This window comes from Paenibacillus tritici (assembly GCF_013204885.1).
GTDB lineage: Bacteria > Bacillota > Bacilli > Paenibacillales > Paenibacillaceae > Paenibacillus_AQ > Paenibacillus_AQ tritici.
The window spans coordinates 1-57,671 of sequence record NZ_JABMKX010000006.1 but is presented as its reverse complement, the minus strand read 5'-3'; the positions used below and the strand labels follow the sequence as shown (position 1 = coordinate 57,671).

Genomic DNA, 57,671 nt, shown 5'->3' with positions numbered 1-57,671 from the left:
TTCCTCCCGGTAGTTGACGACAATAATTCTTGTATTCCGGGTGTATGGCTCATCAGCCATGCCGAGCAGATTGCGCAGGCTCATGACACAGACCACTTTCCCGCGCAGATTGACTACGCCCTTCACTTCATTCCGGCTGAAGGGGATATCTGTAATGCTGAGCATTTTGATAATCTCATGAATTTCTTCAATACGGATGGCACAGGTCTCGGCTCCTACAGCAAGCTCGATATATTGTTCCTTCTGTAAGGATGACATAACTTCACCTCAGTCTGTAGGATTAATGGGTCTTGAAGGCGGCTGCCGACTGGGCTAAGTCCTCAGATAACAGAGCCAGAGCCTGGCAGGTAGCTGCCGTCTCCTCAGAAGCCGCTGCAGACTCCTCGCTGGAGGCGGCAATGGATTGAACCGAGCTCATCACCTCAGCAGCCTGGGCGGATTCCTCTTCGCAGGCCGCAGCAATCTCATTAACCTTAAGCGAAGAATTGTTCACCATACTTATAATTTGTTCAAAAGCCTGGCTGGTCATCGAAGACTGCTCCACACTCTCCGCTACCGCCCGGACGCTCTGCTTCGTATTCTCCTGCATCACTTTGATGATCTTCGTAATCTCCTTCGTGGCATCGCTGCTGCGCTCGGCCAGCTTACGGACCTCATCGGCCACCACCGCGAAGCCGCGGCCCTGTTCTCCGGCACGTGCAGCCTCAATCGCTGCATTCAGGGCCAGGAGATTGGTCTGCTCGGCAATATCGTCGATGACCTCGATGATATCGCCGATTTTGCTGGAGTCGTCTTCCAGCTGCTTCATCTGCTGATTGACCGTCTGCATCCCCTGCAGCGAAGTCTCCACCACATATCCGCCTTCCCGGGCTGTGCGCACAGTCTCATTGGATAGCTCTGCCGCTTCCTCTGCACTGGAGGCCACAGAGTCAATCGCCAGGGACAGCTCTTTGAAGAGTTCGGTAATATTGGTAGCGGCTGCCGACTGGTTCGTGCTGGTTCCGGCAATCTCCTGGGTACTTGCTGAGATCTGTTCGGAAGAGGCGGCTACGCTCTGCGAATTCATCACAATTCCGTTGATCAATTCCTTCAGGTTATCCACCATCCGGTTGAGCGCCGCTGCCAGCTGTCCTACCTCATCCTTGGTGGAAATATCCGACTGCTGCGTCAGATTGCCGTTCGCCACCTCAGTGGCCAGATGCAGCATTTTCATCAGGGGTCTGGAGATCGACCTTGCGATCACATAACCAATGATAATACTGAGGATGACAGCCGCTATGACTACTGATATCGTAAGGGTGAGCGACGTAGAATAGGCAGACTGTGAATGGCTGTTCGCTTCCTCCGCCAGCTCAACATTCTCCTTGATCAGGCCATCCAGATTGCTCAGCACGTTCTGCCCCTGTAAGGTCAGCTTGGTGTTCAGGAAGGTATTGAATGCTGCCGTATCATCCTGCCCTGCCAGAACAAGCGCTTCATCAAACAGCTTGTCATAAATCTCATATTCCTTGTCAAAATCGGCCAGCAGCTCTTGCTCCCGTGCGGTAGTCGCAAGCGGCCGGTAGTTGTCCACCTTCTGGACAATATCCTGACGGCCTGCCGCAATCTTGTCCCCGTAATCGGCAATCTTGACAGCATCTGTGGTGTTGCTCATATCCCGCGTATAGACCCGGTTAAGCTGATAGCTGATCTCGGCAGCGGACAGATCCCTGACAGAGATCAGATTATTACTGTACATTTCCTTCATATTCTGGTTACTGCTGCGCAGAGATAGAATCGAGGAGACTCCAAGCCCGGCCAGTATTAAAGAGACAATCAGAAAAGCGGAGATAATTTTTGTGGCTGTTTTCAAGTTTCCGAACCATTTCATGTGGCTTCCCCCTGTGGTTAACATCTAAGCGTCCTTCTTGTCGGCGTTAATCTTACACTCCCCTATCAGCCGAAGGAACATCTTTAGCTATATTTCGACATTTTATGCGAATAAATTAATATCACAATTCTGAATTTGCATATTTATTTCATTGACTTAAAGGGACTTTACCCCTTTATAAATGCACTAATTATCCGCTTTACAGCAACAGCCAGATTCTGCTTGACAGAACCTAGAATTAAGTTATAAATAAACATAATTAGCAATGGATTCAATCCATCTATTATTATCCTTAGCGAAAAGAGGCCTGCCATGTCAACAAAAGTACCTGTGGCCGAAAAAGTGATTTTCTCAGGCGGTCTGCTGGGCCAGAATATGCTGTACAGCTTCATGTCGATGTACATATTGTTTTTCTATACGGATCTGCTGGGGATTCCGGCTACTACAGCCAGTGTCATTCTGGTAGTGGCGAGCATTGTGGATGCTTGTCTGGACCCGCTTATGGGCATGATTACCGACAAAACACGCTCCAGATGGGGCAAATTCCGGCCTTATCTGCTGTTTGCCCCGTTCCTTATCGCGCTGGCGACTATCGTCTGCTTCTGGGACTTCGGTGGTTCTCCCACCCTGACACTGGTGATTGCCACCGTATCCTATCTGCTCTGGGGAATGCTGTACACGGTCTGCGATACCCCGCTATGGGCCTTATCGTCTGTAGTCTCTACAGATCCGGGTGAACGTACCTTATTTGTCACTTTAGGCAAAATCGGCGGAACGCTCGGCGCGGTCGTCATCACCGTCGGCGGAATCCAGCTTCTGCTCGCCTTCGGCGGTGAACGGACTACTGAGGCTTATCTGTATTCGGCCATCATTATCGGGGTCATTGCGGCGCTGTCGATCTTCCTGACAGGAATGCTCACCAAGGAACGGGTGGTTCCTTCTACTGAGACTATTTCATTCCGCCACAACCTGCAGACGGTATACAAAAACAAGCCGCTGCTTACTCTGCTCGCTTCACTGCTGATTATCAATCTGGTGAACGGCATCCGGCAGAGCATTCAGCTCTATTATGTGGTCTATGTCTGGGGGGATGCGGGGTATGCCACACAGGTCGGAATCGCCCTGGTGGTCGGTATGCTGCTGGGGATGATCGCTACGCCGCCGCTGTTGCGCCGCTTTTCCAAGAAGAAGGTGTTCATTGTCTCCTGCATCCTGGGAAGCATCGCCTGTATCCTGCCTTACCTGCTGGGTGACCATAACGTGCTGAATACGCTGGTGTTCTTCGCGGTCAGCTTCTTCTTCTCCGGCATGACTACCATCGTCAGTACTTCGATGCTGCTCGATACTATTGATTATTCGGAGTGGAAGCTGGGCTTCCGGGGCGAAGGCATTGTGTTCTCCACGAACACCTTCATTACGAAGTTCAGCGGGGCGTTGTCGCGGCTTATTATCGGGGCCAGTCTCGGCCTGCTAAGCTATGTGGAGAATCAGCCGGCTACGCCAAGACTCCAGCACGGCCTTAGCTTCGTGATGTTCCTGCTGCCCGCACTCTGCTTCCTGGCCGCTATTCTGCCGATTCTGTTCTATAATATAAGCGAGAAGCAGCGGGTGCAGATCCTGAGCGATTTGAACCAAAGCCGGTCATTGTAGGGGCTAGCGGGAGGATGGTAGCTGATGGAGGAGAGATGATGGCGGGGAGAACCTTGAGAGGGACTAACTGTACCCTTACCACAGATTAATAAGGAGGTATTTGGAATATGGATGTATCGACAATATCGGCACTGATGTCACCGCCCGACCTATCAGACTGCCGCAAGGTGTTATGTATTCAGCCGCACCCGGACGATAACGAAGTGGGCCTCGGCGGCACGATCGCCTCCTTCGCGGAGAAGGGATGCGAGATTCATTATTTAACGGTCACGAACGGGGATCTGGGCGCGGTGGATGAGCATCTGTCTTCAGCTGAGATTGCAGCGATCCGTGCACACGAACTGGAAGCTGCCGGACGGTCGCTGGGAGCCACGGTGTTCCACCAACTGGACCATGGAGACGGTACACTGGAGCATATTCCGGCGCTCGCGGAAGAGATTGCCGAGATCATCCGCACCGTGCAGCCGGATGTTATATTCTGTCCTGATCCGTGGCTGAGCTATGAAGCGCATTATGATCATATTGTCACGGGCAGAGCTGCCGCCCAGGCCTTCCTCTCGTCCGGACTTCCCCTCTATCCCAGAGGGACAAGCACCCGGCCTTGGCAGCCGAAGGCGATAGGCTTCTACTTCACCTCAGAGCCGAATACGGTTATTGACATTACCAACCACTTCGAGCGGAAGTTCGACGCCATGGCTCTGCACCGCAGCCAATTCAGTGAGGAGATGCTGGGCTTGTACCGGATCTACTTCCATGAGCAAGGCCGCCAGCTTGCCGAAGGCAAGGGCTTCGGGCTGGGCGAAGGACTGAAGGTACTGTCCCCGCTGCATCTCCACTGCTTCGTGGAGGCTCGGAAGATCTAGAACTATTGCAGCTGAGCGGCGGTACAAAGAAGAGCTGTCCCACAAGCCATGATATGGCTGGTGGGACAGCTCTATTTGTTACTCAGCCAACCGGTAGTAGGGAATGTTCAGCGACGGCTTGAAGCCCAGCTTCTGCGCCAGTTGATAAGATCCCTTATTCTCCAGCCGGCAGCCCCACACCGGCTCCAGTCCATGCTCCAGACAATAGTCGATGAGCGCACAACATACGGAGAAGGCGAACCCCTTGCCCCGGTGGCCAGCTGCCGATTCAATTCCGATCTCCAGCTGATCCGCTGTACGGTAAGCGGAGAATGCACTGGAGGCCTTCTCCCCCTCCCAGAGCAAAGTGTAGCCCATGCCTGAATTGCGGAAGTGTTCCGCATTCCGCCAGAAATAACGCGGAATCACCGAACCTGCCTGCTCGTCGAACCCCTCACCAGTCATCTGAACAATGACGGCATCCTGCCGGAATCCTTGCTTCTTCGCTCTATGGTAGACCTCCTGATCAAACGTAAAATTCACCCGGGTCTGGATATCAATCCTCCGCTTATCAGACGCTTGAAGATTCGGATCTGCCTTAGATAACAATGCGTTATGCTCAGTGACCGTGGACTCCAGCAGCTGCTCCCAGCCTCCTGCCGGATCAGCCTGCAGCCATTCCACCGACTGCCGGTTCCCTGTCTTATTCGTCATATAGTCCGATAAGCTCCGGTTAAAATCCTCATTGCCCGAATCCCCGTAAAGCAGTGACATCCCAAAATCATGAGCCACATAGAAGGTACGCGGGTTCTGCACAGAGTCCACATAGACCTTGCCCGTAGTCTGCCCGCCCAGCACTCCTCCGGCGAATAGGGTGTTGATCTTCACTTCACTTAACAGTGGCAATGCCAAGGCATAGTCCTGGTTATCTAACTTCTGCATTCTTTTTCCTCTTTTCTTGGAGATGAATATATGTATTTCCACTTATTATACCTAACTATGTCACGCTTTGAGGAATGAATGTTATAATACATTCAATGTCACTCCAGTACCTTCAATCTGATTCAACCTGAAAGGAAACGATCTATGCTGAATACCATACCAGAAGTGAATTTCACCGCTTCCCCTTATTATAATCCCGGCCTCAAAAATGTGGTCATTCTGGCAACCGGCGGAACCATTGCCGGCAGCGGAGAAGCCCACAAAACCTTGAATTACGAGCCTGGAGCCTTGCCCGTGCAGGACCTGCTGGATAGCGTACCTCACCTTGAACGGCTTGCCAATTGTGCAGGCGTACAGGTCAGCAATCTGTGCAGCGCTGATATTACCAGCGGGCATTGGCTTACCCTGGCTGCATATATTAACACGCTTGCCCTCCGGGAGGATGTGCACGGGTTTGTTATTACCCACGGCACCGACACGCTGGATGAGACCTCTTACTTCCTGAACCTGGTGATCAAGACCGACAAACCGGTAATCATTACCGGCTCCATGCGTCCGGCTACCGCCATTAGTGCAGACGGCCCCCTCAATCTGTATCAATCGGTAGCCCTTGCGGCGAATCCGGATGCTACGGGGCAGGGTGTGATGGTTGTCTTCGCAGAAGGCATCTATAGCGGGCGCGATGTGCAGAAGGTGAACACCTTCAAGGCCAATGCCTTCGATGAGCGCGATTTCGGCTGCCTGGGCTACATGCGTGACAGTCATGCTTTTTTCTACACCCGCACCCTTAAGCGGCATACGACTGCAACGGAGTTCGATGTATCTGTCATGACAGAGCTTCCCGCCGTATCCGTAGCTTATTTCCATGTCGATGCCGATCCCGGCATCCTAGACTATCTGGCCACGATCTCCAAGGGGATTGTGATTGCCGGTGCAGGCGGAGGCATCTACAGCAAGCCTTGGATTGATAAAGTCGGCGAACTGAAGAACAATAATATCCCAGTGGTCCGCTGCTCGCGGATCTCCAGCGGAATCACACTGAAGGACTCGTACATTGACCTGTCCGCCAATTCCATTCCATGCAACAGCCTGGTGCCGCAAAAAGCAAGAATTCTGCTCTCCCTGGCACTGACACAGACCACCGGCTACGACGAAATTGCTGCAATGTTCAACGAATATTAAACACTGCCGGAAGTGGACGGGAACTCAAAGGTGAAGACAGCACCGCCCTCCAGGCGGTTCCGGGCGGTAATCCTTCCGCCGCAGCGCTCTACAATGGCGCGTGCGATGGCGAGACCCAGCCCGGATTCCCCCTGCTTCCCTTTGACGAACCTGTGAAACAGCCTCGCTCAGCAGCTCCTCAAGATCTGTTGCCTCCGCCTTGTAAATATCCTCTTCACTGTCCAGCTTGGCCAGCAGCGTCATTTCACTGACCAGATCACGCAACCGCCCGCCTTCACTCTGGAAAATATCGAGACCTTTACGGACTCCTTCCCCTTCAAAAATACCGTCTCTAATCCCTTCCGCATAACCTGCTATCGACATCAGCGAAGATTTCAGCTCGTGGGATACATTCTGGAAGAACTGCTTCTGAACCCGTTTAAACCGGTGCAGCTCACCGGCCATTTCATATACCGTTTGGGCAACAGAACCATCAAGTACGCGAGAAAATGTGCTTTGTCCCCTCAATACACGATCCAGATGTCCTCAATATTCCGCATCTCTCCCGAAATTTTCTAAATATCTATGCAAAACTCTATTGATCCATAAATTGTTTAACTATATAGTAGAAAAGGTGCTTTTGGATAAGTTTCCATATTATAACTTGAAAGGGGAATTAAGATTGAAGAAGAAAAGATGGGTGAGGCAAATTTCGTTGACTATCACAGTTCTTATGCTGCTCACACAGCTCAATGGATTGGTATTTGCGCAAGACAAGAAAAAGAGCTTTATGGATATTAAAGGCCATTGGGCTGAAAAAGCTATCGGGGAATGGCTCGACAATGGATATATTCAAGGCTACAACGATGATAGCTTTCAACCCGGGAAGCAAGTCACCCGTGCGGAGTTCCTGGCCTTTTTTAACCGGGCATTTATACCGGATGCTCCTGTTGACGGCCCGGCCAAAAGCTTTACGGATGTCGATGAAACGAACTGGTTTTACAATGATGTTATGACCGGTACACGACTCGGTGCAATTACCGGTTATTATGACAACAGCTTCCGACCAGACGGCGTCCTCACCAGGCAGGATGCGAGTGTAATGATCAGCCGATTCTTGGGGCTGGACGTACTTACCGATGAAACAGCACTTCATACATATAAAGATTATACGCAAGTGGCTGCATATGCTCAGAACAGCGTAGCGGCCTTGACAGAACTTGGCATTGCCCGAGGCAATCCGAAGGGGCAATTTGAACCGGTGCACAGCATCACAAGAGCTGAATCTATCGTTATGCTGGATAATGCGTATCAATTGATTCACGGGCAAGCAGGGATTATGGGTAAAATCTACCATGATGGCACTCCGTTGGCTGGAGCAGTAGTTACATTCACGCGCACAAATGAATATAAACCACTCGCCCATACAACAACTGATGACCAAGGCTCATTCACAGCTGAGCTTAAGAGCGGCAGTTATAATCTGACAATCTCCTCTAACGGTCAAGTGGCTGGCCGCAGCAAGATCGTTGTCCGTGAACACTTCAAAAGCTACATCAAACTTGCTAGTGAATCCGGCCAACTTGTGGCCGGAACCCTGCAGGACAGTCTGGGCTCTCCGCTAAAAACAGCCGATTTGGTCTTTGGCCCAGCTCCTGCCTTCTACACCTCAACAGGAGATCAGGGGCAATTCGTAATACGGCTGCCGCGCAGCAGCAAGTATGACATCCTGTATCCTTCCGAAAGTGGGCTTGTCAGTCTGGGTTCCATTTCCACCACTTCTGATGGAAGTCCGCTTAATCTTGGAATTCTGAAATTTAATGCAGCTAAACCTGCTGTGGTCTTCCCTCCAGCAGGCAGTCCCAGCTCCGGCGGCGGTGGAAGCGGCAATTTTTCTCCTATTGCAGCACCCGTCAAGCCTTCCCTGGCCTTGATAGGCGACAACGGTGTGCTGGAATTGAAGGTGGACAAGACTGATCCATCCAACACCTACAAGTTAACCCAGAAACAGAATGGGACTGTTACGCAAGAAGTATATAAGCTGAATGTAACCGAATCAGTACAGATCGCTAGACCGGAAATTTCCGGGCTTTACAGCTATACAGTTACAGCCACCGGCGAAACAGGCCTAAGCGCTGAATCCAATGCAGTGAATTATATGGTTACAGCTTCCGGTTCCGGCGAGGTTGGAACGGACAGTGATATGGATGGTCTTGATGATGAGCTAGAGCTGCGGCTCGGAACAGACCCCCACCATGCTGACACGGACAGAGACGGATTGCCAGACGGATACGAATACTACATCACAAGCTCCTCTCCACTGCTAGCGGATACAGACGAGAACGGCATTCCCGATGCGGATGAAGATTTGGATCAAGATGGGCTTACGGCTGTCGAAGAATACCGACTTGGAACAGATCCAGCGCTGGCCGATTCAGACAAAGATGGACTGAATGACGGTGCTGAAATCAATAAGTACAAGACTGATCCTTTGGCATGGGACACGGACGGAGACACACTAATCGACGGCGATGAAATCATTCTGGGACTAAATCCGCTACTGAAAGACAGCGATGGCAATGGAGTCCCCGACAATGAGGAACAAGTCGAACAGTCAGTCAGTACAGAAAATATGGACGGCAGCTTGTTGACCCACAATGAAGCAGTGCCTTCGTTGCAAGTGAAGACTACAGGTAATGTGAACCGTACAGTTTTGCTGCAGGAATACCAAGGTACCGGGTTTGGGGACAGCCGAGCGATTGTAGGCAAGCCCGTCCGAATCACCGGTGCTGATTTTGACGAAGCTGCGCTCAGCTTTTCATTAGGCCAAGACAGCGGGATTTCCAGATCGTCCGCTGCCGGACCGGATGGCAATACCTTGCTGATTTCCCGCTATACAGAAGATGGCCGGACAGTATATTACGAGACGGATTACGATCCAACCGCAGGTAGCTTGTCGGCCACCATTGATACGGCGGGTACTTATTTTGTAATGAATGTAAGCGATCTGTTTAGCGAACTTGGATTATCGCTGCCAGAAGCACTGGATGAGAGCAGAGATACGCCAGCTGTAAGCCCCACGTTCCGTTCATTCCGCAACCCGCCAAGCTTCACGGCCGAGCAGCTGCACTCTATGGACAACCGCAGTACACCAGAAAGAACTGTCGTATCCGCAACCTATGAAACAACCGAAGAATCGGCAACTGTAACCGAGGATATTTATATGGGTCTTCCATTACGTTCTGCATTTAGCCTGAAGACCACTTCTCTTGCAGGAACAGCTGGGCAAGCGGATATTGTCTTCATTATTGATACCACCGGCTCTATGGGCGATGAAATTCTTAATGTTCGTAATAATGTGTCAGCCTTCGTAGATGTTCTAAAAGCGCGGGGCATCGCTCCTTATCTTGGCCTTGTGGAATACAAAGATATTGAAGACGATGGAATCAATACCACTGTGGTTCATAAGAACGGTACCCGCAACTGGTTCTCGGATATCGAGCACTACAAGACCACGATTAATGCTCTAGATGCAGACGGTGGCGGTGATAATCCGGAGAGCGCAGTCGACGCCCTGGAAACAGCCCGCCTTCTGGACATGCGCGCAAGTGCAGAGAAATTTTTCATCCTCATTACGGATGCGGAATATAAAGCAGGCAATCGTTACGGCATTACTTCCATGGCAGAAGAAATCGAGCTGCTGAAAGGGCAGAAAATTAACGCTTCAGTAGTCACCTCCACCTGGGTTAAAAATCTGTATAGTAACCTATATACTGAAACTGGCGGAATCTATGCAAACATTAATGGGGACTTCTACCAAGAGCTGTTGGCCATCGCTGACAAAATCGGAGAAGTAGTGGATGAAGGTGTCTGGATTTACCTAGACGGGGCCATTCCCATTGCTACCAAAGTAGATGTTTTGCCGGAAGATGCCGATGAAATGGTGGATACGGATACCGACGGCATTCCGGATATTAAGGAACTGGCCAGTGTCGTTCCCGTCGAAAAATTTGATTTGGACGGCATTATCCGCACGTTGACCAAAGGCAGTATCACTGATACCGACTATGGAGTCATCAAAGTCTATCCTTGGTTCAGCAATCCAGGTAAAGAAGACAGTGACGAAGACGGATACATGGATAGTGAAGACTTGCTACCAAAAGTCACATTCCGTACACCGACTATTCTGCTCCATGGCCGAGTGGACAATGTTTTTGACTGTTTCGGCGTCGAAACCAATATGTATGATGCGGATAACCGGACTAGTCTGAACAACCACTATGGCAGCAGTATGTCCCTCGCATCGGGTGCAGGTAAATCTTTCGACTATACCAGTTATGTGGCCCATGAAATCAGGGGAATCTTTAAAAGTACTGAAGATGAAAAACGTCCACAAAACCTGGGTTATGAACTGGAGCGGAACGGCTATCTCAGCAATAAGAACTTATTTGCCTTCAGCTATCCGAATGAGGATATGGTCTACCTGAATGCCGGCAGACTTGACGGTTATATTGACAATCTGGCTGCCCACATGGCTGCTGGCACGGAAGCCGGATACTTTTATGCAACCAAAGGCCAGCTTGAAAAAGGCCAGATTGATGTTAATCTGATCGGGCACAGCATGGGCGGGCTGGTCTCCCGTTATTATATTGAGAATATGAACGGAGTAAACAACCTGAGCCGACTGATTACAATTGACACACCGCATTTCGGCAGCGGATTGGCTGAAATTTCCGAGTATTCTCCTCTGTTCAAGCCCTGCGACGTTGACCTTGACCCTACCGGAAAAATCTATGGTGGTGAAGGTTTCGACAATGAGGAGAAATGGTATTATAACGCTAAAGCAAACTACGCGGTCACCCATCAGTCCGCCCGACTGCAAACAGAGAATGCTCCAAATCATAAATACAATTTTATTGGCGGATATGATGATTTTGCACCGCAATTCCTGCCAGCTGCTCTTAAGGACCGGACACTGACATTTACTGTTATTCCGGACAATAGAAGCTTTGAGGCTTTCAGGAACAGCATCGCAGAAGGATTTTACGACTCGTTCGGCTACCGGGACAGTATTGACTTTACCTTCACCCAGATCGGGGGAGATAATGTTGTGAATAATCAGAGCCAGCTCGGTATCCGCTTTGATTCAGATGGTAATCTGACCGGTTACGTACCTAGCCAGCGTTCAGCGATGTCAATTGACACCTTCTGGGGTCATAATCCGTATGCCAATTTCCACGCGCAGAACCAGCACAGGGCAGAGACAATAGAGCAGGTCATTACCTATCTGCAATAATGTAGTAACGAATCTACCGCTTAAATTCTGCAACTTTAGGAGACTACCTATGAGGCCTCTCTTGATCCAGATTATACTTAACACCCTAACGATCATTTTGTTTGGAATAGGTTATTTCACCTTCAGATCCAAAGAATTGTATTCGGGACCACATTTTATCCGGCTGTATTATCCGCTAGCCGTCTTGCTTAGTCTGATATTTTTTTACCTACTGAACATGGTGCTGTTCAAAAACGGGCGAGTTAGCGGTCTGGCAGCTGCCGGGGGCTCCATCTTATTCACGATTATGTTAACCATGCTCTGCAATCACCTCTACGGCAGCATCCTGAATGATTATTACCGCTCCACTCCGGCACATAATCTGCTTCAATTAGGTGAGTATAGCAAGCTCAAGGGGAACTACATTACCTTGTTTAAATCTTTGCGCACTCAGGGCATCCGCCCCCGTACTCTCTCAACCGGCTATGCTTCCGGTGCAGAGAAATATGATACGCTTAGTCAGGATAGTGCCCAGTTCAAGGATGTCCTCTACCTGGTGAATGGCGAGACTTATCTGATCTATAACTGGACCCTCCATGAAACGGAGGCCCTCCTCCCGGGGGAAGAGGTGTACCACCAGGGGTTGCACTATCTGAAGAACCAATCTTCCCAAAGGGCATCTGAACTTCAAGGTGAAGCTGACAGCTATTGGCTCAAAGCACGAAACATCATCATCTCTTACGGCCAGGATGATTATTCGGTCAAGTTGTATCCAAAGGGTGGAAAGATCATTTTCAGAGAATAAGAATTAACCTGTCAATCAAATAGATAGAAGGGATTGATGTGGCTGAAGAGGTCGGGACTCCGGTAGCGGCATCCCCGGCCTTGCCTTTCAATGAGGGGTCAGGCTCTGCTACCCCAGCCCAAAAACGGCTACGCCGTCCTTTAAAGGATAGCGTAGCCGTTTTTGCGTGACATGCCGATGTTCAGTTAGGCGCGGATACAGCGGATAAGGATAAATGGCTGCCCGTGCTCCGCCTCCTTGTAACAAGCAAGTGGATAAACGTATCTTAAATTCCCGTTTTATGAGTAATTATAGGAAGCAAGTGGATAAACAGCATCTAATATTGTTCCTTTTCGCTACATGGGGTGGAACTACCGAAATTAAGTGTTGTTTGTCCAACTGCTGTTGCAGCAAGGGCGATTCATCCATCAGCAAGTGTTAAAAATCCAACTAATTCCGTCTCAGTTAACGGCGCGGGTACAGCGGATAAGGATAGAAGGCTGCGGCCGGCTGCTGGGCTGTGTAAGACGGCATACTTTTGGCGGTGCTGATGGTGCTGGCGTTGTTGGCGTTGTTGGCGTAGCTGCCATTATTCGCATTGTTAGCACTATTGGCGTAGCTGCCGTTATTTGCATTGTTGGCGTAACCCGCGTTGTTGGCGGTGCTAGCATAACTCGCGTTGTTGACGTTGTTAGCATTGTTCGTGTACATTGCTTCCGGCATTGCCGCATTAGGCATCATTTGTGCATTTGTTGCAGCGGTACCGGCGACGGCGCAGCCCGGAGGCGGCCCCAGAATAATGGATTCCTTAAGCGGAGCCACGGCCTTGGCGTAATCCTCTTCATTGATGCAATAAGCCTGCTGGATAACCTCCTTGGGGACCGCACGCAGGAAGTCTGAACCATACACAATATCAGGTGTCGGCGCATCGAAGATCGTCAGGAACTGGGCATGCTCGCTCTCGGCCAGAATCCAGTGGAACCAACCCTTCGGGAAGACGGAGATTTGTCCGGCCTTCAGATGGTAAGTCATCAGCTTCTGGGTGAACGGATCGAACACAGAGGTGATCAGCTCACCGCTGATCACGAATACCATCTCTGTCACATTAGTGTGCCAGTGCGGCTGGACAATATATCCTTTGCTCATGCGGGCATTGAAGAACCCGTTGCGGATAGCGGGCAGCTGCTCGCCAAAAAGCTGTGTAATGTAATTGTCTGCATCCCGCTTATAATTAAGTACCTGGTTTGAATCGGCAGCAAGCTTCAGGTCCGGTGCCTGCAATACTGGATCAAGCATTGTACATTCCTCCTCATCACTGAATGAGCCTATAGCATCTGGGCATTCGTCTAGATACTCTATGCCAGCGAGGAGCAATTTGACACAAGTAACCGTTACGGCCTAGATCAGCCGCGCGATACTCTCAATCTCAACAGCTGAAGCAGCAAGCTGCTGCATGGAGGCGGTGATCTCCTCTGTAGCGGCGGCCTGACGTTCACTTTGGGCCAGACAATCCGTCAGTACGGCATCCATCTGGTTAATCTTCTGCTTGATCATCTGCAGAATGCCGGCGATATCCTTCGCTGATGAAGCGCTGGATACCGACATTTTGCGGATCTCCTGTGCGACGATGCCGAAGCCCCGTCCATGCTCAGCCGCATGAGCCGCTTCGATAGCAGCATTCAGCCCCAGCAGGTTGGAGTTCTCCGCCACCTTGCGGATGAAATCCAGAATCTCATCGGTCTGCTGCAGATCCTCTACCACCTTCTGGCCCAGCACCTTCAGATCACCTACGGTATTCGCCAGCTCCGAGGCTGTTCCCGCAATCTCTACCGAGGTCGAGCTGATCTCATCGGAGGTCACAGCCAGTGCATTCGCCGCTTCACTGAGCGTCTCCTGATTACTAAGGCTGATTCCGACCGTGAATACACCCATTACCGCCCCGTTCCGGTCACGGACCGGCATGGATGAGGACTTGAACGGTATCCCGTAGACTTCTTTGGGGATAGTGGCGCTGACCTCTTCTCCACTCTCCAGCGCTGCCCGGATTCCCCCGCTCGGCGGAATGGGACTTCCATCCCCGACCCGGGCATGGAGCTCTTTGCCCGGCAGATGATAGATGAACTTCTCCGCATCGGTTAAGGCAAACATCACATCCAGCGGAAAAAGGCGCTGCACCAGCGGCAGAGATATTTGTAGAGCCTCCAGCAGCTGGCCCATTTCAGTTTCGGTATCAGTTTCGGTTTCGGTATTCATTGCTTCAACAGCTCCCCAATCATATTTATGTACCCTTCTTACCGCTCGAACAATGTGACACAGTTGCGGCCCTCCGCCTTGGATTGATACAGCGCATCGTCACCCAGCTTGTAGATATCCTCCTCGCGCAGTCCGTCCACGAGTACGGCGGCTACGCCGATGGAGACGGTAATTCTGCCGTATTCCGGGCTGAGATCATGCTGAATCCCCAGCTCCGCGATGCTCCGTCGGATGGATTCGGCATACTCCCGGGATTGGGACGGGGTGAACCCGGCAACCACAATGCCGAATTCCTCACCGCCCAGACGGAACGCGACTCCCTCAGCCCGTTCAGCCAGCTCCTTCAGTACCTGACCTACTCGCCGCAGTACGGTATCTCCTTCGTAATGTCCATATGTATCATTGAATTTCTTGAAATAATCAATATCAAGCATCAGATAGGACAGATATCTTTTGCCTGCCGCCGCCTTGTCTACCTCGCTGAGGAAAAGCTTATTAAAGTATCTGCGGTTATACAGTCCGGTCAATTCATCGGTAATCGAGATTTGCTCAATCAGTCCGATATATTTGCCCAGCTCCTCATTGTTGAACTCCAGCTCCTTCGTCCGTTCCGCCACAAGCTCCTCCAGATGCTCCTTATGGCGCCGCAGCTCCTCCTCTGCCTTCTTGCGCTCGGTAATATCCTTGACAGTTCCCTGAATCGCCGGCTTGTCCAGATATGTCATCCGGATCACCTTGTGGATAACGATGACTTCACGGGTCTTGTCCTTATGCAGCAGTCTGGTCTCGTACTCTTCAGGCACCTGCTTGCCTTCGACTCTTCTGGCATAATAATGCATCACCTTCTCCCTCTCCGGGGGACTGATGAAATTCTCGAAGGGCTGCTCCAGCATCTCGTCGGTCTTATATCCCAGCATCTGTGCCAAGGCCTCATTGACGTACACACACCGCTTGCCCTGGGTAACAAAAACCCCGTCCTGCAGATGGTTGACCAATTGACGGTATTTCTCCTCCGAACGCTCCAGCTCCGTATACAGACTGGCATTCTCAAGCGAGAATACCATCTCTCTGGATAACAGATTAATAATCTTCATCCGCTGCTCGGTGAACACACCAGTGACCAGATTATTCTCCAGATAGATAATCGCAATCGTCTTATTCTGATTAATCAGCGGCATACAGACCATGGACTTCGGCTGCTGGCTCACAATATAAGGATCATTCACGAACGGAGTCTCTGAATACGCATCATTATAGATCAGGCTCTCCCGGGTCTCCTCCACCTGTCTGAGGATGGCAGCAGGCAGATTATCCAGACTCGGGGACTCATGAATCGCTACAGAGATTCTATCCGTATCCGCCTTATACTCCCCTTCGACCAAAAGATTCGCTGTAGAGGTCATAAGGATACAGCCCCGCTGCGCTCCGGCGTTCTTGATGACAATCTCCATCATCGCTTCCAGCAGGTTGTTCAGCTCAATTTCTTTGGAGATCGCCTGTGAGGCCAGAATGATGGAATTCAGATCAATGCTCTCCGTATAGTCCGTCACTGTCCTGCCGTGCAGGAACTCCTTAGTGCTGATTTTCTGGACGATGGACGGGTAACGCTCCTTGATGAACCCGATTTTCTCCTTGGCCCCCCAGACCGAATAATAATATTCGGATTGTCTGAGCAAATAGGCGGCGAACTCATTGAAGCCCTTGTCCACATAGAATCTGGCCGCCAGCTCATTAGAGAGTGCCTTATAGCGGATGAAGCTCCCCTGCTCGCTGGTCTCAATCGCAAGGTCATAGTAATGTCCTGCCCGGCTCCCGTTCCCGGAGATTCTGGCCCATTCGGCTCTCATCAGATATTCATGCTGGAGGAAGGTCCCCGGCGCATTCCTGGCCCATTTGCGTACCCTGCCGAATTCCTTGCGCATCCTGGACCTGGCCTTCCGTTTGCCGTTTATACTCAATTCCTTATAGGCATAGGCCTGATTCAGGAAGCTATAGAGCGCGAATTCCTCCATAAAAGCAGAACCGGCCAGTGTTCCGATAATCGGATAAGCCCGGTCAATATACTCCAAAGCTTCATGGTGCTGCTCATAATGGAACAGCAGCTTCATTTTGTAAATATAATAAATCGCAATTCCCGAGTAATAACGGGCCTCCTGTAGCTCACGCAGATAGGCCTCTTCGCTGAAGGATTCACTGTCGAAGGAAGTGCGCTCTGGCAGCTCACCCGCAAGACTGAGGAAATACTGGCGCGCCAGCCGGGCTGTAGCAAGGGATTCCTTATATTTGGTGTTCTCGATCATCGAGATCATCCGGGTACTCTCCTGGAGCTGGGCCGGGATATCCATCGACGGGTTCCAGAGATTCACATAGAATGCAGAATGGGCCAGATAGAGCAAATCGCCTGTGCGCAGACTGGCTTCAATCGAGGTGCCGAACCAGTCCTGAAGCGTATCCCAAGGCTCCGTCCAGGCGTGGCTGAACAGCGTATACAGGACATGCGCCGCTCCTTTCCACTGGAGATCATTGAACTTGTCATTAATTCTGATGCCCAGACGCCCATAGGCGAAAGCACCCTTCGTATCCCCGAAGCCGGACAAGAGCATCGCATAGCCGATAAAAGCAAGGGCCGACTCCGGCGAGTTGCCGTATTTCAGCGTCAACCCCACCTTCTTCAGCACCACGAGGCCAAACAGCGAAGTCTCCCCCGAGATGAACGCCGGCGGAATGAAGTTAATCAGCAGCCGCATAACCAGCTTCATGTCCCGGTCCGTCATCTCCGGCAATGCAAATATCGCTTCCGGCGTTCTGCCCCGCAGCGCGGCCTTGATGACGAGCAGCTCCTTAAGAACAGAGGCCATTCCCACCTTGGACGGAATCTTAATCCCCAGCACCAGCAGGCCCCTCCTGCCTGAAGCAATCGACTCGGGCATCATGCCCAGATACATATAATGATTGGCCTGCATTTCATAGATTTCCGCGATAGCCATCCGGTCTGCAGTATGCTCCAGCAGCAGACGGCAGGCCTGATCAGCCTGAGGAATATGGTGGGTAAGATAGCTGCATTCCGCATACAATCTGTAGATCTCCGCTGCCAGCCCCGGGTCTGTTATCCATGCATTCTCCGGAAGCAATTCAATTGCCGCTTCAAGCAGGATGAAGGCTGCATCATAACCATACCCGGCCTTGGCCTTCTGTGCTGCACGCAGATTCAGGGCGATGACCTCATTCGTCTCCGCGCTGTCGCTGATTAATTCCAGCCCTTTGTTCATATGGGTTGCGATATCTACAAGCTTATCCTCCACCTCTTCCTCTCCGAGATTGCGCAGCAGGAGCCGGCCGATACTAAGATGCAGCCTCTTCCCCCGTTCCGCATCAAGCAGCTGGTAGAAGGCCTGCTGAATCCGGTCATGGGCGAATCTCAGCCGGATGCCTGCCTGCGCCGCCTCCGCGCCGGATTCAGCCAGTGTAGCGGAGAATATCGCATATTTATGGTCTGCCGGGAGAATGAACTCTTCCTGCACCGCCCGGGTAATGGCCGCGGCAACTCGCTCCGGCTGTTCTTCACCGAGTAGGGTCAGCATTCCGTAGTCAAATTCACTGCCGACCGCTGAGCTAAGCATCAGGATGCTGCGGACCTCCTCCGGCAGATGCTCCAGCTGTCCGACCAGGAAATCCACCACACTGTCATGGACGGGCAGCTCCTCCAGCTTTTGCAGATTCCAGCTCCATTCCCCGTTCAGCTTGTCGAAATAAAGTTCCCCCCGTTTATGCAGGTCCTTCAGCATTTCTGTCAGGAAAAAAGAATTGCCCTTGGACCGTTTGTACAATAGTCCGCTAATATCCTGAACCCGCTCCATACTGCTGTACAGCGTGTCCGCCACAAGGCTTTGTACATCGTTCTCCTTCAGCGGCTGCAATTGAATCTGGCTGACCTCGCGTTTCCGATTCATTCTGGCCATTGCGTTGAACAAGGGATGACCTTCGTGAATCTCGTTCTGCCGGTAGGAGCAGATTACAAACAGCCTCTGCAGATGGTTATCCAGCACCAGCTTCTCCACCAGCTGCAGGCTGGAGTAATCCGCCCACTGGACATCATCCAGGAAGAGGACCAGCGGCCTGTTATGATGCGCTGTAATTCCCTGCACGAAGTTGGCAAAGGTCAGGAAGAAGCGGTTCGTCTCCTCGGCAGGACTCAAAGGCTCCGCTTCCGGCTGGACTCCGATCCAGGCGGCAAGCTCCGGGATTAATCCGGTGATCACACCGCCATTGCCGCCAAGTGCGCGCATTAAGGAACGGCGGACTTCACTCTTGTAATCCTCATCCGGACTCTCCAGGAGCTGGCTGACCAGTCTGCGGAAGGCCTGGATGAATGCACTGTACGGGATGTTCTTATTGTATTGGTCGAACTTCCCTTCTGCGAACAGCCCCTTCTCCCGGCTGATCGTCCGGTGCAGCTCATGAACCAATGCGGTTTTGCCTGCTCCCGCATCCCCGGAGACGAGCATCAGCTGTGAATTCGCTTTGACGCTGCTGCGGAATGCCTCCTCCAGGCGGGAGAGCTCCTCCTGCCTGCCGACAATCTTTTGCGGAATGCGGAAGGTGTTCAGGCGGTCCTCCGTTCCAATCACGAAATCCTCCTGCCCTGCCAGACATTTCTTCAAATCGGCCTTGATGCCGTGAGCGCTGCGGTACCTGTCCTCCGAGGACTTCTCCATCAGCTTCATAATAACGGCCGACAAGCCTCGGGACACTCTGCCTCCGGTTACTTTGTGGGGGGAGACTGCCTCCTTCGCAATAATAGAATAGATCTGTTCCAGCATCTCGGGTGAATGATACGGCATGATTCCGGTCATCATCTCGTACAGCACGACACCCAGGGAATAATAGTCACTCCGGTAATCAATATTGCGGTTCATCCGGCCGGTCTGTTCAGGGGAGATATACAGTAGACTGCCTTCCAGTACTCCGCTGTTCTGGAAATCCCTCCTCTCCCTGGACAGCTTCACCGCAAGGTCGAAGTCAATCACCTGTACAATATCCTTCTCCCGGTTCCAGATAATGTTGGACGGCTTGATATCCTTGTGGATCACATTCTGCTCATGAATGGAGCCGAGAATATCCACAACCTTGACCGCCAGCTTCAGCAAGGCCTCCTCCCCCGGCTTGTCTTCCGCCAGAATCCGCTTCAGTGAACGTCCGGCGGCGTCCTCCAGCACCATAACATAGAGACCGTTCTGCTCTTCGAGCTTCAGGGGCCGGATGACTCCTTCTGTTCTGCGGCTAAGCTCAGTAAGCAGCTTATATTCCTGTTTGAAGCGCATCACCGCTTCGGTTGTAGCGAACTCCGATTTTAACACCTTGAGAATGACCGTTTCTCCAGAGGAAGCCCCGCTGCATCTGTATACTGCCTTTATAGGATGATCTGAAATGGTCTCCAGAACCTGATAGTTGCCATTAGCAATCATTGTACTCCACCTTTAGCCTTGTTCTCCTTGTTCTCCCGTAACTTCAATATCGGCGTCGAATTTAAACACATATGCGGCAATCAGCCAGATAATCCAACAATTAAGCCCAAAGAACAGATAACCGAAGTACCCCAGAAGCGGCATCTCGGAGAAAATGTGGAACTTGTCCAGATAAGGCACGGAATATTTCCAGTAATTCGGATTGGTAGGAGCATCATCATGGAACCACTCACTGCCGAAGTTCCAGAACTCCCAGAAGAAGCCGTTGAATACGGTAGCCAGCCCCACCAGGATCACTTTGGACCAGTCGCCGTTCTTCACCGGAGTGAAAGGAGTCCAGTACCCAACAAGCGCCATTGCCGCAGACAGCATAGGAACAAGCGCAACCCACAGCACCCAGAACAGCAGGTACGGATAATAGCCCATGCCGAACGCGAGAATTAGCCCGAGCACATAATACACAATCAGCCACGACCGGGACATCTTCAGCTTGGGGCCATGGCTATAGCGGCTGCGGAACAGACGGAAGGTCTTGAGAAGCAGGTACCATTCAAAGATGGCCGGAAGTACGGTGGTATAGGATAAAGAGAACCAGAACACATTGCCGAAATTCGAGAACACTTCATTATTGGGATAATACCAGTTCTCCAGGACGAAGAAGTTCAGGTATTCAAAAGCAAACCAGCTGAAGCACGATACCACAGCCAGCAGCTGCATCACCCGGGGCTTGCGCGATATAATCGAGGCCCCCTGATTTCTTTTGTATACGAAGCCGTCAAGAATCAGAATAAAGGACCACCACAGGGGAACAAATGTGTAATGCTCCAAGGAGATAAACAGCTTAACCCGTGCCCACATCAGGAACCAGCTCAGCACAAACACCGGCAGACTCCACCAGAACCATACCGGGAAAGGCGTAGGCGCTCCCGCCTTCCGGGGCGCTTCCGCCGTCTTCTTGAAGCCAAACCAGCCGGGAAATACCAGAACCAGCGTAATGATCAGAGCCACAACACAGGCAAGGGAGAAATACAGCAGGCTGAACCCCGGGTCAGCTTCGACCCTTTGGGCAGGGAAATCTCCGTAACCGGGCGGCAGGCCCTTCCATTTCGCCAGACTCCCGAATAAGGGAAGCAGAAAGATCAAACCAAAGGTTACGATCAAAAATAATGTCTTTTTCCATGTTTTCATTGTGCACAACCCCGCTTATGTATGTAGTAGAAAAGTCGAAATTTGTTGATATTCGCTAGTATTCGCTAACACTCCAGATTATTCCTGCTGGCGGCACACAAAAAGATGCCCCAGGCGCCTAGTTTCATGGCGTATGGAGCATCCTGCGCAGTTATTCAGGTTACTTCGAGATATTCAAGCCTGGTTAAGGGCAAATTCAGAAAAGCGGCGTAACGTTCCGCGGCCTGCCGCACCCCTTCCTGAGCCAGAAGATCCAAGGGGGCAAATGTAGAGATTTGCAGTTCCACCCCTTTAGTCTTGATCGTCCGCTTCCAGGTCCCGGCTACCCGCCCGTCAACCACCACGATCGGCAGAAAAATTCCGTTATTGCCCGGCACAATCAGCGGCGCTGTCTCCGGTTCCAGCACGGCACTCCGGTCTTTGTAGCCGAGGATGAATTCATCGAATCCGGCCAGCAGATGAACGCCTGCCCGTGCGGCAGGTAAGGCTGCGGAAGCCGGATCAGATAACGGCTGCCAATATTCGCTGCCGTCCACCATCTCCGCTTGCAGGCGGCTTCGCACCGCCTCCAATCCTGCTCTTGCATCCGTCAACGTCAGTCCGGCCCACCAGGCGAAGTCCTGCACAGTGGCTGGCCCATGCGCTGTGAAATACGTCCCGGCCAGCTCGGCCAGTGACTCTTCGAAGGACAGCTCACGCGAATGCTCCACCCATTCGTCCAGCAGCACGAAGGTCTGCTGCTTGCCGCTGCGCGGACCGAAGCAGATCAGTCCGTTGTACGCGCTGTGCCACAGAATATGATATCCCCGCTGGCCGGTTGTATCCATGCCCTGCTCCTCCAGCAGCTTCAGCAGCTCAGGACGCGGAAGCTGCCTTCCCCCCTTCAGTGCATGATAGATGATCTTCCGGCAACGCTCGAGCTTCTTGTCGTCGAGGCCGAGCTGGGTCAATCTGGATGCCGCCTGGCGCAGAATCCTCGGCGCGCAGAGCTGAAGCATCCACTTGGCATTCTCAGGCGGAACGAAATGAAGCGTCCCGCGCAGCGTCCAGGTCAGCAGCAGTTGCCTGCCCTTTATAGCCTGCTCCACCTGCGGCAATCCGGCGGAGGGAGTGCGCAGACCGACAGCCCAGACCGCCTGCATATAATCCTGAGCCTGCATCGCCCCGAACAGCCTTACCACCTCCCCGGGCTGAAGGGGGGCAGACCCAGACCCCTGAATCCGCTGACGGACCAGCCGCTGACCGGCAATATGTTGTATAGTCACAGTGATCCTCCTCTGCTGTATCCCAGACTTGTCTTCAGTATATGGAACGGCTTGACTGCTGTCTATCTTGAACAGCCAGGCAGGTAAACACTGTATCCTGGCGAATTAACATTCTCAACAACATATTTGAGTTTGAGGTGAATGACTTGCAGCAATTCATGATTGGTCAGTATGGAGAATTTGACTACAGTAAATTTCATAAGGATTTCAAGACCGGATTCTACGGTATCGAGGCTTGTTCTTTCAACACAGAGGAAGATTGCAGCAATCTGATCGCCGAAGCGAAGAAACACAATTTCCATACCGGTGTTCACTTTCCGCTGCGAGCAGATGCTTCACGGCTGCGCGACGCCTTGTTTCTCTCGCAAGATGAGCATGAGCGTGCCGGGGCATTCCAGCATATTCAGGAAGAGCTGGATTACATGGTCAAGCTCCGTCCAGAATATGTATTGTTTCATTACCCGAAGCCGGTCATCCTGGATGACCGCGTGGACTGGCGTTATTGGCGGTTCGGTGACCGCAGAGAGTATATATATGAGAGTGAGATCTCTCTGGAAGATCTGATAGAGCGCAGTGAGCATCTCTTTGAATGGCTTAGCCGGAAGAGTCTTGAGTATCATTTCCAGCCTATTCTGGAATTCGACGGACTGAGTAGTTATGTTTATAATCATGATTTCCTGGAACAGCTGTTAGTGAAATATCCCGGCATTAAGCTATGTCTGGACACTGCCCGGCTGCATCTGCAGGATAAGCTTGACCCCCATTTCGATGCCCGGGCACTCCTGAGAAAATACACCAAGTATGCAGCACTGATCCATCTGTCGAATATTCAGGTCAAGGACACCGTCCAGCACAGCCACTATCCGGCATTGCCGGAATTAAGCCCCGCAGACGGCTGGGCTCCGGTTGAAGATTATCTCCGCATCATCCGAGAGGAGAACAGTGAAGTGAAGATCCTGTTCGAGCACCGCTCAGACCTCATCTTGGCAGAGCAGCTGGAGCAGTGTTATGCATGGGTGAACAATATTTTAACTGCCCCATCTAAACCTTCCCCCGCTCCCGGCGCCCCCGGTATATTTGTAAATGGACAGGCACATGATACAATGTGACAATAACGAGCTTGCCTTAATTTGACACTAGAGGAGTGACGTATGTGGCAATTGATGTGTACTTGAATTTCAATGGCAATACCCGGGAAGCTGTAGAATATTATGCTGAAGTATTCGGGACAGATGCCCCGCATATTATGACTTTCGGCGAGGCTCCGCCCGATCCGTCCCACCCTCTGCCGGAAGAAGCCAAGAGGCTTGTAATGCACGCCAGACTGCAGATTGCCGGCAGTACGGTGATGTTCTCCGATGTGTTCCCCGGCATGCCGTTCAAGGAAGGCAATAATATCAGCCTGACGCTGATGGATGCCGATGAAGAGAAGATTACCGGGTGGTTCAACAAGCTCAAGGAAGGCGGTACAGTAAGCATGGAGCTGCAGAAGACCTTTTGGAGCAATACCTACGGTAGTCTGACGGACAAATTCGGTATCCAGTGGCAGCTCAGCCAGGACAACGGGCAGAACGGCTGATCCCCCTTAAGCATATCCCTGCTGCAAAAGACTCTCAGGATATGTCTGCTCTCCCCTTGGGAGGGCGGCATATCCTTTTTGATCTTCCTCCCCAACCAGTTTATTTCAAAGTTGTAACCTGAATTTTAATGCGCTTACAACATGTTCTATGTTTTAATTGTAATAACGTTATGAACACATCCTACTGAAAAGGAGACTAACTTATGGAAATATCCTCTTTTTTGCTGCCCAAAGATCAGGTGGCGTTCATCACCTCCTCGATCTCCATGCGGGAAGCGCTGGAGCAGCTGGAGAATCATTATTATTCAGCCATTCCGATTATTGACGAAGCAGGCAAATATGTTGGGACCTTGTCGGAGGGCGACCTGCTATGGAAACTGAAGACCACCGATGGCATGAGCTTCGAGAATATGGCCGGGGTGACCGTAGGCACCATTCAGCGTCATGTGCATAACGAGAGCGTAGAGATCCACTCGCAGATGGAGGATATGCTGACCCTGGCCGCAGACCAGAACTTCGTTCCTGTTGTGGACGACAGCGGAATCTTCCTCGGCATCATCCGCCGTAAGGATATCATTGAGTACTACACACGGAATATTACCGATTAATTCAAGGTGAACCTTGCAGCAAAGGCAGGACTGTCCTCCACGGACGGCCCTGCCTTTGCTGTGTCAAGCTGATCTGTATCCCCGATAAGTGATTACAGCTCTGTCAAAATAATCGTCCCCTGCGGCGTTACCGCCAGCGTATGCTCATACTGTGCCGACAGGCTTCCGTCAATCGTCCGCGCTGTCCAGCCGTCCGCATCCACTTTGGTCCGGTAGCTGCCGGTATTCAGCATAGGCTCAATGGTGAATACCATCCCTTCCTTGATCCGCGGGCCTTTGCCTGCGGGGCCGTAATGTGGCACCTCAGGCGCTTCATGCATCTCGGAGCCAATCCCGTGACCGATGAAATCACGGACTACGGAATAGCCGTTTGACTCGGCGTACACCTGGATGGCATGGGCTACGTCACCTATGCGGTTACCGGCCACAGCCTGCTCAATGCCTTTGAACAGGGACTCCTTGGTGGTCGCCAGCAATTTGTCCGCCTGTTCACTTATCGTACCCACGCCATAGGACCAGGCTGAATCCGCGAGCCAGCCGTTCAGGTTGACAACCATATCAATCGTTACAATATCTCCATCCTTCAGCTCCTCGTGCTTGGGGAAGCCATGGCAGATGACATCATTCACAGATGCGCAAGTGGCATAAGGGTACCCGTGATAGCCTTTTTGCTCCGGGGTAGCTCCCTGAGACAGGATGAACTTCTCGGCAAACTGGTCGATCTCCCAGGTGGTAATCCCCGGCTTAATCATTTGAGCGATCTGCCGGTGGCATTCAGCTAATATTTTACCGGCGGCACGCATCTTCTCAATCTCTTCCATCGTCTTCATAATGATCATTAATTTCGCCTCTTCTGTACAGAATCCATTACTCACTATAATGGCTCTTGGTTTTGAATGGGTAGTGCTACTCTATATTATGTTAGAAAACCGCCAAAAAACCAAATTCAATCTGTAAATTGTAGCAAATTTCCTGCTTTCTCATAAAATAAGACAGTGTAAGGAGGGATTTCGGCAGCGCATGAACAAAAAAACGAAACACCGTATCAGAACCACCGGCAAAGCCATTCGTCTGCATCCCAGATCCCGAAAGCTTATTGCTCATACGGTAATCCGGGCACTCAAAAACATAAATACAAAGCAACAGAACTTATCCGCTGATCTTCCTCAGCCTGCCAGGGCTGTGGAGTTCAAAAAACTGCGGGTTCTGCTTGTATCCGCCATGCCGGGAGAAGAACTGTGGCAGACTGAACAGCTGATTGCCGACCAGTTCAGGCTGCTCACCAAAGAAGTAATAGCCATTAAGGCATTCCAGAGCTTCTCTACAGCACTTGCCCAGCTCAACCCGGATCTGCTGCTGGTCGTCGGAAGTGATACAAGCTTCTCGGATAATGATCTGGAGGTGATCCGCAGAGCCAATCTCAAAAAGGCTATCTGGCTCACCGACAGCTCCGGCACGAGCAGCTCAACCGGGCGCCTGACAGCTCTGTTTAACTATGTCTTTACGCAAAATATGTATCATATCCCGTTTTATCAGCACTCCGGCAGCAATTCTGTTCTGTATCTGCCTTTTGCAGCGGACCAGAACCTGTTCCTTCCAAAATATGTGGATGAAGCTTACCGCTGCGACCTGCTGCTGCTTGGCGACGCACTTCCAACCGGTATAGTCTACCTTCATGAGCTCTCTCCTCTGCTCAGCGGTTGTAAGGTATATGCAGCCGGCCAAGGCTGGGAGGATCATCCCGGGATTATCCCGGTGGCTCCTGGTGCAGAGCTGCAGGATTATTACAATGGCGCCGAGACCATTATCCACTGGGGGCAGCCGCCGCTTCGTGCTTTTCAAATCGCTTCCTGCGGGGCTGTCCAGCTGGCAGAGGATCATCCCAATCTGTATGCATATATGAATCCGGGCGAAGACATCATCACTTTTCACACCAGGCAGGAACTGAGCGAGAAGCTCCGCTACTATCGAAATCACCCGGAGTCCGCAAGGGCGGTGGCTACCCGCGCCTTATGGAGGAGCACCTATGATTACTCATTTATGCAAATGGCGGCGAAACTGCTGCATACTGTTTTTAACAGCTAAACGTGGAGTCTGCAACCATAAACAGTGATTACCTGCAGCAGAATGGGGAGGGAAGTGGATTGAAGCTCATCGCTTTTTTATTGCCGCAATTTCATGTCATTCCCGAGAACAGCCTGTGGTGGGGAGATGGCTTCACAGAATGGACCAACACCAGGAAAGCTGTCCCGCTCTACTCAGGACATCAACAACCTAAAGAACCATTGGAACAGTATTATTATGACCTGACGAACGCTGCAGCGAGAAACTGGCAGGCAGAAGTAGCCAAAGCCTACGGCATCTATGGTTTCTGCTACTACCATTACTGGTTCAAAGGCAAGCTCCTTCTGGAGCAGCCGTTGAAGCATATTATGACATCCGGCAAGCCGGACTTTCCGTTCTGCCTCTCCTGGGCGAATGAATCCTGGACCCGCAAATGGGACGGCGGAGAGCATGAAGTGCTGATCCGCCAGGAGTATGGAGACGAACAGGATTGGGAGAACCACTTTTATGAACTGCTGGACGCCTTTAAGGATAAGCGTTATATCCGCATCGGCAACAAACCTTTATTCATCATCTATAGACCGGGGAATATTCCCCGCTGCGAAGAGATGCTGCAGTTCTGGAATACCCTTGCGCTGCAGAATGGCCTGGACGGTATTTATTTTGTCCGCACACTGGGCGGTTTCGACATTCCGGGCCAGGGCGGCTTTGATGCCAATGTGGAATTCGAGCCGCACTACACCTTTGCCCACGGCAACACAGAGCGCCTGTGGAACTACATGATCATCGACGGTCAGGAGCATCTCGTCTTCGACTACGACCAGGTCTGGTTGTCAATCCTGAGCCGCTCTCCCCACCGGAACGGAGGCAAGATATTTCCGGGAGCCTACGTGAACTGGGATAATACACCGCGGCTGGGCAAAAGGGGACAGAGCTGTATAGGGGCTTCGCCGCACAAGTTCGGCTGGTATCTCACGAAGCAGATCCAGCGGGCCAGAACCCTGTATCAGAGTGAGTTCCTCTTCATTAACGCATGGAATGAGTGGGCTGAAGGCGCCTTTCTGGAACCGGACCAGCAGCACCGGTTCCGTTATCTCGAAGAGGTCAAGAAAGCGCTGGAACAGACAGGAAGCCTTTCTTCTGTGCATTCTGGAGCCAGGCAGCCTGTATTTACGCCAGATGAATAGCCAGGCTCGGTGTCCCGCTGCTGACATCAATAAAAACAACATAATCCAGACCATCTGTGCCCTTTAGCACTAGCCCCGGCTGATTCGGCACCGGCAAGGTATAATGTCTGACCTGCTGGATTGCTGCCACGCCTGCTGGTAAGGCAGGCTGGTTACTGGCTGACAGCCGGCCGGTCGCCAGCACATTTCCGCCTGCATCGACATCTCCTCCGGTTGCCAGGCTGTTGACAATGGACTGGTTGCCGTTGATCTGCATATCTCCCGAAACGGTTTCATTGCCGACAACGTTTAAGGCCCCCATTATTGTTTGATTTCCGTTAACCTGCAGATCCTGCTGAATTGTCTGATTCCCTGTGACAAGTATGCTGTCGAAGGTTGGCAAGGCTATCATCCCTTTCAATTAGTGATACTATACTATATGTAATAATCAGTAGATGGATAGGGTACAACCATACATTTCATAGAAATAACATGTGGAAAAGGTACCGTCCTTTTAAAGAACGGTACCTTTTCAGCGAGAAATTGAAGGATAAGTTATCGTGTGCAACATTTAACTTCTTATATTTTCAAAAGAACCTGTCCCCTAGTCATTAGGGAACAGGTTCTTTTATGAGGTGAAGAACAGGCGAAATCAGTCGTGGAAGTTAAGTCCCGAGGTAACGGCCTTAACATATCCGCTGCGGATTACATAATCGCCGAAGTGTTCACCGGTGCTGCGCTCCTTGGCATAGCGGTGGATCATCGGCCCCAGGATATCCAGAATCTCTGTCTCGTCAACATTCTCCTTGTACAGCTTGTTCAGCCGGTCTCCGGTGAAGCCTGCCCCCAGGTAGAGGTTGTATCTGCCCGGGCCTTTGCCGATGAACGCAATCTCGCCAAGCGCCGGTCTGGCACAGCCGTTCGGGCAGCCCGTCATGCGGATAATGATCTCTTCATTACGCAGTCCGGCTTCATCAATGATGACCTCCAGCTTATCCAGCAGCACCGGCAGATAACGCTCCGCCTCCGCCATGGCAAGTCCGCAGGTCGGCAGAGCCACACAGGACATGGAGCTTCTGCGCAGCGCAGAATGATGCGCCCCGTCTGTCAGCCCGTATTGCTTGGCGAGCTCTGCCACCTTGCGTTTCTTCGCCTGACTGACTCCGGCAATAATCAGATTCTGGTTGGGCGTCAACCGGAAATCTCCGCCGTGAATTTTGGCGATCTCTCTTAGGCCGGTCATCAGCGGATAACCTTCGATATCCTGTATCCGTCCGCTTTGAATATACAGCGTCAGATTCCATCTGCCGTCCATGCCCTTCACCCAGCCGTAGCGGTCTCCGTTGTGATCGAAGTGATACGAGCGTGCCGGTTCAAGCGTCCAACCCAGCCGCTGGTGCAGCTCATCCTTGAACCAGTCCAGGCCGTGCCGGTCAATCGTATATTTGAAGCGGGCATTCTTACGAACCGAGCGGTTGCCGTAATCGCGCTGGATTGTAACGGTCTTCTCCGCCAGATCAATCATCTGTTCCGGACGGCAGAAGCCGATGATCCGCCCCAATTGGGGATAGGTATTCGTATCGCCGTGTGTCATGCCCATGCCGCCGCCGACCGAGACATTGAACCCGGCAAGCTTGCCGTCTTTCAGAATAGCAATGAAGCCCAGATCCTGGGAGAACACATCCACATCATTGGACGGGGGCACAGCCAGGCCAATCTTGAATTTGCGGGGCAGATACACCGGTCCGTAGATCGGCTCAACAACCTTGCTGTCCACGACCTTCTCGCCATCCAGCCAGATTTCATGGTAAGCTGCGGTGCGCGGGGCTAAGTGGTCACTGATTTTTCTGGCCCACTCATTGACCTCGGCATGAACCTCTGACTGATACGGATTAGGCCCGCTCATCACATTCCGGTTCACATCGCCGCAAGCCGCGAGCGTCGTCATCAGGGTGTCGTTGATGGTTTTGATCGTCTTTTTGAGATTCCACTTCAGCACCCCATGCATCTGAAAAGCCTGCCGCGTCGTCAGACGCAGGGTGCCATTGCCGTACTTGTGGGCCAGCTCATCCATTACGAGCCACTGTGCGGGAGTTGCCACTCCGCCGGGCGCTACGACCCGCAGCATGAACTGATAAGCCGGCTCCAGCTTGGAGCGTTCCCGTTCATTGCGCAGATCCCGGTCATCCTGCATATAGCTGCCGTGGAATTTCAGCAGGCGGTTATCATCCTCCGGCAGCCCTCCCGTAATCGGATTACTAAGGGTCTCTACAAGCGCCCCGCGCAGATAATTGCTCTCCTGCTTGATATGTTCAACCTCACTCGGTGGCCCGCCAATCGGCTTCACCGCTGGTTCATTATTTGCCATCGCTGATTCTCTCCTCTTTCGCCTAAGTCCTGCTTAATACACATCGCGCTGGTAGCGCTGCTCCTGCTGCAGTGTCTCCAGATAGGCAGCAGCCGCTTCCGGGCTTAGTCCGCCTTCCTCCTGGATCACTGTAATCAGTGCGGAGTGGACGTCATGCGCCATATGCTTCTCGTCCCCGCATACATATACATGGGCGCCTTCTTGCAGCCACTGGTACAGCTCCTTGCTTTTCTCCAAAATACGGTGCTGTACGTACACCTTCTCCTCTGTATCGCGTGAGAAGGCAACATCCAGCCTGCTGAGAACACCGTCCTTCAGCATCCGTTGCCAATCCGTCTGGTAGAGGAAGTCTGTAACGAAATGCCGGTCGCCGTAGAACAGCCATGACTTGCCCTGTGCCCCCTGCTCTTCCCGTTCCTCCAGGAAGGAGCGGAACGGGGCAACCCCGGTACCCGGACCGATCATAATCACCGGCACATCAGGATTAGCCGGCAGCTTGAAGTTCGGATTATTCTGGATATAGACCGGCAAGGTGGCACCCGGCTGCACCCGCTCTGCGCAGTGTACCGAGCAGACGCCGTAACGCTCACGCCCGTGTGACTCATAACGCACGGCTCTTACGGTGAAGTGTACTTCGTCCGGGTTGGCATTATAGCTGCTGGCTATAGAATACAGTCTCGCGGGCAGCTTGCGCAGGATGGTCACGAAGCTTCGGGCCGGAACCTCCCACGGGGCATAATCCTGAATCAAATCCAGCAGATCCCGGCCCTGGATATAATTCTTCAGATCCTGCTGCCGCTCCGGGGCTAACAGCTCCTGCAGTGCAGGGGTAGAGGCCAGCCCGGCAGCCTGCTCCAGGAGCGGCTTCGTCAGTACTGTGATCTCATAATGCCGCAGCAGCGCTTCATGCAGAGTACCTTCTTCGCCTTTCTTATTAAGCGGGACACGCTCATCCCTATTCCAGCCCATGGCGGCAATAATGTCTTCTACCAATTGCGGGTGGTTCTCAGGATATACCCCCAGTGAATCTCCCGGCTCAAAGGTGATATTCGAACCGGCCAGCGACAGCTCCAGATGGCGGGTCTCGCGGTCTGAGCCGCGTCCGTTCAGATTCAGATTCTCCAGTACTTCAGCATGGAAGGGATGATTGCGTGAATAGGAGGATTCCAGAGACTCGGCGCTTTCAGCGGCCTGAACCGCTGCATCTGCAATCCCTGAGGTATTCTGTGAACCGTTAAGCGCGCCGATCACATGGCCGAACCACTCAGCTACCGGCTCATCATAATCCAGGTCGCAATCTACACGCGGGCTTAACCGCTGTGCACCCAGCTCCTCCAGCTTCTGATCGAAATCCTTGCCGGTCTGGCAGAAGAATTCATAGGAGGTATCCCCCAGCGCGAGTACCGAGAAGCGCAGGTGGGGAAGCTGGGGCGCTCTTTTGCTATAGAGGAATTCATGGAAGGCACGGGCATTATCCGGCGGCTCACCTTCACCATGGGTGCTGACCAGCAGCAGCAGGTTCTCTACCTTCTTAAGTCCGTTCGGCTTGAAGCTGTTCATAGCGGCCACCGTAACCTGGAAGCCCTGCTCCTCCAGCTTACGGGAGAGGCTCACGGCCAGCCGCTGGCAGTTGCCGGTCTGGGAGCCGAACAATACGGTAACTTCACGCGGTGTCTCCGGCTTAGCGACTGTTGTCACTGCTCCGCCTGTTACCGGTTCAGCAGCAGCGGGGAGTACAGGCAGACTTCCTTGCCCCCCGCTACCCTGCAGTGACAGCGCGGACAAATAACCGCTTAACCACACCTGCTGAGACTGCGTCAGCGTTGGCAGAAGCTTGTTCAGCAGCTCTGCCTGTTTCTCATTAAAAGGACTGTTTGTAACTTGTAGTTGCAACAATATCGACCTCTCCTTAACGTGCAATCTTCTTTCCTCTTAAGATCATGAACTCAGGCTAACACATTCGCAGGAAACGATCAACGCATCATATAACAGGAACTATGTAGATAATAAGGTAAATATATGTATAAAATGCATAAAACCCGTCTAAATCATAGTAAAATGCTCTGATTTAGGCGGGTTCATTACTAATAATGATAACTTGCATTAGATAATATGATAGCCCGAAGCGGTCTGAACACAGTATTTATAACCGTCCGCGGGCTGTTTTTGGCCGGAAGTAGTCCAGCAGCAGGTAGACTAAGATCAGGATGCCTCCGGCATTAATGGCCAGATCAGCCAGATTCATAATCCCGCCGCGGCTCCCGAACACCAGGAAATCTGTAACCTGATGATAGATCACCCGGTCGATGCCATTGCCTACAGCTCCTCCAACCAGAAATCCGCTGGCTGCTTCGAGCAGGGGTCCGCGGATGGCGCCCTGGCGCCGGTAATAGAGTATTACGGCTACAAAAACAACAGCGACAATGGCAAAATACTTCCCGTAACCCTGAAAGGAGCTGAAGGCTGCGCCGCTGTTCTCATAATACTCAAACCGCATATGCGGGCTCCAGGAAGGAAGGATCTCCCCGAGCTCCATATGGGTGCGCACTATCCACTTGGTAGTCTGATCAAGGATCAGCACTATTGCAGCTACCAGATAAAAAAGCATATAACGCCCCCCGTTTCTTCTCTTGTTGTTCCCAGCCCCGTTACCTGTCCCCGAATCCAGTCTACCACAGGTCATTGCCCTGATTCACCCCGGTGCCTAGGCGGCAACCGGCAAGCTGCTGTAGCGCAGGGTCAATTTGCATGTTACACCGCTTGGAACACTGGTTAAACACTCTTAAATCCATTCACATTTTGGAAGGTGGTTACTCATGGAGTACGGTTCAATATTCATTAAGTTAATCGCCGGTTTCATCGGATTATGGGTCATGACCCGGCTGCTGGGCAAAAAAGAAATCTCTGCTCTTACGCCCTTTGACTTCATCTCTGCCGTAATTCTGGGAGACCTGGTCGGTGAAACCATATATGAAGAGAAGCATTCTGTCCTGATGCTGTTGTTCACCCTGGCTGTATGGACGGTACTCTCTATCCTCTTTGAAAAGGTTACCCAGCATATCCGCAAGCTGCGCAAGCCGCTGGAAGGGGAGCCGGAGATTCTGATCCGGGACGGTAAAGTCGATCTGGAGAAGCTGCGCCGCAACAATCTGGATTTCGAGCAGCTGCGGATGATGCTGCGGGCCAAGGATACCTTTTCTATCAACGAGGTGGCCTATGCCATCTATGAAACGAACGGCTCCTTAAGCCTATTGAAGAAACCTTCGTATGAACCGGCCACCCGGGAGGAGCTTCAGATCCCCGCGCGGGAGGTACAGCTTCCGCAGAGCCTGATAGAATCGGGCGAAATCCGGTATACGGCCCTGGAGAGCCTGGGCAAAAATGAAAGCTGGCTGATGCAGGAGCTGCGGAAGAGCGGCTATCCTAATCCGGCCTCTGTTGCTTATGCTGAGCTGAATGAGGAGGGCGAATTATGTGTGGTTGAATCGGTCCGGCAGCAGGCAAAGCCCGGTGAGGTCTGAGCTGAGAGGAGCGGTGCTCAATTCAGGTGCACTAATGCTCTTCATCCGCTCATTTAGCCCCCGCCTGCTCAATTCAGGTGCACTAATGCTCTTCATTGGCTCATTTTGCCCCCGCCCGCTCAATTCAGGTGCACTAATGCTCTTCATCGGCTCATTTAACCACCGTCCGCTCAATTCAAGTGCACTAATGCTCTTCAATGGCTCATTTAACCAACGTCCGCTCAATTCAAGTGCACTAATGCTCTTTATTGGCTCATTTAGCCCTAACCCTAATCCACAATAAAAGAGTTATCATCCTCTCCCAAATAACAAAACGGCCAGATGCTCCCCGCAGGGAACATCCGGCCATTATTCATGTATAGGTGCAAAAACTAGCTTACCAGGCGTAAGCTTCCGGTGCCGGCTTGCCCGGTCCAGGGAAAATCTCGTCCAGCTTCTTCAGCACAGCTTCTTCCAGTACGATCTCCGTAACCCGCAGCGAATCCTCGAACTGCTCAATCGTACGCGGTCCGATAATCGGCGCAGTCACTGCCGGATTCGCCAGTACCCAGGCCAAGGCGACCTGATCCTCATGCTCGCCCAGCTCCTTGCAGAGCGCGGAGAACCGCTCCAGCTGGCTGCGGTGCTGCTCCAGCTTGTCTGAACGGGCGCTGCGCACGCCGGTCTTGGAGAGCGCATTGCGGCCTAGCAGGCCACCGGCCAGCGGACTCCATGGAATGACACCCAGACCCAGTTCCTTCGAAGCCGGCAGCACTTCAAGCTCCGGGGTCCGCTCCAGCAGGTTGTACAGATGCTGCTCGGAGACAAGGCCGAGGAAATGACGTTCCTTGGCCTTCGCCTGTGCAGCCGCGATATGCCAGCCCGCAAAGTTACTCGAGCCGATATAATCGGCTTTGCCCTGGGATACCAGAATCTCAAACGCACCCCACAGCTCTTCCCACGAAACGTTCCGGTCGATATGATGCATCTGATACAATTCGATATGATCGGTCTGCAGCCGTCTTAGCGAGCCTTCGAAATGACGTCTGATCTTGTAGGCGGACAAGCCGGAGCCTGAATTGGGACCGTCCTGCTCGTCGAACATGTCGTTGTACACCTTGGTGGCCAGCACGACCTTCTCGCGCCGTCCGCCGCCCTGCTGAAACCAGCGGCCGATAATCTCCTCCGTCCAGCCGCGGCGGTCCTGACCGCCGTACACATTCGCCGTATCGAAGAAATTGATCCCCGCATCCAGTGCGGCGTCCATAATTCTGAAGGCTTCCTTCTCCTCCGTTTCTGGTCCGAAATTCATCGTTCCCAGACAGAGCTGGCTGACCTTCAACCCGGATTTACCCAAATAACTGTACTTCATCGCAATTCCTCCCTTTCATTTCTGTTAGGTTGTCTGCATCAGCTTCACTATAATCCTTAGAGCCTACTCTAAGGCAAGTTTTTGGCCGGACAAATTTCACTAACGAAATTCAGGGTCCCGGCATTCACTTAATGCCCGGCTTCACCATTATCCGGGAACAGAACTTCTCCCGTCTTAAGCTGAATATCCACAATTTCCTGCAGAGTACCCGACAGCTCGCCCGGCGGATAAGGCTTAGTCAGATATTTCCGCACATTGTCCATCATGCTCTTATCTCCCTTATCCAGTGCGGAGGAGATGACAATCGGCACATTCTCCGTCCGGGGATCGTTCTTGAGCATGCGGATCAGATCCCAGCCGTCAAGCTCGTCCCCGAGCATCAGATCCACGACGATTGCTACGAAGGGAGTTTTCACGGCCTGGTCAAAAGCCTTTTGCGGATGATAATGGTGGGTGACCCGGAAGCCTTTGCCTTTCAGCTCCTCCGACAGCAGCAGCGACAGGCTGTAATCATCCTCGACAATCATCACATTCGGCTTATGCTCCTTGCCGGCAGTCCATTTATGGGAAGACTCCTCCTCCTGGTGGCTGGTCTTCGCCTGGAATACCGGAAGACTGAACCAGACCGTCGAGCCTTCGCCTTCAACCGATTCAATCCCGATCGTCCCCTGCTGCTTCTCAATAATCTCCTTACAGATCGCAAGCCCGAGCCCTGTACCGCCTATCCGCTTGGAGGCGCTGTTATCCACCCTGCGGAATTTCTGGAACAGCTGCCCGATCTGATTCTTGGGAATCCCGAGTCCGTGGTCCTGAATCCGCACCATCACTGAACCCGGCTCATTATGCAGCATAACCTTAATCTCGTTACAGCCCGGTGAGAATTTGATGGCATTGCTCAGCAGGTTCGTGAGCACCTGAATAATCTTATCCTTGTCCACCTCAACCTCGGCATTCAGCGCTTCATCTTCCAGCAGGATATGGTGGGTCCCGCTCAGCTTATACTGGTCAATGACACTAAGGACGGTCTCGCTGAGATTGATTTGCTCTACATTGTAGAGCTGTGTGCCGGATTCCATCCGCTGCAGATCCAGGAAGTCATTGATCAGCTCCGTCAGGCGCTTGGCTTCCTTATGAATGGTCTCCAGATATTTCAGCTGCTTCTCCGGCTTCATGGTTTTGGACAGCAGCAGCTCGGTGAAGCCCAGCACGCTGGACAGCGGGGTCCGCAGCTCGTGGCTGACGGTGCTGACCAGCTCCGACTTCATCAGATCCAGCTCATACTCGCGGGTAATGTCACGGTGGACGAAGAGCGTCCCTACCCGGACCTCCCGGCGGAAGACCGGTATGGCATAGGCGTCCACATGCTTCATATCTTCCTTGCCGATGGAATACTTCATCGCACTGGAATCAACGGAATGCTCAGACATCGCCTTCAGGTAGAACTGCCTCAGCTCTTCCGATTCATTCACCCTCCGGGTGAAGTGCTCCATCCAGAGCTCCTCAGGAATCAGCATGCCTTCAGCCCAGGCATCGTAGCTGAACAACTGGCTGAGGGCCTTGTTGATATGCTGAATGACGCCTTCCGTGTTGACGAACTGGATGCCTTCATTGACATTATTGACAATATCCCGGTTCAGCTCGCGGCCATTCTCCATCTCCTCATACATGAACAGGCGTTCAATGGCGAGAGCCACCCGGTTCATCATCCCTTGAATTTCACTGGTCTCTTCCCCGGTGAAGGAATGTCCGATCCGTGTGCCGCAGAAGATCGCCAGAATCTCATCCTCAGCGTTCACAACCGTTGTATAGAAATCATAGCAATACACTTCCCGGGCGGAAATCCCCTGCTCTCTGGGCAAGCCCGCACGTTTCACAATATAGGATTTCTCCTGGCTGAGACGGTACAGCATCTCCTGGCTGTTCTCATCAACATACCGCTCCACATTCTCCGGCGGAATCCCTTTGACAACCGCAATCTTATCCTTGACCAGCAGAAAAAGACTGGAATCGAACGAGTACAGCCGGTTCATGAACGTATTGAACTTCTCGGCGAATTCCTGCTTGTCCAGCGTGTAGGTGATTTCATGGTTCAGCTGATTGTTAAGCTCCAGCATAATGGTAGTCTGCTCTGTGCTCTTCAGCGTCTCAGCCAGCTCCTGCTGCACATTCTTCATGGAGGTAATGTTATTGGCGATCAGGATGTACTGGTAGATCTGACCTTCATCATTCAGGTAGGGCATAATCGTCAGCTGCAGCCAGAGTGCCGATCCATTCTTGGCCTCCATCTCCAGCTCACTGCTCCATACTCCGCCGGTCGACAGCTTGCGGAGCATCTGCTCCATCTGGGAGTCTGAGAGATTACGCAGCTCAAACAGCCGGTAAGTGTACCCGATAATCTCTGAGCTCTTGTAGCCTGTATAGTAGCTAAGGTTATCATTGACGTACGTGAATACGCCTTTATTCGATAAAATGCCTACGGCAGAGGTCTGATTCAGCGCCTTCATCATGCTTTCGATTTCGCTGAGCGACCGCTCCAGCCTGAACTGCTGATCCTGCAGCTCATCCTGCTGGGCATGCAGCTCTTCATTCTGCATCATCAGCTCTTCCTCTTTGTCCTGGATGCTGCGGGCCATGTTCAGGAAGGCATCATAGAGCCGGCCGATCTCATCCTTCTTATGCAGCTTGCCGAGCAGAACCGCCTCCCCGGCCGCCAGCGAATTCGTCGCTTCCTCCAGCTTCACAATCGGATCAATGATAATTCTCAGCATCCGCCAGATCAGCAGAGTGAGGAATAACAGCAGCAGGGCACTAAGCCCGAAGGCGATGAAGGTGAACAGATCCGCCTGCTTAATGGATCGGGAAGCCATATCGTTCAGCAGGGCATCCGAGCGTGCCTGGAACTGCTTCGTATACCCCAGATACTCGTTAACCGTCCGGGTACTGCCGTTCTGGGACAGGTTACGGATTCCTTCATAATCATTATTGTCCACCAGACGAATGGCTTCGGGCAGCGTCTCGCTTTTGTACTGCTCATAGAACAGCTTCAAGTCATCTCTGTACCGGGCTTCCTCAGCCGACAGCTTCAGGGATGAATATTGTTCCAGAATCCCGTCAAGCTCCTTAACTGCAGTGTTCAGAAGCGCAAGCTCACTCCCGCTCTGGGTGGCAACATATCCTCTGGCCCGGAAAAAGACCTCCTTCAGCGTGTCCGCCAGTTCATTGATCGTCCCGGTCTTATGCTGAAGCACTTCACGGTCCTGCTCCAATTGTTCCTGCTGGGCATTGATATAATAGAACAGGCTAATTCCGCCTGCCATAATGGCTATGAACAAAATCAGAAGAATCCGGTAATATTTCGTTTTGATGCTCCGGTCAGCAAGCTTATGGTTTCTCACTCAGAATGACCTCCACGAGCTGCAGCAGCTCCATCGGGCTGAACGGCTTAGGCATGAAATACCTTGCTCCCGCCTCCCTTGCCCGGTTACGGTCCATTTCCTGTGCTTTGGCGGTCAGCATCATAATGGGAGTCCGGCTTTTGAGTTCCCCATCCAGCTCGCTCAGCACTTCAATTCCGGTCATTACCGGCATCATATAATCCAGAATTACCAGATCATACGGGTCCGCCGCCAGTCTTAAGAGTGCCTCGCCCCCATTCTCCGCCGTATGAATCTCCACATTCTCCAGGTCCTCCAGCGTATCCTCAATCAGCATCCGCAGAACTTCTTCGTCATCTACAATCAGTACCTTTTGCATGAATACTCACTCTCACCTTTCCAATCAACCCTCTACCGGGGTCTATTGCACTTAGAACAGGAACCTGTGGGCCAGGCGCTCAATCCGGATCAGCAGCTCCGGCAGATGGAAGGGCTTAATGACATAGTCGTCTGCACCCATCTGCAGGGCATGGATAATATCACGCTGATTATTGCGGCCGGTCAGCATAATCACGAGAATGTTCACCTCGGGGTAGCTGCTGCGGATCTTCTCGAGCACTTCCAGCCCGTCGATCTCCGGCATCACGCCGTCCAGAAGGATAATATACTTCTCCTCGGGAGCATACCAGTCCGATTCCAGGAACAGCGCGCCATCCGCATAACTGGCCACCTTAATTCTGGTGTTATTCCCCGGCTGCCATGAAGAGAAATTGCCCGTCACAATTCTGCGGATCAGCGGATCATCATCCACGATAATCACATTAAGAGGCGTCTCTCTCTGGATCATCAGCTCCTTGCTATAGAGCTTCGTCTGATTTCTCCCGTTATATTTGCTGGCATAGAGCGCCTGATCGGCTTCCTCTACTAATCTATCGGCATTCTGCTCCACTTCGGTTACCTCGGTAACTCCGCAGGAGAAGGTGACCTGGAAGCTCTCCCGTTTGGCCTGGAAGGCATTGGCCGCGAAGCTCTGCTGAATCCGCTCCATGACAAGCAGCGCCTGCTCCGCCGGAGTATTAGGCATGAACAAGGCAAATTCCTCACCGCCATAGCGGCAAAAGGTGTCCTCTGTGCGAATCGACTGCTTCACCAGCTCCGAAAAGGTCTGCAGCACCTCATCCCCCACCAGATGGCCATAGGTATCATTGACCAGCTTGAAATGATCCAGATCCAGGAGGGCAAGGGAGAACGTCCGGCCTGTCCGCCTGAAATCGGAGAGAAGCTGCTTCATCGTCTGATTGAAGTACTTGCGGTTAAAGGCGCCGGTCAGCTCATCGACGATAATCGACTCCTGCCACTCTTTTTTGAGCTCAAACCGGTTCTTGATCAGCACCAGGAACAAATCAATGTCCACCGGCTTCTGTACATAATCCATGACACCGAGCGAATAGGCATACTTCTGAACGTCCTTGGAATGTTCGCCGCTGATGATGATGATCGGGATACGCTCTTTTTTGGCTTTGCCGATAATCTGGTTCAGCACATCAATCCCGCTGCGGTCCGGCAGCAGAATATCGAGCAGTATTAAATCCGGCTTCGTCTCATAAAAAAGCTTCAGTCCGCGCCCCGCCGACAAGGCAATGCTCACATAATAGGACTTCCGCTCCAGCGATTCACGCAAAAAAGCGACCAGCTCCACATCATCATCTATGATCAGAATCTCGTATTGTTGGTGGATATTGCCGTGGGACAATGCAATCCCCGGAATCTGCGGAGGCACCGCACCCGTAATTTCCGGCTCCCCGAACAGCTCCAGCAGCGGATACAGATAATCCCCCCACTCCGCTTCCGTCCAGCCTCTAGGGTTGTCATCCGAGAAATAGAGCAGCGCGTTGCCGGAGAACGCCTCCACTGCGTCAAGACCTACGGTACCGGAGGTGCCTTTTAGATTATGCAGGAACCGGTAGATATCCTTTTCCTCGACTGCGGACTGTTCCGACCACTTCTGCAGCGTTTCTCTGGTTCGCGCTTCAACCATCTCTTTGTATTTTCTCGTTGTCATAATAGCTCCTTCAGTCCACAATATCCTTCAATACTCCAATAAAACATAATTAACATTCAGTGTCAACACTCTTCCATCCGCGCTAAAAGGCAAGCTTAAATCTGTGATCAGCCCTACAAAAAAGCTTTGGTTGATAACCTTCCCTTCATTTGACATAATAATTGAAATCGTTCATTCCGTTAAAGCGGCAACGGGCGGAGAATATAGACCATCTATACACGGGAGGCTTTCCATTGAAGGGGATTATTACAGTACTCGGAAAAGACAAAGTAGGGATCATTGCCAAAGTATGTACATACCTCGCAGAACACAATCTGAACATTCTGGATATTTCCCAGACGATTGTGCAGGATTATTTCAACATGATGATGATTGTGGACATCTCTGCGCCCACCAAGTCCTTTGAGGAGATTGTGGAGGAGCTGCAGCGTGTAGGGGAAGACATCGGTGTGGAAATCAAGCTCCAGCATGAAGATATCTTCAATATTATGCACCGGATTTAGCCAGCTTAAGAGAGGAGCAACCCCAGTGATCTCAATTGTAGAAGTTCAGGAGACCAACAAAATGATCCGGGAAATGAACCTGGATGTCCGCACCATTACGATGGGGATCAGCCTGATGGACTGTGCCCATGAGGACATGAAGATTTTCAACCAGAAGGTGTATGACAAAATCACCCGGTCCGCCGAGAAGCTGGTGAAGACCGGCGAAGATCTGGAGCGTCAATTCGGTGTGCCGATTGTCAACAAGCGGATTTCCGTCACCCCGATTTCGATTGCAGCCGGCGCCGTACATACCGATACCTATGTGCCTGTGGCCCGGATTCTGGACAAGGCGGCCAAGGAGGTCGGCGTTAACTTCATCGGCGGCTATTCGGCGCTCGTGCAGAAGGGCTGCACCAAGGGCGACCGGATTCTGATCGACAGTATCCCTGAAGCGCTGGCCGTGACCGAAAGAGTCTGCTCCTCCGTGAATGTCGGCTCCTCGCGCAGCGGCATTAACATGGATGCGGTGAAGCTGATGGGCGATATCATTCTCCAGACGGCTGAGCGCACCAAAGACCGCGACTCTATCGGCTGCGCCAAGCTGGTAGTCTTCTGCAATGCGGTGGAGGACAACCCGTTCATGGCTGGAGCCTTCCACGGGGTAGGAGAGCGGGAGTGTGTGATCAACGTCGGCGTCAGCGGTCCCGGTGTCATCAAGCGGGCGCTGGAAGAGGTGAAGGGGCAGGACTTCGAAACCTTGTGCGAGACGATTAAACGTACCGCCTTCAAGGTCACCCGTGTCGGGCAGCTCGTGGCCCAGGAAGCCTCGAAGCGTCTGAATGTGCCGTTCGGCATCATTGACCTGTCGCTGGCCCCCACTCCCGAGATCGGCGATTCCATCGCTGAGATCTTCCAGGTCATGGGCCTTGAAGAAGCAGGAGCCCCGGGTACCACCGCTGCACTCGCTATCCTGAACGACAATGTCAAAAAAGGCGGAGTTATGGCCTCCTCCTATGTCGGCGGCTTAAGCGGCGCCTTCATCCCGGTCAGCGAGGACCACGGTATGATTCAGGCCGTCCAGCGCGGCGCGCTGACCCTGGAGAAGCTGGAAGCCATGACTTGCGTATGCTCTGTAGGTCTCGACATGATTGCCATCCCCGGCAGCACCAGCAAGGAGACCCTCTCCGGCATCATTGCTGATGAAGCGGCTATCGGCATGGTCAACAACAAGACCACCGCTGTCCGCCTCATCCCGGTCATCGGCAAAGAGGTGGGCGAAATGGTCGAATTCGGCGGCTTGCTTGGATACGCTCCGGTCATGGCTGTCAATCCGTTCAATTGTGCAGGCTTCGTCAACCGCGGCGGACGGATTCCCGCACCGATCCACAGCTTCAAGAATTAAGGCAGAGGATTCCGGCTTCTGCAGCAGGCAGGTGGATAAACGTATCTTAATTCAGCGGCTTATGAAGGATTCATCCTAACAGATGGAAAAACTACAACTAATAATGCTCATATTCGCTAATGGGAGTGAGCAGGCAGAAATTTAGTGTTGTTTATCCATCTGCTGGTTTAACATGCTTCAATGGGTCAGCAGCAAGTGGACTAAATCCACCTGCTATTTAGGATAAGTGGTCAGGTCCAACATATAAATTCTTATATTTCCAAAAAGACACGCTGTCCTCCCTAAGCGGAAAGGCAACGTGTCTTTGGTTATGCCGGAATCCGGGAATCAGCTCTGCGGAAGCTCCGGCGGCATCGTAATACGGGACAGCTTGGCCGGGTCCATCAGCAGATAGAGATTCTGAATCGACTCTCCGCTGCGGTCGGCACTCAGGCAGAGTGCAGCCCTGACCTCGCCCTGAACGGTGAAGATCAGAGCGGGCTCGCCATTCAGCATCCCATAGGAATGCTTCCACTCACGTAAATAATGCATTACCCGGCGCGAGGTCAGCAGCGCAGTAACCCCCCGGCGGCCGGTCATCGGCCGGAGAATCGTATGCACTTCCCGTCCTCCGCCGTCGGCTACAAGGACCGGATGCTCGCCGAGCAGCTCCAGCATGCCGCCCACATCATAGGCAGTGAACGCGGCAGTGAAGCGCACCAGCAGATTCTCGGTGACGGTTCCATATCCGGGCGAGGGGAACCGGGAAGACGGCTCTGTCTGGAGGATACGCTTCGCCCGGCTGAAGATCTGCCGGCAGTTGCTCTCCGACTTGCCTACCATTCCGGCAATCGCTTCATAGTCGTACTGGAACGCTTCCCGGAGTACAAATACCGCCCGCTCCGTTGGCGAGAGCCGCTCCAGCAGCACCAGGAAGGCATACGACAGGCTGTCGTTGCGCTCAGCCGCCGCTTCCGGGCCATCGTACCCTTCGCTTACCGGCTCCGGCAGCCACTCTCCGATGTAAGTCTCCCTCCGGCTGCGTGCAGAGTTCAGCATATTGAGGCAGCGGTTGGTTACCCCTTTGGCTACATAGGCTTTGATATTCTGGATTCCGCTCCGGTCCCGGTGCTGCAGCTCGGCGAACATATCCTGCACAGCATCCTCCGCATCTGCAACCACACCCAGCATCCGGTAGGCAATGGAGAAAGCATACCCTTTATAGCTCTGGTACAGCTCCTCCATATCCGAATTCTCCGCAATGGGAGTGTCAGCCTGAGTATAGATTTGGCCTCTGTCAACCACACGCAGCCCTCCTTCAAGATTATCCTGATTCCTAGCTTAGCCGAAGCAGCCCGGGAACATTCCGGTAGTTATGGCAATCCGGTTCCAGCTGTTGATGGTGTTGATCGCCATAATCCAGTCCACCAGCTCTTCTTCGCTGAAATGCGTAAGCATCTTATGATACAGCTCCTGCGGAACGCCTACCTGGCTGATCCGGGTGACATGCTCGGCGAATTCCAGCAGCACGCGTTCCTTCTCACTGAACAACGGGGCTTCACGCCAGACACTCAGCAGCAGAATATGGTCGGCATAGTTCCCCAGCTTCAGCAGATCCTTGGCATGCATATCCAGACAGAACGCGCAGCCGTTGATCTGTGAGACACGGATTTTGACCAGTTCATATAATACCTTATCCTTGCTGCGGCTTCCTGAATGCTGCTCCAGCGCCATCATGGCCCGGAATGCCGGGTCGTTAACCTCACGATAATTCATTCTTAGACTCACATCAATCGCCTCCATTATTGTTCTTCATCACTGTAGACAAGATGCGGGCGGAATATGTGACAGCCATCTCGCAAAAAAAAGCAGGCTTGCGAATATCCGCACTCCTGCTCCGTAATTCACTTATACGCCCAAGCTCTTGGCCCTGCGCGAGGAGAACAGCCGCCAGCCGGTGAGCAGCGCCGATAACAGGCAGATACCGGAGGAGGTCATGAACACTACATGCATCCCTGAGAGGAACAGCTCCGGGCGTCCTTCAACCAGTCCGGTCACCCGGTAGCCGGCCTTGCTGCTCATAACCTGGAACAGAATGGAGGTGGCTACGGTAATCCCGACAACCATCCCCACATTGCGGACCAGCGAATTCACACTGCCGGCAGAGCCGAGCTGAGTACGAGGCACAGTGGACATGATCAGCGAGTTGTTCGGCGAGCCGAACATCCCGCTGCCGATACCGAGCATGGCGATCCAGATCCCGACCAGCACTACCGCACTGCCTTCATGCAGCCGGGCCAGTCCGAACTGGGCAATGACCATAACCATCAGCCCGGCGAAGGTGAGCAGCTCCGAACCAATCTTGTCGGACAGCGCCCCGCTGAGCGGAGCGACAATCACCATGCAGATCGGGTACAGCATGAGCAGGAAGCCCGCGCCATAGGGAGACATGTTCAGCATATTCTGCGCATAGAACGGAGCGATAATATTGAAGCAGAAGTTCGAGACAAATACCAGGAACGCACAGAATATACTCAGCGAGAACAATGGATTCTTGAACAGGGTAAGCTGAAGCAGCGGCTGGCGGCTGCGCAGCTCCACGATCAGGAATACGATAAAGGTAACCGCCGCCGCCAGCAGAGAAGCTAGAATCCGGTAGTCCCCATACCCAAGCTGCTGTCCGAGCAGCAGTCCGGCGAACAGAGAAAGGACGAAGACTGCAAACAGCAGGCTCCCGGGGAGATCAATCCTTGACTTGATATGTACCAGATCCTTCGGCAGCACCTTCCAGCCCAGCATAATCGCCAGGATTCCGATCGGAACGTTCACCCAGAAAATATACTCCCAGCCCATCGAAGAGACAATAATTCCGCCAAGGCTCGGGCCCGCTATACTGCCGAGGGACACGAAGGTCCCGATCAGGCCAAGTGCCTTGCCGCGTTCGGTGGACGGGAAGATATCCGTAACAATGCCCTGGCTGTTCGCCATCGTCATCGAAGCGCCGACCGCCTGAACCACCCGTGAAGCAATAAGCAGCGGCAGGCTGTGGCTGAACCCGCACAACAGCGAGCCTATGGTGAAGATCACCATGCCCAGCTTGAATATCCGGATTTTCCCGGCGATGTCGCCCAGCTTCCCGAAGAACAGGATGACCGAACAGATCGCCATCAGATATCCGGTAGTCACCCACTCCACCTGGGCTACGGGCAGCCCCATCTGTCTCACCAGCACAGGCAGTGCGATATTAACAATACTTCCGTCCAGCGTGGACATAAAAGTAAACAAATTAAGCACGATCAGGATCATCCAGCGCTTCTTCTGTATCCCGGCATCCTCCTGGTAGGTCGCCTCCATGCTGCTCATCAACAAACACCCTCTTGTATCCATTTGAATATAGTTGCACACGCAACGAACTAACTCTTCACAGTGTACTGCAAATTAGTTGCGTGCGCAACAAAATTAAGGTAACATCTGAGGCAGACCGTGTTCCTCTGAACAGAACACCGTTATTCTCTCAGCGAGGTGTCCATTGTGACTTCCAATAAAGAACCTATCGGCAAGCTGATCTCCCATCTGCACCGCCAGAATCAAAAAATACTGGCCAAGGAGCTTCAGCCTTACGGCATCGGCAGCGGGGGCCAGCATAGCTTCCTTAAGCTGGTTCTGAATCATCCGGGGATTACCCAGGATCAGATGACCAGTCTGATTAAATGTGATAAAGCTACAACCGCCCGTTCCGTCAAGCTGCTGGAGGAATCGGGATATATCGAACGCCGGACCGATCCGAACGACCGCCGCTCCTTCCTGCTGTACCCGACTGTCCGGGCGCTCGAATTCGCCCCGGTGTTCCAGGCGCTGCTGGATGAGTTCAATCATCAGCTCGCTATGGGGCTAACCGGGGACGAGCTGGATACGCTGATTGACCTGCTCCACAAGGTGACACGCAACTCAGAGAGGCTGAACGGGCAGAACTGACGGCAGGGCAACCCCAGCAGAGCAACGCTTCTCCCGTCTTCCGGGGAACCGATACTGCTTCCCAGACTGACGATACAGTCATAGCCTCCCCGGATTTCTTCGAACTTCATCTGCGCTCCCCCTTACCTGATTTCTATATAAAATGCCGCCGGTAAGAAAAAGGTTTCGCTGTTCGAAAGGAATGTGTTGCTCAGGCTCCGGTTCACCGCTCCCCCGCGTCCCTTCTGCACGGTATTCGCTCGGCAGCTTGCCGACATGTTCCCGGAACAGCTTGCTGAAATACCGGTCATCCCCGAAGCCGGATTGGCAGGCAATTTCACATACAGGTACATGGGTCTCCAGCAGCAGAGACTTGGCCAGCTCCAGCCGCATTCCCCGCAGGCTCTCCCCGAAGGACTCTCCTGCGAAGCGGGCGAAACACCGGCTGAAGTAACCCCGGCTCATATGGATGGCAGCGGCAACATCGCCCTGAGTGATTTTATTACCGGCATGGCTCTTCATATAACGAACAGCCGTAATCAGGCAGAGCAGCACCTCTTTGCTCATGCCAAGCTCAATCATCCGCTGCTGGACATGCGCTGAGAACTGGCGCAGCCAGCTTGTCCAGTGCCGCCAGCTCCGGTTGCTCTCCGCAGCAAGCTTCAGCTGCTGTGCTTCCTCCGGCGTAAGCAGCTGTCTGCTCCAGCAGTGCAGCAGCTCCCGCCCGAATTCCGCAACCGCCTCCTGATCCGGCTGCTGTGACAGAACCTCACCGGTGAAGAGCTCCCATTCTCTCCGCTCCAGTGTCCAGCGGAGATTCAACGCCTTCACCAGTGCCAATGAAGATCCGCCGCCGTTCTCAGACAGCCGTTGCTGCTGCTTCATGGCGAGCGCCTGCAATTCACCATAATGCAGCCTGGTGAGCGCCTGGCCGCCCGTATCATAGAACAGCGCCAGCAGGACCGACTGTTCCAGGACAGCGGCGATCTCCTTCAGCGGCTGATCGCACACTCCCTCCAGCAGCGCCGTTGCCCAGCTTGTCCCAAGGAGTGCTGCCTGCTCCCTGCCTGTTCTCTCCACATCCATACGGACAAGCAGCGGGGACAGCCACATGTCCGGCATCGTGTGGAGCGTCGAGCTCTTCACCAGAGGCAGAGCGAGTAGCTGCTCTTCGTTCAGATCCGGCATGAGCGGCACATAGAGCAGCGCCTTGTCCACAGTCATGACCTTTTGCTCCAAGCCTGCTAATACGCCCCGGTTCCCGTCCTCCCACTTGATCCGCTCCACCAGCCTGCGGATCGTTTCATCGGCGTTCTCCGCCTCCAGCAGCGTTTTGACAATATAATCAACCGCTCCCAGCCGCAGCGCCTCCTGAACATAATCGAATTCATGGTGGCGGGTAAGCACCACGCAGCGGACGGCAGGATACTGCAGCCGCACCTGGCGGATCAGCTCGAACCCGGTCATGCCCGGCATCGAAATATCCACGAACAACAGATCTGTCTCCTGCTTACGCAGCAGATCCAGTGCCGCATTGCCGTCTCCGGCCTCCCCGGTAATCACCATCCCGAAGGACGCCCAGTCAATCAGCGAGATGAAGCCCTTGCGCACCAGCCGCTCATTATCTACGACTACAGCCCTAATCATCGAAGTCCTCCTTTCTTTTGATGATGATAATAATGGAAACTGCGGTTCCGCCATACGAATAATCCGGGTTTACCTTCCGCAGCGGCCCATAGATCCGCCTCCAGATCGTAGTCCGCTGCGACTTCACCTCAGGCGGGAGCCTGGCGGCTTTTTTCCAGTCCTACAACCGCATCTCATCTCCGTATGGAAGCGTTTCAATATATAGGCATAATACCATATTTTCCTTTTTTATGTAATTAAAATGAAAGGGCGCTCTGCCACACGCCTCCCTCCGCATTACCATGCTATTCCACGCGCTTATATACTCTTTCCCACTTTACTTCACTCTTCTATACTTTTCCACGACGAGGCCCGCCCCGGTTTAGGTGTACAGTTAACATGGCACATCCGGGTTTTCGTTGTCTTTTAACTGTACCAGATACATTTATTTGCCGGAGTATCGGCCTCTCCTGATGATCCAGCGCTTGTATCGCAAAAAAAGAGCTGCACTTACCGGCATTCTTGCTGTCCGGTAAACAACTCTTCTGAACTCGACTATATCTGCACTATAATTAACTGTAGAAACAAAAACTTTTCTTGTGTCAATGAGGTTTTTTTATTTCAGTGATCCAAAAAATTCAATTTTCAGATGCCTTCATTTCTCTTTTCACATAAAAATAACTAAACAAATAAAATACCAATATGCAAATTAGAAGTCTAATCGTTCCTTCTCCATAATAGGTAAAATAAAACAATACGGGTAAGCTCCAGACAGTCGAAACAATAATTAATAATAATTTATTCTTTAACGTGGCATATAAAGCGAGTACAGAAGGAATGAGAAACATTAAAACAATAATAAGGTACTGCATCTTGCCTGTGTCAGGATAAAATAAAAAATAACCGCTACTGGCTATTCCAATCATTGCTCCTATGGCACCAATACCATTTCCTACCCTCATCATTTTCTCCTCCCTAAATTATACTCACTCGCCAATGTACAACCCCCAACCTGACATACCCCTGTCCAGTTCACATGATACTCTGGAAGAAGCAGAATACTACAAACAGAGGTGAGCCGAATGAAAGTCGAATGGAGAAAACAGGACAAAGCATTATACCTTCCCGCTGCCGAACCGGGGCTGATCCAAGTGCCCGCTTATCCTTATTTCATGCTGCGGGGTGAAGGCAATCCTAATCACAGCGCCTACGCTGAAGCGGTCGGTGTGCTCTACTCGTTGTCCTATGCAGTCAAGATGCTGCCGAGAAAAGGACCCGCGCCGGAAGGTTATTACGATTATACCGTCTTCCCGCTGGAGGGAGTGTGGGATCTCAGTGAGGCCGGACGGAAGAAGGCTGTCCTCGATAAAGACGAGCTGGTCTACAACATAATGATCCGGCAGCCGGACTTCGTCACCCCGGAGCTTGCCGCAGCAGTTCTGGAGCAGGTCAAGCGCAGCAAGCCGCATCCGCTGCTGGAGAAGGCCGTCTTCGCAGCTATCGAAGACGGCCTCTGTGTTCAAATGCTGCATATCGGCCCCTATGACGATGAACCGCACAGCTTCGCCAGAATGGAGCAATTCTGTACGGACCAGGGGCTGCTGCGGGAATCTCACCTTCACCGCGAAATCTATATTTCGGATGTCCGCCGTACCCGGCCGGAGAAGCTGAAGACCGTCCTCCGGTTCAAGGCAATCCGGCCGCATTAACGCTGCAATTGCACCGGGTTCCGAACCGTAGAACTTTTATGAATCTCTAACAGGTCCCGGTATTCCACCGTATCAATCCCGCAGCCGGGTCCGATGATGACGCTCCCGCCCCGGACAGTCTGTGCCTGCGTATGCTGAAGTTCTATCTGATCCCCTTCGATCAGCCGGGCCGCAAAGCTCATGTTCTTCGCCTGCCCGGGCTTCAGCAAGGCTCCAGTCCGGCTGCGTTTGATGGAAATACTGCCGCCGCCGACCGTATCTGCTCTACAGGGGCCAAATAACGCCAGGTCGAGCTTCTCCGCATTTAATAATCCGCTCACCTCAATGACTCCGGTAAGCTGCAGCTGCTCAGCTTCGCAATCCCCGGTAACCTTAATTCCTCCGGTTAACTTAACATCCTCAATCCGCAGCCCGCCGCCTGCTGTAAGCTGACCTTGTCCGCGCAGGCTGGCTGCGTCTACCCGCCCTTTCACCTCACACTCTCCGGTCATCTTGATCTGCTGCACCACCAGGTTCCCTTTGACCCTAACCTCTCCGGTCTGGTTCAGCTTCAGGCAATCCACATCCCCGGTGAACGTACATTCTCCCGTCACTTTGACATCCTTGAAGGTTCCGCCTGCTGAGCTGGATGTCCCCAGTATCTTCAGATCATTGCGTAGTATAGCTGGATTCACCGTTTCTCCTCCTTCCCCACATGAGCACCGGGATGCACTGTCAATTCACCTGTATATTCCACCCGGCCGATGGTGCAGCCTTCCCCGATAATGACCGTACCGCCCCGCACCACTTCCGCATTCGTGTATTCCAGATCGAGCGTATCCCCTTCGATGACCTTCGCCTGCAGCCCGATTTTGAACTTGGGAACCATCCCGCCTAACAGCCTGCCCCAGGCCGCATTGCCTTTTTTGCGGATGACCAGGCTCTCCACGCCTATCTCACCGGCCTCTGACAGACCATGTAGTCCGAATTCAATCACCCCCGCACTGAGCAGGCCTCCCACGTGGAATACACCTTCGCCGATCAGCTCCTCCACCTCACAATTGCCCTTCAGCTTCAGCATTCCGTCCATTTCACAACGCTCTCCCCGCAGACCGCCTTCTCCGCTGAGTACCCCATTCAGCTTCATTACACCAACCTTGAGATTCCCCTTCAGATTAAGATTTCCGTTCATCTCTATCTCTTCCGCGGCAAGGTCGCCATTCAGCTTCATTACGCCGTCACATTTGCAGGTATGTGCGCTTAGTGCCCCGTTAATCCTGCTTACACCGTTAATATTCACCTGGTTATATCTGCCTCCGGCCGCCGTGTTCACTCCATCCATCAACAGATCCGGCAGTTTGTGCTTCTCCATGGTCCATCCTCCCCGATTGTACTGACCGATCATTCCCGCAGATCCTGCCTGCCTCTAGCTGAGGCGCCCTTTCAATTGCTCCGCCAGATCGGCAGAACTAAGCCTGCTCACCAGCCGTACCCCCTCATCGAAGGCCAACCCGGCTCCGGGCAGCGCCATCATGAAGAAGCTAACCCCCATCTTCCGCACAAAAAACAGCTCCCAGCCCTTCTCCCCATATCCCGGTGCATGAGCTTCAAGCGTCTGATAGAGCCGGTCTGCTTCCTCCCAATTCAGTTCCCCCTTGCTGAGCAGCCAATCTGCGGCGAATAGATTAAGGATCTGCTCGAAGGTAAGCTGTATCTCGGCGATCTCCGGTCTCCCGAACCGTTCCAGGCTGATTGACGAAACAATGTTACGTTCTCTTAATTGGGATAAGGTCAGTCCTACCCTGTATAAGGATGCAGGCTCTGACAGCTTCCCCGCCAGTTCATCCAGTGAAAGATCATCCTTCTTCTGCAAAATATGCTGCACCCGCCCCAAAATCCGCGCACGGGGAAAAAAGGTCTCTTGTCCCGTAAAGGTAGATTTGCGGATGAACCATTCTTCAGGAATCAGCTGCTTCCGCTTCCAGCGGTATAATTGTCCGTATGAGATGCCGGTCTCATCCAGCAGCTCCTTCTTGGAGATTAAATCGTCTTCCATATCACCACTCCTTGCGATCATCGTAACATAACACTGTTACGTTGTAAACTGACAACTGTATTGGATCATTTAAGCCTGTGCTGCATTAAGAACAAGGGCAGACCCCAGACATGGCCATCTGTTCCACGGCTGTCCGGGTCTGCCCTTATTTCTGCAAGCTATGCTTTATGAACGTACAACGCCCTTCTGCCGGGCTTCGCGCAGCCATTTGGGATACTCGTTGAACAGGCGGTCATACAGCTCCTCATCGCTGACTTCATCCAGATCATCCAGCGCAAAGAAGTCGGCATTGTCCACATACCGGCCCCGCAGGTCGTCAAGCTCACGAAGTACGCCATAATCAGCGTTGCCCAAACCGACAAACTGCCAGAAGATATTGTGCTTCGAGCTCTGGACCAGCAGCTTGGAGATTTTGGGCGTCTCATAGATTCCCCCATCACTGAAGAACACAACATATACCGGCAGGTCGCCAGGCTCCTCCTTCGTATATTTCTTGATCAGATCCGCCATGACCACCGGCTCATTATTCCCGATGCCAAGCCCCCCGAACATCTTCGGTCCAGGGTAGGTATTCTTCACATAGTCCTCATATCCGTGTTCATTCACGCTCGGCATTCTCTTACTCTTGGTCGCGAAGAACCATACATCCAGCATGCCGTCATCATCCATACTTGCAGCCACCGCCAGCACCCGTTCAAAAGCCCGCTGTACTACTCCCCGTGAATACAACGCCGACATGGAGCCTGAGGCATCGAACACTACCGCCACCCTTGCCTTCTCCTGGTCCAGGTTCTTCTTGCGCAGCGAGATTCCCACCTGCTTCTTCAGCAGATCAATCTTCGTCAAATTCAGTGCAGGCTTCGGAGCAGCCTCCTGGGCCTGGCCCTCCGAAGGTCCGCTATATGTAGCAGCAGCTTCCGTATGTCCCTGCACAGAAAGGGCCTCTGCCCCGCTGCCATTGTCAGGTGCTTCGTCTTCCACCTCCACTCCATGAGCTTCAGCCAGCGGCTTCAGGCCGCCATGAAAGCCCCGTCCGACTGCTCTCAGCTTGAAGCCCCCGCCGTGGCGGTACAGCTCTGCCAGCACCAGTGAGGTCTCGGCGTTGCCTTCCACAATCTCATACACCAGCTCCGTATCCTTACCCGCCGCGCTGATTCGGCAGCCCCTGACATCGGCAAAGGTTCCGGGCCCGTCAAGCGTAGCCGCGAAGACGCATTTATCAATAGGCGAGTCCAGCAGCGCCCGCAGATCAATGGCGAACTCCCCGCTGTACTTGTCGATGGAATTGAACACCACCATCCGCTTCGGATCGGCAGGCTGATTATAGAATATAAAGTAGTCATCGGCAGCAACCTTTCCGTTCTCCCCCACCATGAAACAGCTGATATCCAGAATAGCCGGAGAACTGCTGCAGGATATCTTCACTGTGGCCTGAACGGAGGCCTCGTCCAGCTTGGCGTTCGAACCGCTCACCAGCTTAATGATATTCGGATTCATGATTGCACTCTCCTAATCTCTTATATTGGAACACCTGGATTCACCAGATTCCCGCTCTGCAAAAAGAGCAGACAATTCCCTGATAAGGATATGTCTGCTCCTGGTTAGTAGGTCCTATGGCTCGCTGCATAGCCGTTATTCACTGGCTGTCTGCACGAGTTCTCCGCTTGCACATGAGATCACCGGATGCTACTGAAGAACGGTATTATTCTTCCGTCTTCGCGGCTTCGGCAGCTCCATCTCCTGCTGGTGAGGCTGTATCCTGATCAGCTGGCTCTTCCGTTACAAGCGGAGGTGAGATCCGCACAATCAGCGTATCTTCAGGGGTTAGAATCTCCCAGCCTTCATGCTTCGGCAGGTCGGACACCAGCAATTGATCACCGATATCGAGGCCGCTGATATCTACTTCCATGCTCGCTTCCAGCTTGTCCGGCAAGGTCCGGATATCCAGCTCATACAGCTCCACCTGCTGCACGCCGCCGCTCTTGACGCCGACAGGATCACCTGTGAAGTGGAAGGCTACCTTGGTATCCAGATCAGCCTTCATGTCAATCTGCTGCAAATCTACATGAAGCAGATTGCGGTTCAAGGGCTGGCGCTGCACTTCCTGAATTACCGCATTCTTGATACCTGAACCCGGGAACTCCACCTTCAGGATCGCACGCGGATTTTTGCTCAGAATCTCATTCAATGTTTTGGCATCTGCTGAAAAGGACTGGGTATCTGAACCTGCACCGTATACTACGACCGGTACAAAACCTTTGCTGCGCTGGGAAGACGTCGAGCCGGATCTTTCTGTCAAGCGTACTGTGGTATTCATGATATTTCCTCCTAATAGTTTTTTAGCGATACGCCGTTCATCAGTAAGCAGGATAGCTGCCCCGAAGGCGTATGCCAAGTAGTGTCAGCATAGCTGCAATGATGGTTCTTCGTCTGCAACACTCAATGCTCAGCCTTTAACAAAAACAAGACCAATTAGATGTCTTAAGTCTAATCAGTCTCTTATTAACCATATTTGCCTGCTGTGGAATCAGTATAGCACTGGGAAGTATGCAAGTCAAAATAGGCTATTCTTCAAATGAGACCCATATTTAATATGTATTTTGCTGTGTATATACAGCATTAGTCCCCCTCAGAGGTTCTGCCATTTCTCGCTTTTTGCCGGACAGGGTAGTAAAATAAAACCAACATACCAAGAATGGAGTGAAGATACATGGAACAGATTGCTAAGGGAGAAGGACGTTTTTATATCGCTGGTGACGGGAAGGACCTGGCCGAGATTACATACAGAACGGACAAGACTACGGGTGATCTTGTAATTGACCATACCTTTGTCTCCGAAGATCTGCGCGGTCAGGGTGCGGGAGAGAAGCTTGTGCGGGCGGTCGTTGACCTGGCCCGTGAACAGAAAGTCAGAATTGTACCGGAGTGCCCGTATGCGGCGCATCAATTCGAGAAGCATGAAGAATACCGGGACTTGCTGACATAGGAGGAAGAAAGGTTGACTAAGATTGATACATTGAAGCAGATAGAAGAGCTGCAGCAGCGCTGCGAGCAATACGAAGGAATCTCGCTTAAGCTGAACTGGGATATGCTCCGGCAGCCGGGGGAATCAAGCGGTGCGGAGTGGCTGGTGACCTATGAGGAGGATCTGCTGGTCGGATTCATCGGTCTGTATGGCATCGGCGGTGACATGGAAGTATGCGGTATGGTCCGGCCGGGCTACCGCCGCCGGGGCATCTTCAGCTCCCTTTGGGAGCAGGCCCAGGCCGTTATCCGGCGCGGCAGGATGAAGACACTGCTGCTGAACACGCCTGCGGCTTCAGCCTCAGGTACTGCTTACCTGAAGACCTTGCCGCTGGAATTCAGCCATGCGGAATATCAGATGAAATGGGATGGCGCAGGCAGGAAGCTTACAGCCTCGGAAGCCAGCTCAGCCTCCGGTAATGTGCTGCTCCGGCCTGCACGCCCTGACGAGACTCCAATACTTGTAGCCTTCGACTGCGACGGGTTCGATATGACAGAGGAAGACGCTGCTGAAATGTACGCACAGCATGAACTGGAGGGCTCCCAGGAGCATATTATCATTGAGTGGAACGGACAGCCCGCCGGCAAAATGCGCCTGTGGTCCGAGGACAACGAAACCTGGATTTACGGGTTTACCGTGGATAAGAACCTGCGTGGCCTCGGGATCGGCCGGAGTGCCCTGCAGCAGACGATTGAGCGGGAGCAGCGGAATTATAACGGGATCAACCTTGAGGTTGCTTTGGATAACCCCAATGCGCTGAAGCTCTACGAGAGCTGCGGATTCGTCATTCAGGGCCAGCAGGATTACTACTCCTTTCCTTTGAACACGTAGAACGGGCGAACTTCCGGAAGCGGAATTAACAAAAAGCATCTCTCCACGGTCCAATGACTCTGGAGGAGATGCTTTTCTTGTCGTCTGGAATCTGAATTATTCATCTACATCAGCCCGTATCCGCGGACAATGGATTCATCCCGCTCATTGCGGCGGTTGCCGTATTTCATGCAGCCTTCCGCATACTCTTCACGTTCCAGGAATACAGACAGCAGTCGCACATAATCGAGCGATTGCCTTAGCGGGATACCCGCCCCGTCAAACAAATGCCTGCGTCTATCCAGCAGCGAATAGATTCCGATGGTCTCTGCCGGTTCCCCGTAAGCCTCATGGCAGAACACGTTAGCCATATGCAGAAATCCGGTGATCACTTCTTCGTTCCCGTGCACCATGAATTTCTGGATATTCAGGCTGCGTCCCTTCTGCTCCGAGTTCCAGGCCAGCTGAAAAATCACCGCCAGCTCAATATCAAGCTCCCTGACAGGAACATGCCACTGTTCAAACCGCATCACCGGAATCTCTTCCGTATGATTGGCGGCCACGATCCGCATCAGCTCATCGGCAACCGCTTGTTTGACATCCCAATAGTGCATCAGGGAAGGGAAAGCGCTGCCCTTCGGCGGCCAGCGCCGCTCCAGCAGAAATTGGACGGGAGTCTCCCGGCGTACCTCGGGCTGCAGACTATAGAAGTCATTCAACGTATGTCCGATTGCATACTGGACCTGCTGTCTCCAGCGGGGAAGCCCCGTAGGCGGGACTCCTCCGCTAGCGCTAACCTCCGCTCCGCCCAGCATGATATGCTCCATGCGGAAATCATTCAGACGCCTGTACCGGCCAGCCTTAGCATCCGGCTTCTGTCCTGTGATGGTTCCTGCCTCCGCACCCATCCTTAAGAGACCGCCGCGCAGGTCGCGATGAATTGCCGTCCGAAGCTGCGGCAAGCCTCTTTCTCTGCTGCATTCGGGCCATATTCAATCTTCAGGCTGGGCTGCACAATCTCGGCCCCGCGTTCCTTCAGCTTCGCTTCAATCTGATCCACCGCTCCGCAGTAGATCGCATAACCGGTGTCTCCGCTCCCGAAGGCAGCCGCCTTATAGGAACCGAGATCCAGCTCATCCAGCTCTTCATAGAAATCGAGGAATTCATCCGGCAGCTCGCCGTCTCCCCATGTATAAGCACCCAGCAGCACAGCTTCATATGCTTTTATCTCATCCGCATTGCAGTCAGTGACCGATTTCAGTACAGCCTCTCCGCCAGCCTCACGTATGCCTTCCACGATCAGCTCAGCGATTTCCTCCGTATTGCCTGTCAAGCTGGCATATGCCACTAGCACCTTAGCCATCACTCTATCCTCCCAGGGTAAATATGAAATTTATTCTGTATAAGCCGCAGTTAAGTGTTGAACTTGAAGCTTCGTCGTCACTGCGGTGAACAGAGTTTCTTATATAACCCCATTCTATTTGATAATGATTATCATTGTCAACATAATAAAGACTGCTCCTGCCGGAAATTTAGGCATACTAGTACAGCGTCAGATTTAAAAAGGCGGATGGTGCTCTATAATGCCTGAAGGAGTACAGGAGTGGAGGTCTCCCCTTCAAGTGGTATTTCCAGATGAAGATGGGAGTTGTTCATTCGGGCGTTTGGCAAGGCGTAACGGACTGAGACGCGCTTATTTCGAAGGAGAGTCACGAATTGGGCAAGTTGCGGACACCATGGACCTTTGTCAAGAAAGTAGACGCTCACGCAACGGATTTTTCAGTACATTGCTTAGCAAAACGGATGGGTGAAAGATACCCTAGCGCGCCGTGCATTCGCTTACGGTTATAGTAAAATT

47 protein-coding genes and 1 pseudogene (1 of these 48 running past the window's edge) are annotated in these 57,671 nt (G+C 52.6%); 17 read left to right on the top strand and 31 right to left on the bottom strand.

Features of this window, described 5'->3' with window-relative positions; all coding sequences use genetic code 11:
- Positions 1 to 258: the 5' portion of a chemotaxis protein CheW gene (locus HQN87_RS11840; RefSeq protein WP_173132760.1), read on the bottom strand. The gene continues 168 nt to the left of window position 1, outside the view; the window shows 258 of its 426 coding nt (coding positions 1-258); its start codon is at positions 256 to 258; its stop codon lies off the left edge, out of view.
- Positions 259 to 280: 22 nt separating this feature from the next.
- The gene (locus tag HQN87_RS11835; RefSeq protein ID WP_173132757.1) at positions 281 to 1,870 is read right to left on the bottom strand and encodes a methyl-accepting chemotaxis protein; all 1,590 of its coding nucleotides are present in this window, start codon (positions 1,868 to 1,870) and stop codon (positions 281 to 283) included.
- 312 nt (positions 1,871 to 2,182) lie between these two features.
- Here HQN87_RS11835 and HQN87_RS11830 point away from each other — a divergent pair, with 312 nt between their 5' ends.
- Positions 2,183 to 3,520, top strand: a complete 1,338-nt coding sequence (locus tag HQN87_RS11830) for an MFS transporter (protein ID WP_173132754.1) — start codon at positions 2,183 to 2,185, stop codon at positions 3,518 to 3,520.
- 107 nt (positions 3,521 to 3,627) lie between these two features.
- Positions 3,628 to 4,383, top strand: coding sequence for a PIG-L deacetylase family protein (locus HQN87_RS11825; protein ID WP_173132751.1), 756 nt, complete (start codon positions 3,628 to 3,630; stop codon positions 4,381 to 4,383).
- Positions 4,384 to 4,461: 78 nt separating this feature from the next.
- On the opposite strand, the gene HQN87_RS11820 is transcribed toward HQN87_RS11825, so the two are convergent.
- Entirely contained in the window at positions 4,462 to 5,304 is an 843-nt protein-coding gene (locus HQN87_RS11820) for a GNAT family N-acetyltransferase (RefSeq protein WP_173132748.1), read from the bottom strand.
- A gap of 144 nt (positions 5,305 to 5,448) precedes the next feature.
- On the opposite strand from HQN87_RS11820, the gene HQN87_RS11815 reads away from it, so the two are divergent.
- The gene (locus HQN87_RS11815; RefSeq protein WP_173132745.1) at positions 5,449 to 6,486 is read left to right on the top strand and encodes an asparaginase; all 1,038 of its coding nucleotides are present in this window, start codon (positions 5,449 to 5,451) and stop codon (positions 6,484 to 6,486) included.
- Here HQN87_RS11815 and HQN87_RS11810 read toward each other — a convergent pair.
- Positions 6,483 to 6,957, bottom strand: a pseudogene (locus HQN87_RS11810) (histidine kinase dimerization/phospho-acceptor domain-containing protein); the annotation flags it as partial. The gene HQN87_RS11815 and the pseudogene HQN87_RS11810 sit on opposite strands and share 4 nt — an antisense overlap.
- A 190-nt stretch (positions 6,958 to 7,147) precedes the next feature.
- Here HQN87_RS11810 and HQN87_RS11805 point away from each other — a divergent pair.
- Positions 7,148 to 11,761, top strand: a complete 4,614-nt coding sequence (locus tag HQN87_RS11805) for an S-layer homology domain-containing protein (protein WP_173132742.1) — start codon at positions 7,148 to 7,150, stop codon at positions 11,759 to 11,761.
- Positions 11,762 to 11,978: 217 nt separating this feature from the next.
- The gene (locus HQN87_RS11800) at positions 11,979 to 12,545 is read left to right on the top strand and encodes a hypothetical protein (RefSeq protein ID WP_173132739.1); all 567 of its coding nucleotides are present in this window, start codon (positions 11,979 to 11,981) and stop codon (positions 12,543 to 12,545) included.
- A 444-nt stretch (positions 12,546 to 12,989) separates the two neighbouring features.
- Here HQN87_RS11800 and HQN87_RS32970 read toward each other — a convergent pair whose 3' ends face one another.
- The 5 genes from HQN87_RS32970 to HQN87_RS11775 all read right to left on the bottom strand — a co-directional run bounded on the left by HQN87_RS32970 (position 12,990) and on the right by HQN87_RS11775 (position 22,695).
- The gene (locus HQN87_RS32970) at positions 12,990 to 13,820 is read right to left on the bottom strand and encodes a cupin domain-containing protein (RefSeq protein ID WP_173132736.1); all 831 of its coding nucleotides are present in this window, start codon (positions 13,818 to 13,820) and stop codon (positions 12,990 to 12,992) included.
- Between the two features lie 102 nt (positions 13,821 to 13,922).
- Positions 13,923 to 14,777, bottom strand: a complete 855-nt coding sequence (locus HQN87_RS11790; protein WP_173132733.1) for a methyl-accepting chemotaxis protein — start codon at positions 14,775 to 14,777, stop codon at positions 13,923 to 13,925.
- A 38-nt stretch (positions 14,778 to 14,815) separates the two neighbouring features.
- Positions 14,816 to 20,242, bottom strand: coding sequence for a diguanylate cyclase (locus tag HQN87_RS11785; protein ID WP_173132730.1), 5,427 nt, complete (start codon positions 20,240 to 20,242; stop codon positions 14,816 to 14,818).
- Between the two features lie 12 nt (positions 20,243 to 20,254).
- Positions 20,255 to 21,430, bottom strand: coding sequence for a small-conductance mechanosensitive channel (locus HQN87_RS11780; protein WP_173132715.1), 1,176 nt, complete (start codon positions 21,428 to 21,430; stop codon positions 20,255 to 20,257).
- A gap of 155 nt (positions 21,431 to 21,585) precedes the next feature.
- Entirely contained in the window at positions 21,586 to 22,695 is a 1,110-nt protein-coding gene (locus HQN87_RS11775) for a winged helix DNA-binding domain-containing protein (protein WP_367272708.1), read from the bottom strand.
- Between the two features lie 137 nt (positions 22,696 to 22,832).
- On the opposite strand from HQN87_RS11775, the gene HQN87_RS11770 reads away from it, so the two are divergent.
- From HQN87_RS11770 to HQN87_RS11760, 3 genes are all read left to right on the top strand, one after another.
- Complete coding sequence (locus tag HQN87_RS11770; RefSeq protein WP_367272707.1) at positions 22,833 to 23,804, top strand: sugar phosphate isomerase/epimerase family protein; 972 nt, start codon at positions 22,833 to 22,835, stop codon at positions 23,802 to 23,804.
- Between the two features lie 44 nt (positions 23,805 to 23,848).
- Positions 23,849 to 24,274 (top strand): VOC family protein, encoded by a 426-nt coding sequence (locus HQN87_RS11765; RefSeq protein ID WP_173132709.1) that lies wholly within the window; start codon positions 23,849 to 23,851, stop codon positions 24,272 to 24,274.
- Positions 24,275 to 24,477: 203 nt separating this feature from the next.
- Positions 24,478 to 24,882, top strand: a complete 405-nt coding sequence (locus HQN87_RS11760; protein ID WP_173132707.1) for a CBS domain-containing protein — start codon at positions 24,478 to 24,480, stop codon at positions 24,880 to 24,882.
- Positions 24,883 to 24,974: 92 nt separating this feature from the next.
- On the opposite strand, the gene map is transcribed toward HQN87_RS11760, so the two are convergent.
- Positions 24,975 to 25,721, bottom strand: coding sequence for a type I methionyl aminopeptidase (gene map, locus HQN87_RS11755; RefSeq protein WP_173132705.1), 747 nt, complete (start codon positions 25,719 to 25,721; stop codon positions 24,975 to 24,977).
- 181 nt (positions 25,722 to 25,902) lie between these two features.
- Between map and HQN87_RS11750 the strand changes: the two genes are divergently transcribed.
- Entirely contained in the window at positions 25,903 to 26,967 is a 1,065-nt protein-coding gene (locus HQN87_RS11750; protein WP_173132703.1) for a CgeB family protein, read from the top strand.
- A gap of 59 nt (positions 26,968 to 27,026) precedes the next feature.
- The gene (locus HQN87_RS11745; protein WP_173132701.1) at positions 27,027 to 28,133 is read left to right on the top strand and encodes a glycosyltransferase WbsX family protein; all 1,107 of its coding nucleotides are present in this window, start codon (positions 27,027 to 27,029) and stop codon (positions 28,131 to 28,133) included.
- On the opposite strand, the gene HQN87_RS11740 is transcribed toward HQN87_RS11745, so the two are convergent.
- The 4 genes from HQN87_RS11740 to lspA all read right to left on the bottom strand — a co-directional run bounded on the left by HQN87_RS11740 (position 28,117) and on the right by lspA (position 33,088).
- The gene (locus HQN87_RS11740; protein WP_254075466.1) at positions 28,117 to 28,434 is read right to left on the bottom strand and encodes a hypothetical protein; all 318 of its coding nucleotides are present in this window, start codon (positions 28,432 to 28,434) and stop codon (positions 28,117 to 28,119) included. The genes HQN87_RS11745 and HQN87_RS11740 overlap by 17 nt on opposite strands.
- Before the next feature lie 330 nt (positions 28,435 to 28,764).
- Entirely contained in the window at positions 28,765 to 30,480 is a 1,716-nt protein-coding gene (gene cysI / locus HQN87_RS11735) for an assimilatory sulfite reductase (NADPH) hemoprotein subunit (protein WP_173132697.1), read from the bottom strand.
- Positions 30,481 to 30,513: 33 nt separating this feature from the next.
- Positions 30,514 to 32,373, bottom strand: coding sequence for an assimilatory sulfite reductase (NADPH) flavoprotein subunit (locus HQN87_RS11730; RefSeq protein WP_173133658.1), 1,860 nt, complete (start codon positions 32,371 to 32,373; stop codon positions 30,514 to 30,516).
- Positions 32,374 to 32,623: 250 nt separating this feature from the next.
- On the bottom strand, positions 32,624 to 33,088 hold the full coding sequence (gene lspA / locus HQN87_RS11725; RefSeq protein ID WP_173132681.1) for a signal peptidase II: 465 nt from the start codon (positions 33,086 to 33,088) through the stop codon (positions 32,624 to 32,626).
- Positions 33,089 to 33,296: 208 nt separating this feature from the next.
- Between lspA and HQN87_RS11720 the strand changes: the two genes are divergently transcribed.
- The gene (locus HQN87_RS11720; protein ID WP_173132678.1) at positions 33,297 to 34,001 is read left to right on the top strand and encodes a DUF421 domain-containing protein; all 705 of its coding nucleotides are present in this window, start codon (positions 33,297 to 33,299) and stop codon (positions 33,999 to 34,001) included.
- A 376-nt stretch (positions 34,002 to 34,377) separates the two neighbouring features.
- Here the strand turns inward: HQN87_RS11720 and HQN87_RS11715 are convergent, their stop codons facing one another.
- The 4 genes from HQN87_RS11715 to HQN87_RS11700 form a co-directional block, all read right to left on the bottom strand.
- The gene (locus HQN87_RS11715; RefSeq protein ID WP_173132675.1) at positions 34,378 to 35,352 is read right to left on the bottom strand and encodes an aldo/keto reductase; all 975 of its coding nucleotides are present in this window, start codon (positions 35,350 to 35,352) and stop codon (positions 34,378 to 34,380) included.
- Between the two features lie 128 nt (positions 35,353 to 35,480).
- Positions 35,481 to 38,747 (bottom strand): ATP-binding protein, encoded by a 3,267-nt coding sequence (locus HQN87_RS11710; RefSeq protein WP_173132672.1) that lies wholly within the window; start codon positions 38,745 to 38,747, stop codon positions 35,481 to 35,483.
- Positions 38,734 to 39,105 (bottom strand): response regulator transcription factor, encoded by a 372-nt coding sequence (locus HQN87_RS11705; protein ID WP_173132669.1) that lies wholly within the window; start codon positions 39,103 to 39,105, stop codon positions 38,734 to 38,736. Before HQN87_RS11705 ends, HQN87_RS11710 begins: the two co-directional genes overlap by 14 nt.
- Positions 39,106 to 39,156: 51 nt before the next feature.
- A complete protein-coding gene (locus HQN87_RS11700) occupies positions 39,157 to 40,788 on the bottom strand; it encodes a GGDEF domain-containing response regulator (protein ID WP_173132665.1) in 1,632 nt (543 codons plus the stop codon).
- 233 nt (positions 40,789 to 41,021) lie between these two features.
- Here HQN87_RS11700 and HQN87_RS11695 point away from each other — a divergent pair, with 233 nt between their 5' ends.
- Together HQN87_RS11695 and HQN87_RS11690 are read left to right on the top strand one after the other, a co-directional pair.
- Positions 41,022 to 41,291 (top strand): ACT domain-containing protein, encoded by a 270-nt coding sequence (locus HQN87_RS11695; RefSeq protein ID WP_173132648.1) that lies wholly within the window; start codon positions 41,022 to 41,024, stop codon positions 41,289 to 41,291.
- Between the two features lie 25 nt (positions 41,292 to 41,316).
- Positions 41,317 to 42,675, top strand: a complete 1,359-nt coding sequence (locus HQN87_RS11690; protein ID WP_173132644.1) for a PFL family protein — start codon at positions 41,317 to 41,319, stop codon at positions 42,673 to 42,675.
- A gap of 327 nt (positions 42,676 to 43,002) precedes the next feature.
- On the opposite strand, the gene HQN87_RS11685 is transcribed toward HQN87_RS11690, so the two are convergent.
- From HQN87_RS11685 to HQN87_RS11675, 3 genes are all read right to left on the bottom strand, one after another.
- Entirely contained in the window at positions 43,003 to 43,899 is an 897-nt protein-coding gene (locus HQN87_RS11685) for a sigma-70 family RNA polymerase sigma factor (protein ID WP_173133656.1), read from the bottom strand.
- Between the two features lie 96 nt (positions 43,900 to 43,995).
- Positions 43,996 to 44,442, bottom strand: a complete 447-nt coding sequence (locus tag HQN87_RS11680; RefSeq protein WP_173132641.1) for a carboxymuconolactone decarboxylase family protein — start codon at positions 44,440 to 44,442, stop codon at positions 43,996 to 43,998.
- Between the two features lie 120 nt (positions 44,443 to 44,562).
- Entirely contained in the window at positions 44,563 to 46,017 is a 1,455-nt protein-coding gene (locus tag HQN87_RS11675) for an MFS transporter (protein ID WP_173132638.1), read from the bottom strand.
- A 168-nt stretch (positions 46,018 to 46,185) separates the two neighbouring features.
- Here HQN87_RS11675 and HQN87_RS11670 point away from each other — a divergent pair, with 168 nt between their 5' ends.
- Complete coding sequence (locus HQN87_RS11670) at positions 46,186 to 46,629, top strand: MarR family winged helix-turn-helix transcriptional regulator (protein ID WP_173132635.1); 444 nt, start codon at positions 46,186 to 46,188, stop codon at positions 46,627 to 46,629.
- A gap of 78 nt (positions 46,630 to 46,707) precedes the next feature.
- Here HQN87_RS11670 and HQN87_RS11665 read toward each other — a convergent pair whose 3' ends face one another.
- The 3 genes from HQN87_RS11665 to HQN87_RS11660 form a co-directional block, all read right to left on the bottom strand.
- Complete coding sequence (locus HQN87_RS11665; protein ID WP_173132632.1) at positions 46,708 to 48,255, bottom strand: response regulator transcription factor; 1,548 nt, start codon at positions 48,253 to 48,255, stop codon at positions 46,708 to 46,710.
- Positions 48,248 to 48,382, bottom strand: a complete 135-nt coding sequence (locus tag HQN87_RS32715) for a hypothetical protein (RefSeq protein WP_301953174.1) — start codon at positions 48,380 to 48,382, stop codon at positions 48,248 to 48,250. The genes HQN87_RS11665 and HQN87_RS32715 overlap by 8 nt, the downstream gene beginning before the upstream one ends.
- Before the next feature lie 490 nt (positions 48,383 to 48,872).
- Positions 48,873 to 49,199: a hypothetical protein gene (locus tag HQN87_RS11660; RefSeq protein ID WP_173132628.1), complete on the bottom strand. Its 327-nt coding sequence runs from the start codon at positions 49,197 to 49,199 to the stop codon at positions 48,873 to 48,875.
- 117 nt (positions 49,200 to 49,316) lie between these two features.
- Between HQN87_RS11660 and HQN87_RS11655 the strand changes: the two genes are divergently transcribed.
- Positions 49,317 to 49,943, top strand: coding sequence for a GyrI-like domain-containing protein (locus HQN87_RS11655; RefSeq protein WP_173132625.1), 627 nt, complete (start codon positions 49,317 to 49,319; stop codon positions 49,941 to 49,943).
- Here HQN87_RS11655 and HQN87_RS11650 read toward each other — a convergent pair.
- The 5 genes from HQN87_RS11650 to HQN87_RS11630 all read right to left on the bottom strand — a co-directional run bounded on the left by HQN87_RS11650 (position 49,940) and on the right by HQN87_RS11630 (position 54,295).
- Complete coding sequence (locus HQN87_RS11650; protein ID WP_173132622.1) at positions 49,940 to 50,617, bottom strand: JHBP domain-containing protein; 678 nt, start codon at positions 50,615 to 50,617, stop codon at positions 49,940 to 49,942. The two genes, HQN87_RS11655 and HQN87_RS11650, sit on opposite strands and share 4 nt — an antisense overlap.
- Positions 50,614 to 51,294 carry a hypothetical protein gene (locus HQN87_RS11645; RefSeq protein WP_173132619.1) on the bottom strand — a complete coding sequence of 227 codons (681 nt, stop codon included), beginning with the start codon at positions 51,292 to 51,294 and terminating at the stop codon, positions 50,614 to 50,616. Before HQN87_RS11645 ends, HQN87_RS11650 begins: the two co-directional genes overlap by 4 nt.
- A gap of 54 nt (positions 51,295 to 51,348) precedes the next feature.
- Positions 51,349 to 51,978, bottom strand: coding sequence for a DUF4004 family protein (locus tag HQN87_RS11640; RefSeq protein WP_173132616.1), 630 nt, complete (start codon positions 51,976 to 51,978; stop codon positions 51,349 to 51,351).
- Between the two features lie 165 nt (positions 51,979 to 52,143).
- Positions 52,144 to 53,475, bottom strand: a complete 1,332-nt coding sequence (locus HQN87_RS11635; protein ID WP_173132613.1) for a vWA domain-containing protein — start codon at positions 53,473 to 53,475, stop codon at positions 52,144 to 52,146.
- A gap of 205 nt (positions 53,476 to 53,680) precedes the next feature.
- Entirely contained in the window at positions 53,681 to 54,295 is a 615-nt protein-coding gene (locus HQN87_RS11630; RefSeq protein WP_173132610.1) for a 50S ribosomal protein L25, read from the bottom strand.
- A 393-nt stretch (positions 54,296 to 54,688) separates the two neighbouring features.
- On the opposite strand from HQN87_RS11630, the gene HQN87_RS11625 reads away from it, so the two are divergent.
- Together HQN87_RS11625 and HQN87_RS11620 are read left to right on the top strand one after the other, a co-directional pair.
- Positions 54,689 to 54,964, top strand: a complete 276-nt coding sequence (locus HQN87_RS11625; RefSeq protein WP_173132607.1) for a GNAT family N-acetyltransferase — start codon at positions 54,689 to 54,691, stop codon at positions 54,962 to 54,964.
- A gap of 12 nt (positions 54,965 to 54,976) precedes the next feature.
- Complete coding sequence (locus tag HQN87_RS11620; protein WP_173132604.1) at positions 54,977 to 55,834, top strand: GNAT family N-acetyltransferase; 858 nt, start codon at positions 54,977 to 54,979, stop codon at positions 55,832 to 55,834.
- A gap of 104 nt (positions 55,835 to 55,938) precedes the next feature.
- Here HQN87_RS11620 and HQN87_RS11615 read toward each other — a convergent pair whose 3' ends face one another.
- Both HQN87_RS11615 and HQN87_RS11610 read right to left on the bottom strand, forming a co-directional pair.
- Entirely contained in the window at positions 55,939 to 56,721 is a 783-nt protein-coding gene (locus HQN87_RS11615) for a hypothetical protein (RefSeq protein ID WP_173132601.1), read from the bottom strand.
- Between the two features lie 2 nt (positions 56,722 to 56,723).
- A complete protein-coding gene (locus HQN87_RS11610; protein WP_173132598.1) occupies positions 56,724 to 57,176 on the bottom strand; it encodes a flavodoxin in 453 nt (150 codons plus the stop codon).
- Positions 57,177 to 57,671 lie beyond the last annotated feature (495 nt).

What these genes read in the sequence shown, in the direction of transcription:
- HQN87_RS11835 (WP_173132757.1), bottom strand. Translation starts at nt 1,870, where the DNA reads ATGAAATGGTTCGGAAACTTGAAAACAGCCACAAAAATTATCTCCGCT.
- HQN87_RS11830 (WP_173132754.1), top strand. Translation starts at nt 2,183, where the DNA reads ATGTCAACAAAAGTACCTGTGGCCGAAAAAGTGATTTTCTCAGGCGGT.
- HQN87_RS11825 (WP_173132751.1), top strand. Translation starts at nt 3,628, where the DNA reads ATGGATGTATCGACAATATCGGCACTGATGTCACCGCCCGACCTATCA.
- HQN87_RS11820 (WP_173132748.1), bottom strand. Translation starts at nt 5,304, where the DNA reads ATGCAGAAGTTAGATAACCAGGACTATGCCTTGGCATTGCCACTGTTA.
- HQN87_RS11815 (WP_173132745.1), top strand. Translation starts at nt 5,449, where the DNA reads ATGCTGAATACCATACCAGAAGTGAATTTCACCGCTTCCCCTTATTAT.
- HQN87_RS11800 (WP_173132739.1), top strand. Translation starts at nt 11,979, where the DNA reads ATGGTGCTGTTCAAAAACGGGCGAGTTAGCGGTCTGGCAGCTGCCGGG.
- HQN87_RS32970 (WP_173132736.1), bottom strand. Translation starts at nt 13,820, where the DNA reads ATGCTTGATCCAGTATTGCAGGCACCGGACCTGAAGCTTGCTGCCGAT.
- HQN87_RS11790 (WP_173132733.1), bottom strand. Translation starts at nt 14,777, where the DNA reads ATGAATACCGAAACCGAAACTGATACCGAAACTGAAATGGGCCAGCTG.
- HQN87_RS11785 (WP_173132730.1), bottom strand. Translation starts at nt 20,242, where the DNA reads ATGATTGCTAATGGCAACTATCAGGTTCTGGAGACCATTTCAGATCAT.
- HQN87_RS11780 (WP_173132715.1), bottom strand. Translation starts at nt 21,430, where the DNA reads ATGAAAACATGGAAAAAGACATTATTTTTGATCGTAACCTTTGGTTTG.
- HQN87_RS11760 (WP_173132707.1), top strand. Translation starts at nt 24,478, where the DNA reads ATGGAAATATCCTCTTTTTTGCTGCCCAAAGATCAGGTGGCGTTCATC.
- map (WP_173132705.1), bottom strand. Translation starts at nt 25,721, where the DNA reads ATGATCATTATGAAGACGATGGAAGAGATTGAGAAGATGCGTGCCGCC.
- HQN87_RS11750 (WP_173132703.1), top strand. Translation starts at nt 25,903, where the DNA reads ATGAACAAAAAAACGAAACACCGTATCAGAACCACCGGCAAAGCCATT.
- HQN87_RS11740 (WP_254075466.1), bottom strand. Translation starts at nt 28,434, where the DNA reads ATGGGGGCCTTAAACGTTGTCGGCAATGAAACCGTTTCGGGAGATATG.
- cysI (WP_173132697.1), bottom strand. Translation starts at nt 30,480, where the DNA reads ATGGCAAATAATGAACCAGCGGTGAAGCCGATTGGCGGGCCACCGAGT.
- lspA (WP_173132681.1), bottom strand. Translation starts at nt 33,088, where the DNA reads ATGCTTTTTTATCTGGTAGCTGCAATAGTGCTGATCCTTGATCAGACT.
- HQN87_RS11720 (WP_173132678.1), top strand. Translation starts at nt 33,297, where the DNA reads ATGGAGTACGGTTCAATATTCATTAAGTTAATCGCCGGTTTCATCGGA.
- HQN87_RS11715 (WP_173132675.1), bottom strand. Translation starts at nt 35,352, where the DNA reads ATGAAGTACAGTTATTTGGGTAAATCCGGGTTGAAGGTCAGCCAGCTC.
- HQN87_RS11705 (WP_173132669.1), bottom strand. Translation starts at nt 39,105, where the DNA reads ATGCAAAAGGTACTGATTGTAGATGACGAAGAAGTTCTGCGGATGCTG.
- HQN87_RS11700 (WP_173132665.1), bottom strand. Translation starts at nt 40,788, where the DNA reads ATGACAACGAGAAAATACAAAGAGATGGTTGAAGCGCGAACCAGAGAA.
- HQN87_RS11685 (WP_173133656.1), bottom strand. Translation starts at nt 43,899, where the DNA reads ATGGAGGAGCTGTACCAGAGCTATAAAGGGTATGCTTTCTCCATTGCC.
- HQN87_RS11675 (WP_173132638.1), bottom strand. Translation starts at nt 46,017, where the DNA reads ATGAGCAGCATGGAGGCGACCTACCAGGAGGATGCCGGGATACAGAAG.
- HQN87_RS11665 (WP_173132632.1), bottom strand. Translation starts at nt 48,255, where the DNA reads ATGATTAGGGCTGTAGTCGTAGATAATGAGCGGCTGGTGCGCAAGGGC.
- HQN87_RS11660 (WP_173132628.1), bottom strand. Translation starts at nt 49,199, where the DNA reads ATGATGAGGGTAGGAAATGGTATTGGTGCCATAGGAGCAATGATTGGA.
- HQN87_RS11655 (WP_173132625.1), top strand. Translation starts at nt 49,317, where the DNA reads ATGAAAGTCGAATGGAGAAAACAGGACAAAGCATTATACCTTCCCGCT.
- HQN87_RS11645 (WP_173132619.1), bottom strand. Translation starts at nt 51,294, where the DNA reads ATGGAGAAGCACAAACTGCCGGATCTGTTGATGGATGGAGTGAACACG.
- HQN87_RS11640 (WP_173132616.1), bottom strand. Translation starts at nt 51,978, where the DNA reads ATGGAAGACGATTTAATCTCCAAGAAGGAGCTGCTGGATGAGACCGGC.
- HQN87_RS11635 (WP_173132613.1), bottom strand. Translation starts at nt 53,475, where the DNA reads ATGAATCCGAATATCATTAAGCTGGTGAGCGGTTCGAACGCCAAGCTG.
- HQN87_RS11630 (WP_173132610.1), bottom strand. Translation starts at nt 54,295, where the DNA reads ATGAATACCACAGTACGCTTGACAGAAAGATCCGGCTCGACGTCTTCC.
- HQN87_RS11625 (WP_173132607.1), top strand. Translation starts at nt 54,689, where the DNA reads ATGGAACAGATTGCTAAGGGAGAAGGACGTTTTTATATCGCTGGTGAC.
- HQN87_RS11615 (WP_173132601.1), bottom strand. Translation starts at nt 56,721, where the DNA reads ATGGGTGCGGAGGCAGGAACCATCACAGGACAGAAGCCGGATGCTAAG.
- HQN87_RS11610 (WP_173132598.1), bottom strand. Translation starts at nt 57,176, where the DNA reads ATGGCTAAGGTGCTAGTGGCATATGCCAGCTTGACAGGCAATACGGAG.